54 protein-coding genes, 1 pseudogene and 1 riboswitch (1 of these 56 only partly in view) are annotated in these 57,402 nt (G+C 53.3%); of the genes and pseudogenes, 34 read left to right on the plus strand and 21 right to left on the minus strand.

Going from position 1 to position 57,402, the window contains the following annotated elements:
- The 4 genes from AACH44_RS07810 to moeA form a co-directional block, all read right to left on the minus strand.
- On the minus strand, positions 1–756 hold the 5' portion of the coding sequence (locus AACH44_RS07810; RefSeq protein ID WP_261848528.1) for a sensor domain-containing diguanylate cyclase. It extends 717 nt beyond the left edge of the window; the window shows 756 of its 1,473 coding nt (coding positions 1–756); it begins with the start codon at positions 754–756; the stop codon falls past the left edge of the window.
- A 311-nt stretch (positions 757–1,067) separates the two neighbouring features.
- Positions 1,068–1,667, minus strand: coding sequence for a nitroreductase family protein (locus AACH44_RS07815; RefSeq protein ID WP_261848529.1), 600 nt, complete (start codon positions 1,665–1,667; stop codon positions 1,068–1,070).
- A 106-nt stretch (positions 1,668–1,773) separates the two neighbouring features.
- Entirely contained in the window at positions 1,774–2,526 is a 753-nt protein-coding gene (gene moeB, locus AACH44_RS07820; protein WP_261848530.1) for a molybdopterin-synthase adenylyltransferase MoeB, read from the minus strand.
- A gap of 2 nt (positions 2,527–2,528) precedes the next feature.
- A complete protein-coding gene (moeA, locus tag AACH44_RS07825) occupies positions 2,529–3,764 on the minus strand; it encodes a molybdopterin molybdotransferase MoeA (RefSeq protein ID WP_338659548.1) in 1,236 nt (411 codons plus the stop codon).
- Positions 3,765–4,238: 474 nt separating this feature from the next.
- Between moeA and AACH44_RS07830 the strand changes: the two genes are divergently transcribed.
- The 4 genes from AACH44_RS07830 (at position 4,239) to gsiD (ending at position 9,658) form a co-directional block, all read left to right on the plus strand.
- Positions 4,239–6,143: a dipeptide ABC transporter ATP-binding protein gene (locus AACH44_RS07830; RefSeq protein WP_261848532.1), complete on the plus strand. Its 1,905-nt coding sequence runs from the start codon at positions 4,239–4,241 to the stop codon at positions 6,141–6,143.
- A 25-nt stretch (positions 6,144–6,168) separates the two neighbouring features.
- Positions 6,169–7,713 (plus strand): glutathione ABC transporter substrate-binding protein GsiB, encoded by a 1,545-nt coding sequence (gene gsiB / locus AACH44_RS07835; RefSeq protein ID WP_261848533.1) that lies wholly within the window; start codon positions 6,169–6,171, stop codon positions 7,711–7,713.
- Positions 7,714–7,822: 109 nt separating this feature from the next.
- Positions 7,823–8,743 carry a glutathione ABC transporter permease GsiC gene (gene gsiC, locus AACH44_RS07840; protein WP_261848534.1) on the plus strand — a complete coding sequence of 307 codons (921 nt, stop codon included), beginning with the start codon at positions 7,823–7,825 and terminating at the stop codon, positions 8,741–8,743.
- A 9-nt stretch (positions 8,744–8,752) separates the two neighbouring features.
- Positions 8,753–9,658 carry a glutathione ABC transporter permease GsiD gene (gene gsiD, locus AACH44_RS07845; protein ID WP_261848535.1) on the plus strand — a complete coding sequence of 302 codons (906 nt, stop codon included), beginning with the start codon at positions 8,753–8,755 and terminating at the stop codon, positions 9,656–9,658.
- A gap of 54 nt (positions 9,659–9,712) precedes the next feature.
- On the opposite strand, the gene AACH44_RS07850 is transcribed toward gsiD, so the two are convergent.
- The 6 genes from AACH44_RS07850 to bioA form a co-directional block, all read right to left on the minus strand.
- Positions 9,713–11,410 (minus strand): NAD-dependent malic enzyme, encoded by a 1,698-nt coding sequence (locus AACH44_RS07850; protein ID WP_261848536.1) that lies wholly within the window; start codon positions 11,408–11,410, stop codon positions 9,713–9,715.
- Between the two features lie 208 nt (positions 11,411–11,618).
- Positions 11,619–12,509: a cytidine deaminase gene (cdd, locus tag AACH44_RS07855; RefSeq protein ID WP_261848537.1), complete on the minus strand. Its 891-nt coding sequence runs from the start codon at positions 12,507–12,509 to the stop codon at positions 11,619–11,621.
- Between the two features lie 172 nt (positions 12,510–12,681).
- Positions 12,682–13,377: a CidB/LrgB family autolysis modulator gene (locus tag AACH44_RS07860; protein ID WP_261848538.1), complete on the minus strand. Its 696-nt coding sequence runs from the start codon at positions 13,375–13,377 to the stop codon at positions 12,682–12,684.
- Positions 13,377–13,781 (minus strand): CidA/LrgA family protein, encoded by a 405-nt coding sequence (locus AACH44_RS07865; protein WP_261848539.1) that lies wholly within the window; start codon positions 13,779–13,781, stop codon positions 13,377–13,379. The genes AACH44_RS07860 and AACH44_RS07865 overlap by 1 nt, the downstream gene beginning before the upstream one ends.
- Before the next feature lie 221 nt (positions 13,782–14,002).
- Positions 14,003–14,797, minus strand: coding sequence for a GH12 family glycosyl hydrolase domain-containing protein (locus AACH44_RS07870; protein ID WP_261848540.1), 795 nt, complete (start codon positions 14,795–14,797; stop codon positions 14,003–14,005).
- Between the two features lie 277 nt (positions 14,798–15,074).
- Positions 15,075–16,379, minus strand: coding sequence for an adenosylmethionine--8-amino-7-oxononanoate transaminase (gene bioA, locus AACH44_RS07875; RefSeq protein ID WP_261848541.1), 1,305 nt, complete (start codon positions 16,377–16,379; stop codon positions 15,075–15,077).
- A 95-nt stretch (positions 16,380–16,474) separates the two neighbouring features.
- Between bioA and bioB the strand changes: the two genes are divergently transcribed.
- The 6 genes from bioB to AACH44_RS07905 all read left to right on the plus strand — a co-directional run bounded on the left by bioB (position 16,475) and on the right by AACH44_RS07905 (position 23,384).
- Complete coding sequence (bioB, locus tag AACH44_RS07880) at positions 16,475–17,512, plus strand: biotin synthase BioB (RefSeq protein ID WP_261848542.1); 1,038 nt, start codon at positions 16,475–16,477, stop codon at positions 17,510–17,512.
- Positions 17,513–17,551: 39 nt separating this feature from the next.
- Complete coding sequence (gene bioF / locus AACH44_RS07885; RefSeq protein ID WP_261848543.1) at positions 17,552–18,709, plus strand: 8-amino-7-oxononanoate synthase; 1,158 nt, start codon at positions 17,552–17,554, stop codon at positions 18,707–18,709.
- Positions 18,690–19,451: a malonyl-ACP O-methyltransferase BioC gene (gene bioC / locus AACH44_RS07890; protein WP_261848544.1), complete on the plus strand. Its 762-nt coding sequence runs from the start codon at positions 18,690–18,692 to the stop codon at positions 19,449–19,451. Before bioF ends, bioC begins: the two co-directional genes overlap by 20 nt.
- Positions 19,444–20,124: a dethiobiotin synthase gene (bioD, locus tag AACH44_RS07895; protein ID WP_261848545.1), complete on the plus strand. Its 681-nt coding sequence runs from the start codon at positions 19,444–19,446 to the stop codon at positions 20,122–20,124. Before bioC ends, bioD begins: the two co-directional genes overlap by 8 nt.
- Before the next feature lie 787 nt (positions 20,125–20,911).
- On the plus strand, positions 20,912–22,924 hold the full coding sequence (uvrB, locus tag AACH44_RS07900; RefSeq protein ID WP_261848546.1) for an excinuclease ABC subunit UvrB: 2,013 nt from the start codon (positions 20,912–20,914) through the stop codon (positions 22,922–22,924).
- A gap of 28 nt (positions 22,925–22,952) precedes the next feature.
- Positions 22,953–23,384 carry a VOC family protein gene (locus tag AACH44_RS07905; RefSeq protein ID WP_261848604.1) on the plus strand — a complete coding sequence of 144 codons (432 nt, stop codon included), beginning with the start codon at positions 22,953–22,955 and terminating at the stop codon, positions 23,382–23,384.
- Here AACH44_RS07905 and yvcK read toward each other — a convergent pair.
- Positions 23,360–24,292 carry a uridine diphosphate-N-acetylglucosamine-binding protein YvcK gene (gene yvcK, locus AACH44_RS07910; RefSeq protein ID WP_261848547.1) on the minus strand — a complete coding sequence of 311 codons (933 nt, stop codon included), beginning with the start codon at positions 24,290–24,292 and terminating at the stop codon, positions 23,360–23,362. The genes AACH44_RS07905 and yvcK overlap by 25 nt on opposite strands.
- 285 nt (positions 24,293–24,577) lie before the next feature.
- Positions 24,578–24,726, plus strand: a riboswitch (molybdenum cofactor riboswitch).
- Here yvcK and moaA point away from each other — a divergent pair.
- From moaA to AACH44_RS07940, 6 genes are all read left to right on the plus strand, one after another.
- On the plus strand, positions 24,714–25,703 hold the full coding sequence (gene moaA, locus AACH44_RS07915) for a GTP 3',8-cyclase MoaA (RefSeq protein ID WP_261848548.1): 990 nt from the start codon (positions 24,714–24,716) through the stop codon (positions 25,701–25,703). (Overlaps the previous riboswitch by 13 nt.)
- A gap of 34 nt (positions 25,704–25,737) precedes the next feature.
- On the plus strand, positions 25,738–26,256 hold the full coding sequence (gene moaB / locus AACH44_RS07920) for a molybdenum cofactor biosynthesis protein B (RefSeq protein WP_338659549.1): 519 nt from the start codon (positions 25,738–25,740) through the stop codon (positions 26,254–26,256).
- An 18-nt stretch (positions 26,257–26,274) separates the two neighbouring features.
- A complete protein-coding gene (gene moaC, locus AACH44_RS07925) occupies positions 26,275–26,769 on the plus strand; it encodes a cyclic pyranopterin monophosphate synthase MoaC (RefSeq protein ID WP_039295623.1) in 495 nt (164 codons plus the stop codon).
- Positions 26,766–27,011 carry a molybdopterin synthase sulfur carrier subunit gene (gene moaD / locus AACH44_RS07930; RefSeq protein WP_261848550.1) on the plus strand — a complete coding sequence of 82 codons (246 nt, stop codon included), beginning with the start codon at positions 26,766–26,768 and terminating at the stop codon, positions 27,009–27,011. Before moaC ends, moaD begins: the two co-directional genes overlap by 4 nt.
- 2 nt (positions 27,012–27,013) lie before the next feature.
- On the plus strand, positions 27,014–27,466 hold the full coding sequence (moaE, locus tag AACH44_RS07935; protein ID WP_338659550.1) for a molybdopterin synthase catalytic subunit MoaE: 453 nt from the start codon (positions 27,014–27,016) through the stop codon (positions 27,464–27,466).
- 111 nt (positions 27,467–27,577) lie between these two features.
- Positions 27,578–28,285, plus strand: coding sequence for a Bax inhibitor-1/YccA family protein (locus tag AACH44_RS07940; RefSeq protein ID WP_261848552.1), 708 nt, complete (start codon positions 27,578–27,580; stop codon positions 28,283–28,285).
- 72 nt (positions 28,286–28,357) lie between these two features.
- On the opposite strand, the gene AACH44_RS07945 is transcribed toward AACH44_RS07940, so the two are convergent.
- The 4 genes from AACH44_RS07945 to hlyD are packed head-to-tail and all read right to left on the minus strand — an operon-like array spanning position 28,358 to position 33,420.
- Positions 28,358–29,479, minus strand: a complete 1,122-nt coding sequence (locus AACH44_RS07945) for an ABC transporter permease (protein ID WP_338659551.1) — start codon at positions 29,477–29,479, stop codon at positions 28,358–28,360.
- 9 nt (positions 29,480–29,488) lie between these two features.
- Positions 29,489–30,664, minus strand: a complete 1,176-nt coding sequence (locus AACH44_RS07950; RefSeq protein ID WP_338659552.1) for an ABC transporter permease — start codon at positions 30,662–30,664, stop codon at positions 29,489–29,491.
- Complete coding sequence (locus AACH44_RS07955; RefSeq protein ID WP_338659553.1) at positions 30,657–32,399, minus strand: ATP-binding cassette domain-containing protein; 1,743 nt, start codon at positions 32,397–32,399, stop codon at positions 30,657–30,659. The genes AACH44_RS07950 and AACH44_RS07955 overlap by 8 nt, the downstream gene beginning before the upstream one ends.
- The gene (hlyD, locus tag AACH44_RS07960; protein WP_338659554.1) at positions 32,392–33,420 is read right to left on the minus strand and encodes a secretion protein HlyD; all 1,029 of its coding nucleotides are present in this window, start codon (positions 33,418–33,420) and stop codon (positions 32,392–32,394) included. The genes AACH44_RS07955 and hlyD overlap by 8 nt, the downstream gene beginning before the upstream one ends.
- Before the next feature lie 514 nt (positions 33,421–33,934).
- On the opposite strand from hlyD, the gene AACH44_RS07965 reads away from it, so the two are divergent.
- The 8 genes from AACH44_RS07965 (at position 33,935) to AACH44_RS08000 (ending at position 42,354) form a co-directional block, all read left to right on the plus strand.
- A complete protein-coding gene (locus AACH44_RS07965) occupies positions 33,935–36,040 on the plus strand; it encodes a TonB-dependent receptor (RefSeq protein ID WP_338659605.1) in 2,106 nt (701 codons plus the stop codon).
- A complete protein-coding gene (locus tag AACH44_RS07970; protein WP_338659555.1) occupies positions 36,030–37,049 on the plus strand; it encodes an iron-siderophore ABC transporter substrate-binding protein in 1,020 nt (339 codons plus the stop codon). Before AACH44_RS07965 ends, AACH44_RS07970 begins: the two co-directional genes overlap by 11 nt.
- Entirely contained in the window at positions 37,046–38,035 is a 990-nt protein-coding gene (locus AACH44_RS07975) for an iron ABC transporter permease (protein ID WP_338659556.1), read from the plus strand. Before AACH44_RS07970 ends, AACH44_RS07975 begins: the two co-directional genes overlap by 4 nt.
- Positions 38,028–39,059 (plus strand): FecCD family ABC transporter permease, encoded by a 1,032-nt coding sequence (locus AACH44_RS07980; RefSeq protein WP_261848559.1) that lies wholly within the window; start codon positions 38,028–38,030, stop codon positions 39,057–39,059. Before AACH44_RS07975 ends, AACH44_RS07980 begins: the two co-directional genes overlap by 8 nt.
- 12 nt (positions 39,060–39,071) lie before the next feature.
- The gene (locus AACH44_RS07985) at positions 39,072–39,929 is read left to right on the plus strand and encodes an ABC transporter ATP-binding protein (protein WP_261848560.1); all 858 of its coding nucleotides are present in this window, start codon (positions 39,072–39,074) and stop codon (positions 39,927–39,929) included.
- A gap of 307 nt (positions 39,930–40,236) precedes the next feature.
- The gene (gene rhlE, locus AACH44_RS07990) at positions 40,237–41,676 is read left to right on the plus strand and encodes an ATP-dependent RNA helicase RhlE (protein ID WP_261848561.1); all 1,440 of its coding nucleotides are present in this window, start codon (positions 40,237–40,239) and stop codon (positions 41,674–41,676) included.
- A gap of 176 nt (positions 41,677–41,852) precedes the next feature.
- On the plus strand, positions 41,853–42,218 hold the full coding sequence (locus tag AACH44_RS07995; RefSeq protein ID WP_261848562.1) for an antitoxin Xre-like helix-turn-helix domain-containing protein: 366 nt from the start codon (positions 41,853–41,855) through the stop codon (positions 42,216–42,218).
- Entirely contained in the window at positions 42,199–42,354 is a 156-nt protein-coding gene (locus tag AACH44_RS08000) for a hypothetical protein (protein WP_338659557.1), read from the plus strand. Before AACH44_RS07995 ends, AACH44_RS08000 begins: the two co-directional genes overlap by 20 nt.
- A gap of 39 nt (positions 42,355–42,393) precedes the next feature.
- Here the strand turns inward: AACH44_RS08000 and pepT are convergent, their stop codons facing one another.
- Positions 42,394–43,623 (minus strand): peptidase T, encoded by a 1,230-nt coding sequence (gene pepT, locus AACH44_RS08005; protein ID WP_261848564.1) that lies wholly within the window; start codon positions 43,621–43,623, stop codon positions 42,394–42,396.
- A gap of 140 nt (positions 43,624–43,763) precedes the next feature.
- Between pepT and AACH44_RS08010 the strand changes: the two genes are divergently transcribed.
- Positions 43,764–45,359 carry an ABC transporter substrate-binding protein gene (locus AACH44_RS08010; RefSeq protein ID WP_338659558.1) on the plus strand — a complete coding sequence of 532 codons (1,596 nt, stop codon included), beginning with the start codon at positions 43,764–43,766 and terminating at the stop codon, positions 45,357–45,359.
- 272 nt (positions 45,360–45,631) lie between these two features.
- Here the strand turns inward: AACH44_RS08010 and AACH44_RS08015 are convergent, their stop codons facing one another.
- Complete coding sequence (locus AACH44_RS08015; RefSeq protein WP_261848606.1) at positions 45,632–46,303, minus strand: epoxyqueuosine reductase QueH; 672 nt, start codon at positions 46,301–46,303, stop codon at positions 45,632–45,634.
- A gap of 227 nt (positions 46,304–46,530) precedes the next feature.
- Here AACH44_RS08015 and dusC point away from each other — a divergent pair, with 227 nt between their 5' ends.
- The 7 genes and pseudogenes from dusC (at position 46,531) to pbpG (ending at position 51,348) form a co-directional block, all read left to right on the plus strand.
- Entirely contained in the window at positions 46,531–47,463 is a 933-nt protein-coding gene (dusC, locus tag AACH44_RS08020; RefSeq protein WP_261848565.1) for a tRNA dihydrouridine(16) synthase DusC, read from the plus strand.
- A gap of 124 nt (positions 47,464–47,587) precedes the next feature.
- Positions 47,588–47,794, plus strand: a pseudogene (locus tag AACH44_RS08025) (homocysteine S-methyltransferase family protein); the annotation flags it as partial.
- Positions 47,795–47,823: 29 nt separating this feature from the next.
- Positions 47,824–48,372, plus strand: coding sequence for a hypothetical protein (locus AACH44_RS08030; RefSeq protein ID WP_261848607.1), 549 nt, complete (start codon positions 47,824–47,826; stop codon positions 48,370–48,372).
- Between the two features lie 367 nt (positions 48,373–48,739).
- Positions 48,740–49,282 carry a class IV adenylate cyclase gene (gene cyaB, locus AACH44_RS08035; RefSeq protein WP_261848566.1) on the plus strand — a complete coding sequence of 181 codons (543 nt, stop codon included), beginning with the start codon at positions 48,740–48,742 and terminating at the stop codon, positions 49,280–49,282.
- A 60-nt stretch (positions 49,283–49,342) separates the two neighbouring features.
- Positions 49,343–49,699, plus strand: a complete 357-nt coding sequence (locus AACH44_RS08040) for an FMN-binding protein (protein WP_338659559.1) — start codon at positions 49,343–49,345, stop codon at positions 49,697–49,699.
- 41 nt (positions 49,700–49,740) lie between these two features.
- Entirely contained in the window at positions 49,741–50,250 is a 510-nt protein-coding gene (locus tag AACH44_RS08045; protein WP_261848568.1) for a DUF6622 family protein, read from the plus strand.
- Between the two features lie 150 nt (positions 50,251–50,400).
- A complete protein-coding gene (pbpG, locus tag AACH44_RS08050; RefSeq protein ID WP_261848569.1) occupies positions 50,401–51,348 on the plus strand; it encodes a D-alanyl-D-alanine endopeptidase in 948 nt (315 codons plus the stop codon).
- A 63-nt stretch (positions 51,349–51,411) separates the two neighbouring features.
- On the opposite strand, the gene AACH44_RS08055 is transcribed toward pbpG, so the two are convergent.
- Positions 51,412–52,098 carry a glutathione S-transferase family protein gene (locus tag AACH44_RS08055; protein WP_261848570.1) on the minus strand — a complete coding sequence of 229 codons (687 nt, stop codon included), beginning with the start codon at positions 52,096–52,098 and terminating at the stop codon, positions 51,412–51,414.
- Between the two features lie 395 nt (positions 52,099–52,493).
- On the opposite strand from AACH44_RS08055, the gene bglX reads away from it, so the two are divergent.
- Both bglX and idi read left to right on the plus strand, forming a co-directional pair.
- Positions 52,494–54,800: a beta-glucosidase BglX gene (gene bglX / locus AACH44_RS08060; protein ID WP_261848571.1), complete on the plus strand. Its 2,307-nt coding sequence runs from the start codon at positions 52,494–52,496 to the stop codon at positions 54,798–54,800.
- A gap of 122 nt (positions 54,801–54,922) precedes the next feature.
- Complete coding sequence (idi, locus tag AACH44_RS08065; RefSeq protein WP_261848572.1) at positions 54,923–55,462, plus strand: isopentenyl-diphosphate Delta-isomerase; 540 nt, start codon at positions 54,923–54,925, stop codon at positions 55,460–55,462.
- A 79-nt stretch (positions 55,463–55,541) separates the two neighbouring features.
- Here idi and AACH44_RS08070 read toward each other — a convergent pair whose 3' ends face one another.
- The 3 genes from AACH44_RS08070 to AACH44_RS08080 all read right to left on the minus strand — a co-directional run bounded on the left by AACH44_RS08070 (position 55,542) and on the right by AACH44_RS08080 (position 57,303).
- Positions 55,542–55,649, minus strand: coding sequence for a membrane protein (locus AACH44_RS08070; protein ID WP_010297573.1), 108 nt, complete (start codon positions 55,647–55,649; stop codon positions 55,542–55,544).
- 120 nt (positions 55,650–55,769) lie between these two features.
- Positions 55,770–56,417, minus strand: coding sequence for a LysE family translocator (locus AACH44_RS08075; RefSeq protein ID WP_261848573.1), 648 nt, complete (start codon positions 56,415–56,417; stop codon positions 55,770–55,772).
- Between the two features lie 52 nt (positions 56,418–56,469).
- Positions 56,470–57,303: an AraC family transcriptional regulator gene (locus AACH44_RS08080; protein WP_261848574.1), complete on the minus strand. Its 834-nt coding sequence runs from the start codon at positions 57,301–57,303 to the stop codon at positions 56,470–56,472.
- Positions 57,304–57,402: the final 99 nt, after the last annotated feature.

The following is a 57,402-nucleotide window of genomic DNA, read 5'->3' on the forward strand; positions in this document are numbered from 1 at the left end:
GGGGGCGGTTAGGATCGTGGTAGCAATATTGCCTAGCCCCAGCTGCTGCTGAATCTTGAGCGGACGGTGATAAGTTTCTCCATGTAAGGTAATGTTGCCTTCCTTATCAATGAAATAGATTGTACGGTTATAGCGCTGCTCATATTTTTCAAGGAGGTGTTTAACGCGGTCAACGGGAATACCGACGCCGGTAATACCGATAAAATTGCCGTCATAGTCCACGACTTTGTGATTAATCAGAATATCAAGGCGTGTGCGATTCTCTGGATCGAACGCGATATCGATGGCATAAGGCATCTCGTCCGATAGCGTTCGGTGTTGGAAATACCATTGATCATCTGGCGTATTCTCTGAGACGGTTTTCAGGATGCGCTGCTGATCGTAGTAACGCTTGGTTTTATCCGAAATGAAGAACGAAAATACGGTATCGAAGCGACGATCGATTTCTCGCAGGTAGCGAAACATGGCCTGCGGATCGTTTTCATCCTTCAGCACCCAGTCGCGTAAAAAGGTATCGTGTGCCATCAGCGACGAAATAAAGATAGGTTTGAGCAAATCTTGTTGGATTTCCGAATAGACGTTATCACTGGTTAGCGGCAGGGTATTTTCTTCGATTTCTTCTTCCAGTGATTCCTTCGCCACTTCATAACTAGTCCAACTGATAACAAGAAAAGCGGCGAGTAGCATGGAGCCGAGTATGATGATTGCGCGTGTTTTATCCAGCCAGCGTGCATGATTAATGAATCCAGTCTGCAAAATAATCTCCCCAGAGAACCATTTATGAGGTAGGTGAATAAACCGCTGTTTTCACCTAAAAATTGTGGTGCAACATTTTACTGGAATGGCGGTATAGCACAATTGGACGAGTGAATCGCTGACGCATAGCGTTCAGTATAGTGGTTACATGATGGAAGTATTAGAGCAGATTGCTGGAACGCAATGTTTTGTATTCAGGTGTTGTGAACGCCCTCCTGTCGGCTTGCTTATCCCTTTCGCGTTTTCAATATTCGTAAACAAACAGGGCACCATGCGGCATCCTGTTTGTTTATAAACAATGATTCAGCGGATTACTTAAATACGCGGAAACGTTCTTCAAAGGCGATATAGGTTTTCTCACCGGCGGGTTGTTCAACGGAACCGAATGGCATTTGAGCACGCAGCTTCCAACTGGCTGGTAGATTCCACTGTGCTTTGACGTCATTGTCGATCAACGGGTTGTAGTGCTGGAGTGAAGCGCCAATTTTTTCCTGTGCCAGCGTGGACCACACGGCAAACTGGGCGATCCCCGTTGAGTGCTCTGACCAAACTGGGAAATTATCGGCATAGAGCGCGAATTTTTCCTGTAGCGCTTCAATCACGGCGGTGTCTTCAAAGAACAGGACCGTTCCCGCGCCAGCGGCAAAGGAGGCCAGTTTGCTTTCTGTTGGGGCGAAAGCATCCGCAGGTACAATTTTCTTCAGTTGCTGTTTAACAATATCCCACAGTTTGTGATGCTGCTCGCCGAACAGAATCACAACGCGTGAGCTTTGTGAATTAAAAGAGGAGGGGCTTTCATTAACGGCTTCGGTAATGAGCGCGGTAACCTGATCTTCTGATATCGGTAACTTATTGCCGATGGCATAGATTGAACGACGGGCCTTGATTGACTGCAAAAAAGCATTACTCATGGTGTGTTCCTCAGTTTACGTGATGACTTACCTTAATACTGTGTCACTGATCTTTCCTGTGTTCAATGGGTTATCGTGCCGGATAGGTATCTTTTCCTGCTCCGCGTTAGCTGCCGCAGACGTCACAGCGTGGATTTTTCGGCAGCGTGATTTCACGAAATTGCAGCGTCATCGCGTCGAACATCAACAAACGTCCCGTCGTCAGCTTGCCATAGCCCGTTAGCAGTTTAATGGCTTCCATCGCCTGCAAGCTCCCGATCGTGCCCACCAGCGGCGACATCACACCCGCTTCGACACAGGTTAGCGCATTGGCACCGAACAGGCGGCTGAGGCAATGGTAGCAAGGTTCATCAGGCTGATAGGTAAAGACGCTGATTTGGCCTTCCATTCGAATCGCCGCCCCGGAGATCAGCGGTTTTTTGAGCTGAAAGCCAATACGGTTTAGGCGATCGCGGATGGTGACATTGTCAGTACAGTCCAGCACGGCATCGTGTTTGCTGACCAGCTCGCTCAATGCCTCATCATCGAGATCGCCATCAACGGCATCCAGTGAAAGGTGCGGGTTCATATCGGATAACGTCAGACGCGCCGATTCAACCTTCGCCATTCCGATACGGGCATCGCGGTGCAGAACCTGACGTTGCAGGTTAGACAGAGAAACGGTATCAAAATCCAGCAGCGTCAAGTGGCCGACACCCGCCGCCGCCAGATACTGCGCGGCGGCACAGCCCAGTCCGCCCAGTCCGACAATCAACAGGCGTGAAGCCTTGAGCTTTTCCTGCCCGTCAAAATCAAAGCCGCGCAGGACAATCTGTCGATTGTAGCGCAGCATTTCTTTATCGCTCAGTTCCGGCAACATACTCAGTGTCCCAGCAGGGCGTTGAAGGGCTCGATCTCGACCCATTCACCTGCGGCGACGTGACCGCGATCCTGCTCCAGTACGATGAAGCAGTTTCCTAGGCTGAACGAGCTAAAAACGTGTGACCCCTGATGCCCGGTGGTTTTCACCTCCAGTTCACCCTGCGCGTTGCGGCTGAAAATACCGCGCTGGAAATCGGTACGCCCCGGCGTCTTTTTCAGTGGGCTGATGGTTTTGACGCGCACTCGCGGTGGCTGGTGCCACTGTGTATAGCCAGACAGGCGAGCTAACAGTGGCTGAACCAACTGATAGAATGTCAGGGCTGCGGATACCGGATTCCCCGGCAGGCCGCAGAACCAGGCGTGCTGTAACTTGCCGAAGGCGAAGGGTTTACCGGGTTTGATAGCCAGCTTCCAGAAATGGATATCGCCCAGTTCATCCAGCATTTGCTTGGTGTAATCGGCTTCGCCAACGGAAACGCCGCCGCTGCTAATCACCAGGTCGGCACGCTGATCTGCCTCATGGAATGCGGCGCGCAGGGCTGTCGGATCGTCGCGGATAATCCCCAAATCGTGCACCTCGCAGCCTAGCTGTTCCAGCATCAACCGAACAGCGAAACGGTTGGTGTCATAAGTCTGGCCGTCTTCCAGCGGTTTGCCGACGGGTTGCAGTTCATCACCGGTTGAAAACACGGCGACTTTCAGGCGGCGCACCACGTCAATCTGCGCAATCCCCAGTGATGCCAGCAGCGGCAGTTCTGCCACGCCCAGTTTGCAGCCCGCAGGCAGCACGTTGGCTCCTGCCTGAATATCTTCTCCTGCCAGACGAATATTCTGACCGGGTTTAACCTCATGGGAGAACCGGATGCCGCCTTCACTCACGTCAGCCTGTTCCTGCATGATCACCGCATCAGTTCCAGCGGGGATTGGCGCACCCGTCATGATGCGAATACAGGTTCCAGCAGGCCATTCGCTGGTGAAGGGCGCGCCAGCGAAGGCTTTTCCTGCCAGCGGCAGCGGTGTGGTAATTGACAAATCGGCGCAACGGACGGCATAGCCATCCATCGCGGAATTAGCAAAAGGCGGGACGTTAATCGGGGAAGTAATGGCATGGGCGGTGATCCGTCCTGCGGCGTCGAACAGGGATACGCGCTCTGTTTCGGTAAGGGAAGGAACCTGAGAAAACATGTTTTCCAGAGCTTGTTCAAGAGTCAGTAAACCTGCGTTAACGCTTTCCATCTTTACTCCACCGTTTTTCATCAATACAGTTTGTTTCATGCCTATGGCTTGTTTGATTAGCACTGCATGTTCCGCCAACATGCTATTCATGAGCGAAAACCCGTTTCCTATGCCAGTATTAATTATGTCAGAGTTCGTAACGTGGGTGAATGTATGCAAGTCAAGGAATCCGGCTTTTGGCCTGTGAATCCCCGTTAGACGCTAGGCTGCATTGGCAGGGTTCAACACAGATGTTTTTCTCTTCAACTCGAACCATTTCGGGCAAAAGTGAGTGCATCTGCGGGAGATATCGTGCTTTATTAAGTCGCGTTATGACAATTAACTTAATGTTATAAAAAGAAATTTTTCATTGTCTTGATTTCAGTTTCCGCTTTACATCATACCTTGCGCTAAATATAGTCGAAAACCGCTGATAATTTGTTCCTGACCGCGTTGCGCTGATTCCAGCCGCATTTATAGGGAGGTTCGCCGTTCATGTCGCTCACACAGGATCATTATGCCTCGCTGTCTTCCTCTGTTCCGGGGCTGGTTTTGCCTGAAAAACGGGTGGTGGAAGTACGCAATCTGAGTGTCTATTTCGAACAGCAGGGGCAGCGGATGGACGCGGTACGCAACCTGACGTTTTCTGTTGATCGTGGTGAAACGCTGGCTATCGTCGGGGAGTCGGGCTCGGGTAAATCGGTAACGTCTCTGGCGCTGATGCGTTTGGTTGAACACGCGGGTGGCGTGATTCATCAGGGAGATATGCTCTTTCGCCGCCGCGATGGGCAGGTGCTGGATCTTCGCGGTGCTCGTCAGCGGGTGATGCGGACGTTACGCGGTGCGGATTTAGCGATGATTTTTCAGGAACCGATGACGTCGCTCAATCCCGTCTTCCCGGTCGGCGAACAGATAGCCGAGTCGATTCGTTTGCATCAGGGCATGAACCGGCAGGCTGCGCGAGCAGAAACCGTGCGCATGCTGGATCTGGTCAGAATCCCGGAAGCGCGTAATGTGCTGGATCGCTATCCTCACCAACTCTCTGGCGGCATGCGTCAGCGGGTCATGATTGCGATGGCGCTCTCCTGTAAGCCATCGCTGCTGATTGCCGATGAACCGACGACCGCGCTGGATGTCACTATTCAGGCGCAAATTCTGCAACTTATCCGTGTGCTACAGCGTGAAATGGACATGGCCGTGATTTTTATCACCCACGACATGGGGGTGGTGGCGGAAGTGGCTGAGCGCGTATTGGTGATGCACCGTGGAGAAAGCGTTGAGGCGGGAAGCGTAGGGCAGATTTTTACCGCGCCGCAGCACCCGTATACGCAGGGACTGTTGGCGGCAGTACCGGCATTAGGATCAATGCGCGGGCAACCCTTTCCGGCAAAATTTCCGCTACTGGATCAACGCGCGATGCCTATCACAGACAACGTGCCACAGGACACGGTGCTGGCGCATGCGGAGCCGATCTTACAAGTGAGCCATCTGGTGACGCGTTTTCCCATTCGCAGTGGGTTATTAAACCGCGTGACGCGCCAGGTACATGCGGTGGAAAACGTCAGCTTCGATCTCTGGCCGGGCGAAACACTTTCGCTGGTTGGCGAATCGGGCTGCGGCAAGTCCACGACCGGCCGTGCGTTGCTTCAACTGGTCGAAAGCCAGAAGGGCGATATTACCTTTAATGGCCAGCGCATTCATCAGTTGCAAGGTGCCGCATTGCAGCGTTTGCGGCGTGATATTCAACTGATTTTTCAAGACCCTTATGCGTCCCTGGATCCTCGTCTAACCGTCGGGTTCTCGATTATGGAACCGTTGCTGGTACACAACATTTGCCGTCGGCAGGAGGCAGAAAAGCGCGTTGAATGGCTCTTGTCGCGTGTGGGGCTGGAGCCGGAACACGCCCGACGCTATCCGCATGAATTTTCCGGCGGTCAGCGTCAGCGTGTTTGTATTGCCAGAGCGTTGGCACTGAATCCTAAAGTGGTAATTGCGGATGAGGCCGTATCTGCGCTGGACGTGTCGATTCAGGCGCAAATTATCAACCTGATGCTGGAACTGCAACGTGAGTTTGGCATCGCATTTTTGTTTATTTCACATGATATGGCGGTGGTTGAACGCATTAGCCATCGCGTCGCGGTGATGTACATGGGGCAAATTGTCGAGATCGGCCCACGGCAAGACGTATTTGAACGCCCTCGACATCCTTATACCCGCAAACTGATGTCGGCAGTGCCGATTGCCGATCCCTCCTCACGCCGCCAGCGTGAGCAGGTATTGTTGGTTGATGAAATACCCAGCCCGATCCGAATGATGGGTGATGAACCGATCACGGCGCCTTTGGTTCAGGTCGGTGAGCGACACTTTGTTGCGCACCATCCGATAGCCGGTGCTTATTAACAGGGATTCATAAGGAGAACGTAGCATGAGCGTAATGACGATAAAGCGACACTGGTTCCTGGCCGCAGGGGTAACCGCAGCGATGGCCGCCTCACCCGTCTGGGCAGCTAAAGATGCGGTTATCGCCGTGGGTTCCACGTTTACCAGCCTGGACCCGTATGATGCCAACGATTCGCTATCGCAGACGGTGGCGAAGTCATTTTATCAGGGGCTATTTGGCTTCGATAAAGAGATGAAGCTAGTGAATGTACTGGCGGACAGCTATGACGTCAGCCCGGATGGCCTGACGTATACCGTCAAGCTGCACCCTGGCGTTAAATTTCACGATGGATCGGCATTTAATGCCGCTGCGGTCAAAGTGAATCTGGATCGCGCCAGTAACCCAGACAATCGTCTGAAGCGATATAACCTGTTCAAAATGATCGACAAAACCGAGGCGGTGGACGATCTGACGGTGAAAATTACGCTGAAGACGCCGTTCTCAGCCTTCGTAAATAATCTGGCACACCCGGCGGCGGTAATGATCTCTCCGGCGGCATTAAACCAGTACGGTAAGGAGATCGGTTTTCACCCAGTTGGCACCGGCCCATATCGCTTTGTGGCCTGGAATCAGACTGATTTTGTCAAAGTTGAGAAATTCAGCGGCTATTGGAAAGCCGGGTTGCCTAAGCTGGACAGCATTACCTGGCGTCCGGTCGTGGATAACAACACGCGTGCTGCACTGCTGCAAACGGGTGAAGCGCAGTTTGCTTACCCGATACCGTTCGAGCAAGCCAAGGTGTTGGAGAAAAATGACAAGCTGGCGCTGGTGGCGTCACCGTCGATCCTGCATCGCTACATCAGCATGAATGTCACGCAGAAACCGTTTGATAACCCGAAAGTACGACAGGCGCTGAACTACGCAATTAACAAAGAGGCGCTGATTAAAGTGGCGTTCTCCGGCTACGCGACGCCAGCCGAAGGGCCACTGCCAAACAGTATCGATTATTCGGTAAAATATCATCCGTGGCCTTACGATCCCGCCAAAGCGCGTGAGTTGCTGAAAGAAGCAGGCTACCCGGACGGTTTTACCACCACGCTATGGTCGTCACATAACCACAGTACGGCGCAGAAAGTCTTGCAGTTCACGCAGCAACAGCTGGCACAGGTTGGCGTGAAAGTGCAGGTGACCGCGATGGATGCGGGGCAGCGTGCCGCTGAAGTCGAAGGTAAGGGTGTTAAGGAAACGGGTGTTCGCTTGTTCTACACGGGGTGGTCGGCCTCGACGGGCGAAGCCGACTGGGCGCTGTCGCCGCTGTTTGCCTCCGCTTCCTGGCCACCGGCGCAATTCAACACGGCCTTTTACAGTAACCCGCAGGTTGATGCGGATCTGGCTAATGCGCTGAAAACGACGGATCGAGCAGAAAAACAGAAACTGTACAAGGATGCACAGGACAAAATCTGGGCGGATGCGCCGTGGATTTTCCTGGCGACAGAGCGTTTGGTGTCGGCTAATAGCAAGAGGCTGACCGGATTCTATGTGATGCCGGATACCTTGTTTAGTTTTGATGATGCCGATCTGACGGAATAATCCAGTACGAAAATATGACCAGAGAGTCGGGTGGCCATGAGGCTGCCCGCAGTGGTTAATACTCGTCTACTTATAGGAGAGCCTGACGCATGTCTGTGGAAAACCGCTCATGCTGAATTATTTTATTAAACGGCTACTCGGGCTGATCCCCACGCTCCTGATTGTGATGGTGCTGGTGTTCCTGTTCGTTCATCTGTTACCCGGCGATCCGGCGCGTTTGGCCGCGGGGCGGGAAGCGGATGCCGTCGTTATCGAGATGGTACGGCAGGATTTGGGATTGGATAAACCGCTGCCGCACCAGTTCTGGCACTTCTTCACCCGTATCCTGCAAGGGGATCTGGGAACGTCGATCGTATCGAAACGCCCCGTCACGGAAGAGATCGCCATGCGTTTTATGCCGACCTTTTGGCTGACGGTGTGCAGCATGGCGTGGGCGGTGATATTTGGCATGGCGATCGGCATCGTCTCCGCTGTGTGGCGTAACGGCTGGCCGGATAGAATCGGCATGACGCTAGCGGTATCCGGCCTCTCTTTCCCCGCGTTTGCACTCGGCATGCTGTTGATGCAGATTTTTTCCGTCGAATTAGGCTGGCTGCCGACGGTGGGGGCGGATACCTGGCTGCACTATATTTTACCCTCGCTAACGCTGGGCGCAGCAGTAGCCGCGGTGATGGCGCGTTTCACCCGTGCATCATTTGTTGATGTTTTGCAGGAAGATTACATGCGCACGGCACGGGCAAAAGGCGTGCGTGAATCGCTGGTGGTGGTGAAACACGGACTGCGCAATGCATTGATTCCGGTCGTCACTATGATGGGGCTGCAATTTGGCTTTTTGCTCGGTGGATCCATTGTCGTGGAAAAAGTTTTCAACTGGCCGGGATTAGGGCGGCTGCTGGTGGATGCGGTGGAGATGCGCGACTATCCGGTGATTCAGGCCGAGGTACTGCTGTTTTCGCTGGAGTTTATTCTGATCAATCTGCTGGTTGACATGCTGTATGCCGCGATTAATCCAGCCATTCGTTATCAATAAGGAAAGGGAATGAGACACTGGCGACGTAAAGCTATGCTGGCGACGCTCCCTGTCATTAGGGATAAGCCGGTGCGCACGCCGTGGCGTGAATTCTGGCGGCGTTTTCTTCAGCAACGCGTCGCGGTTGCCGCAGGTCTGTTTGTACTGTTGCTGATTTTGATCGCGTTTCTGGCACCGTATCTGGTGCCCTATGATGCCGAAAACTATTTCGATTATGAACGCCTGAACGAAGGCCCCTCTGCGGCACATTGGTTGGGCGTTGATTCATTAGGACGTGATATTTTCAGCCGAATCCTGATGGGGACGCGCATTTCGCTGGCCGCGGGCATTCTCTCTGTGCTGGTGGGGATGATTATCGGCACGACGCTGGGGTTGCTGGCGGGCTACTACGAAGGGTGGGCGGACAGAATCATCATGCGTCTATCCGATGTACTGTTTGCCTTCCCCGGTATTCTGCTGGCGATTGCTGTGGTTGCGATTATGGGCAGCGGCATGGCGAATGTGGTGGTTGCCGTGGCGATTTTCAGCATTCCGGCGTTCGCCCGTCTGGTGCGAGGGAATACGCTAGTGCTGAAACAGCTTACCTATATCGAATCTGCTCGCAGTATTGGTGCCAGCGACGGGACGATCCTCTTTCGGCATATTCTACCCGGTTCGGTGTCTTCCATCGTGGTGTTTTTCTCGATGCGGATCGGGATGTCGATCATCACGGCGGCCAGCCTGTCATTTCTGGGGCTTGGTGCCCAGCCGCCGATGCCGGAGTGGGGGGCGATGCTGAATGAGGCGCGGTCAGATATGGTGATTGCACCACATGTTGCGATTTTCCCTAGTCTGGCGATCTTTCTGACGGTTTTGGCGTTTAATTTATTGGGCGATGGCCTGCGCGATGCGCTCGACCCGAAATTGAAAAGCTAACTAAAAAAAGCGCGACAACGATGCCGCGCTTTTCAGCAGTAAAACCGTCAGCGCTTAGAACGAGGTACGTTTGTAGCTGCGGTACTGTGGTTGCCAGAAGTTATGGTCAATCGCTTTCTGCAATGCATCAGCAGACGTTACGACGGCCACACCTTGTAGCTGTGCGGCTTTACCTACGTCCAGTGCGATACGCTTGGACACCAACTGGATATCAGACAGATCCGGCAGCAGAGCGCCTTCACCATTATTCGCCAACGGTGAGCAGTCAGCCAACGCGCGGCTGGCGGCCATCAACATACCGTCACTGATACGCTTGGCACCCGACGCCAGTACACCTAATCCGATACCCGGGAAAATGTAGGAGTTGTTGCACTGTGCGATAGGGAAGACTTTATCCTGATAATTAACCGGAGAGAACGGGCTACCCGTCGCGACTAGCGCAGAGCCATCCGTCCAGCGAATGATATCTTCTGGACGCGCTTCCACGCGAGATGTCGGGTTAGACAGCGGCATCACGATAGGGCGAGCGCAGTGCTTATACATTTCACGGATGATTTCTTCCGTGAACAGACCCGGCTGGCCGGATACGCCGATCAAGATGGTTGGCTTGGCATTGCGTACCACTTCCAGCAATGAAATCGCGTCGCTGTTGCAATCCCAATCAGCCAGCAGTTCACTTTTCTGTACTAACTTACTCTGGAAAGCGAGCAGGTTTGGCAGTTTGTCCGTTAGCAGACCGAAACGGTCAACCATGAAGACGCGTGCGCGAGCTTCTTCTTCGCTCAGCCCTTCGGATTTCATCTGCGCGATGATTTGCTCTGCGATACCACAGCCTGCGGAGCCTGCGCCCAGAAAGGTGACAGTCTGATCGCGCAGCTGCGTACCTGCCGCGCGGCTGGCGGCAATCAAGCTGCCGATAGCGACGGCGGCGGTGCCCTGAATATCATCGTTAAAGCTACAGATCTCATCACGATAGCGGTTCAGCAGCGGTGTGGCGTTTTTCTGTGCGAAGTCTTCAAACTGCAACAGCACGTTCGGCCAGCGGCGTTTCACAGCCTGAATGAACTCATCAACGAAGGCATAGTATTCGTCGTCGGTGATACGTGGATGACGCCAGCCCATATACAGCGGATCGTTCAGACGCTGTGGGTTATTGGTGCCCACATCCAGAACCACCGGCAGGGTGTAGGCCGGGCTGATACCGCCACAGGCGGTGTACAGCGACAGCTTACCGATAGGAATACCCATACCGCCGATACCCTGATCGCCCAGACCGAGAATACGTTCACCGTCGGTCACAACGATGACTTTCACGTTCTGCTTAGTGGCATTTTGCAGCATATCGTCGATATGTGCGCGGTTAGGGTAGGAGATAAACAGACCGCGAGCACGGCGATAGATATCGGAGAAGTGTTCACAGGCTTCGCCAACGGTTGGGGTGTAGATGATAGGCATCATCTCACTGAGGTGACCGTCTAGCAGACGGTAAAACAGCGTCTCGTTGGTATCCTGAATGTTGCGCAGGTAAACGTGTTTTTCAATATCGTGTTTGAATTCCTGATACTGGCGCCAGGCCCGTTCTGCCTGTTCTTCGATGGTTTCAACGGCTTCTGGCAGCAGGCCTGCAAGGTTAAAATCAGCACGTTCTTCTTCAGTAAACGCGCTGCCTTTATTCAGCAGGGGAAATTCGAGCAAGATCGGACCAGCATAGGGGATGTAGAGAGGACGTTTGCTTTCGTATTCTAATTCCATGACTTTTTACTCTTCGGATAACAGAAAAGAAACTCAGGTGTTGTCGATGAAAAACTGCTGTGGATCTTAGATTACCCAGAAAATATGTACAGGGAATGTTAATTAAAATAGTTACAGATGGCTTGCATATTAGTCAAAATACAGGCTTTATCGATTCACCTCTCGTTTTTGATCCTTCCTTCGCTGAATTTTTGCGCTTATCGCAACCCTATTCCTCAATAAAGTGGTGCTCAACGTCGGTGCAACCCAGTTCGGCTAGCATGATTTGTGAGATCGCCCAGTGGCTGACAGTGGCATTACGGCATTCAACGACTGCGGCATGTGTAATGGTGCAAGCATCGTCGCCTGCCAGGTTCATCAGATTTAACGCGGTTTGTAAGGGCGGCAGACTGGGATTGAACGCCGCATTTTCTGCATAGCGACCGGTATAGAGGTTGCCACTCGTGGTTTCCAGCGCAATGCCGCTGATCGCTTTGCTGTAAGGTGCATGGCTACGGTTAGCGGCATCCAGTGCATGACGCGCCAGCGCATTCATACTCTGCAACGTTGCGCCGTGGTGGATATCATCCATCAGGAGGGTATCGATGTTCAGATCGATGGGGCCAAAGGCATCGGGCAGATAGTGGCTAAGCCCCGCAGGCTGGCGACCCGGCAGTTGAATACGCAGTGATGCCGCATTGCGCAATTCATTCATGAACTGGCGGCAGTGGCCGCATGGTGTGTAGTTCACGGTCACGGCTCGCAATCCACGTTCATTGCGCAGCCAGGCATGGCTGATAGCACTTTGCTCTGCATGAACCGTTTGTTGAAGCTGGACGGCGGTGAACTCCATGTTCGCGCCAAAGTAGAAATTTCCGCTGAGCCCTTGCGCAATTGCACCGACCTGAAAATTTGAGATAGGCGCTTGTGCGCAGGCAGCAGCCAGAGGCAATAGCGCAAAGGCCAACGCGTCGGTGTCTAACTGGCTGGCTTTGCAGACGGCATTCACGTCGTCTGCGGTGAGCATGGCGGCGAAATCTGGTTTATCGATCAAGGGACCGATCGCGGCTTGCAGGTTGGCAGGTAATTGCTGGAAGGCATTTTCGAATCGTGGATGCATATCGGCTTACTCTTTTTACCCGTCAATGACGTTATGTTAGAAAGCAGAGTAGCAATAAATTGTGATCAAAATCCCTTTATTGAATGAAATGAATGCAACTTAATCCTTAAATGCGAGATGTATCTCAATTTTATAGCGGGATGATGCGAGCTACGCACCATCCCCGCGAGATTCAGCCAGCAACATGCAAGAGTAGAGGGAAGATTAACGGCGCAATCAGCGACGTGATGATCCCGCAGATGACCAGCGCCAGCGAACTAAATGCGCCTTCCTGATAATCGACTTCGGCGCAGCGCGCCGTGCCGAGTGCGTGCGAAGCGGTGCCCATCGACAGCCCACGCGCGGCTTTGGTTTTGATACCGACGCGGTTGAACAGGGTGTGGCCTAAGACTGCGCCGAGAATACCGACGAAAATCACGCAGACGGCGCTGATAGCCGGAATCCCGCCAATCGAGCTGGCGACGGCCATCGCAATCGGCGTGGTGACGGATTTAGGCAGCACCGAGGCGGCGATTTCTGGCGATGCGCCCATCCACAGCGCCACCAGCGTACCGGAGATAATCGCCGTCAGGCTACCGACGAAGCACACGCTGATGATTGATTTCCAGCGCGCGCGAATTTGATGCAACTGCTCATAAAGCGGAAACGCCAGCGCGACCACCGCCGGTTGCAGCAGGTCGTTAAGGACTTTGCTGCCCTGAAAATAGTGCTCGTAGGGGATCTTCAATACCAGCAGCAGCGGAATAATAATCGCCATCGACACCAGCAGCGGGTTCAACAGCGAAATTCTGGTTAGTACAGCCAGTTTACGTGCGGCGAAAAAAACCATCAGAGTGAGGGGCAGCGACCACCACAAATAGCTGAACATTATTTATCCTTCGGCGGCGTGCGATCGCCAGCTATGGCTCGTTCACGCTGCATTATCTGGGTACTGAAACCGACAACCAACATCACAATAAAGGTACTGATCAGGCAGGAAACCACGATGGGACCAAACTGCTGGCTGACCAGATCGTAATAATTCATCACGCCAACGCCGATGGGGACGAACAGCAGCGCCATGTGACGAATAAGCAGATGGCAGCCGGGTTTTACCCACTGCGCGGGCAGGATTTGCGAGGCAAGAAGGGTGAACAAGACCAGCATACCGATGATACTACCGGGGATAGTGAACGGAAGTAACGCGGATACCGCATTGCCTGCCAGCAGGCAGAGATAAATCAATGCGAAAGCGCGTAAATACTGCCAGCACACGATGAACGTATTACGCATGGGAAATTCCTGATTAGCAGAGAGGATTATCATAACGCTAATGGAATTTATGTGCCACAGCTCACGAATTTTGTTGGGAAGGGAAGGCGAACCTACCTAAAGGATGAACGACATCTATCCGGGGTGAAATGAATCGGGAAGCCGATGAGAGAGAATCGGCTCAACCCCGCGCCAGCGTGGGCGTCGACGTTGAACCGGAAAGGAGCGAGACGGCAAGCGTGTTATTTTACGTCTACGCTCCACTTGGTGATGTTAATCTGCCCATCACCGCCAAAGATCTCGGTGCCAAACTCAACGCTGCTGATATATTTTGTATTGCTCATCCATTTCTTGGTTCCCACTAGATAGTTGGTGAAATGGCGAATATTGAGCGATGCGCTGTTGGTATTGGAGGTACGAACAAAGGAAAAGACATTCCACCCTTTGCCATCACCGGCGTTGATCCAGCCTTTGAATACGTTCCAACTGCTGCCACCGAGGAAAACTGTTTCAATATAATCACCCGCCGGCCCTGCATTAGTGTTATTTAGCCAGATCATTAATTCATCGGTAGGGGGAGAATCCCAACTGGCTTTATCGGTGGTGTGGAACCAAATGTCATAAGCGGCGTTGTAAGTGCCAGTGGATTTGATGGAATAGGTGACGTTACTGGTAATACTTTTCTTACTGGATAATTTTATCGGCAAGCCACTATTTTCCGTATAGCCCGCCGTCCAGTGCCAACCGCTCACCAGCGATGGGTAAGCTTTAACGCTGGAGGAGCTACTTGGCCAATGCCAGTTCCACCCCATGCTGGTTGGGCTATTATAGAAAACCGTTTGCTGCCATCCTTTTACTTCATCTTTTCCCCAGACGTTATTGAATACATAATATTTATTATTCTCAAAATAGAGTTTGTCTGCGTCTTTGGAGGAGCTAACCGCAGAAGCGGTGAATGGAGAGAGTAACAAGGCAGAAAATAATACGGGAAATAATGTGTGGAAGATAGGGTGCGGTTTCTTATTTACTGTAAGCATAATAAATCTCCTTTTAAATATATGCTTGAGGTGTTTAACGTTAAAATCTAACACGTATTCATCAGGTGTCTACGGTTGGTTGAATATAAACTGTGGTGTGCTTAACATTTTATATTTATTTCATTGCTGTCAGAGTAATTCAATACGTTAATCATGAATAAAATGAAAAACTTATTCGTGTGCATAATTATAAGAGCGGTAATGAATGGTTATCATTTGAGATGAAAATAGAGGACCTGTTTTGCGGCGCACGAGTGCGTGCGCCTTGGTTTACCGGTTAGTCAAATAACTGTTCATCACGGATGGCCGCACAGACGGCGTCGGTCAGCTTACGCAATTCATCAGGCTGAATGATAAACGGCGGCATCAGATAAATGAGTCGACCAAACGGTCGAATCCAGACGCCGCGCTCGACAAAGAAACGCTGTAGCCGTGACATATTGACCGGACGCTGTGTTTCCACCACGCCGATAGCACCCAGCACGCGAATGTTCGCCACCAGCGGAGAATCCGCGCAGGGTTGCAGCACTTCTCGCAACTGTCGCTCAATATTTTGCACTTGTTGCTGCCAGCGGTTCTCCGCCAACAGCGACAAACTGGCATTGGCTGCCGCGCAGGCCAGCGGGTTGCCCATAAAGGTAGGGCCATGCATAAAACAGCCTGCGGCACCATTGCTGATGGTTTCGGCCACCATCCGGGTGGTCAGGGTGGCGGAGAGCGTCATATAGCCGCCAGTCAGCGCTTTTCCCAGACACATAATATCCGGTGAAATGCCTGCATGCTCGCAGGCAAACAGCTTGCCGGTGCGGCCAAATCCGGTCGCGATTTCATCGGCAATTAGCAAGATCCCCGATTGATCGCACAATTCCCGTACCCGACGCAGGTAGGCCGGATGGTAAAAACGCATTCCGCCTGCGCCCTGCACGATGGGCTCTAGAATGACGGCGGCGATCTCATGAGCGTGCGCCGACAGCATCGCTTGTAGCGGCGCGATATCGGCTTCCTGCCACTCGTCGGCAAAACCGCCTTTGTTGATAGCAGCACAGGGCGGCGCATCGACAAACAGGTGAGCAGGCAGATAGCCCTGATACAGACTGTGCATCGAGTTCTGTGGATCGCACACGGACATCGCACCGAAGGTATCACCGTGATAGCCATGACGCAGGGTAAGGAAGCGCTGGCGGGTTTCACCGCGTGCTTGCCAATACTGTAGTGCCATTTTCATCGCCACTTCGACGGCCACCGAGCCGGAGTCCGCCAGAAAAACACACTCCAACACATCCGGTGTGATGTCCACCAGTTGACGACACAACGTCACCGCCGCCGGATGGGTGATCCCGCCAAACATCACATGCGACATCTGGCTGAGCTGAGCCTGTACCGCTTGGTTGATGACCGGATGGTTGTAACCGTGAATCGCGGCCCACCACGATGACATACCGTCAATCAGGCGACGTCCGTCATCCAGATGAAGCGCGACGCCGCTGGCCGCTATCACTGGATAGCAGGGCAGCGGTTCGGTCATTGAGGTGTAGGGATGCCAAATGTGGCGCTGGTCAAAAGCAATGTCTTCCGGGCTCATGATGATCTTTCGTCAACCAAAATGGATTCTATTTGGTTGACAGTGTATCGGGTTAATTTACACTGACGAAACGTTTTTAGTTTGGAGATGCCGAAATGGCTAGCCGCATTTACTGGACGCTTGAGCAAGCGCAAGACTTATTTAATAAACCTTTTCTGGAACTGATGTTTGAAGCGCAGCAGATCCACCGACAGCATTTTGATCCCCGTCAGGTGCAGGTAAGCACGTTGCTTTCCATTAAAACTGGCTCCTGCCCTGAAGACTGTAAATACTGTCCACAGAGCTCCCGCTATCGCACTGGGATCGATACCGAGCGTTTAATGCAGGTTGAACAGGTGCTGGAATCGGCCCGTCAGGCGAAAGCCGCAGGATCGACGCGCTTTTGTATGGGGGCGGCGTGGAAAAACCCGCACGAGCGTGACATGCCGTATCTGGAACAGATGGTGCAAGGCGTCAAAGCGATGGGGATGGAAACCTGCATGACGCTGGGAACGCTGCACAACGATCAGGCCGAGCGTCTGGCGTCTGCTGGACTGGATTTCTATAACCATAACCTCGATACCTCACCGGAATTTTACGGCAGCATCATCACCACCCGCACGTATCAGGAACGTCTGGATACGCTGGATAAAGTGCGCGGCGCGGGCATTAAAGTTTGCTCGGGCGGCATCGTCGGGCTGGGTGAAACCGTGCGGGATCGTGCCGGGCTGCTGGTGCAATTGGCTAACCTGCCGACGCCGCCGGAAAGCGTGCCGATCAATATGTTGGTTAAGGTGAAAGGCACGCCGCTGGCGGATAACGAGGATGTCGATCCGTTTGATTTCATTCGTACTATTGCCGTTGCGCGTATCATGATGCCGGCTTCCTATGTACGCCTGTCCGCTGGACGCGAGCAGATGAGTGAACAGACGCAGGCGATGTGCTTTATGGCGGGGGCGAACTCCATTTTCTACGGTTGCAAACTGTTAACGACGCCAAATCCGAAAGAAGATAAGGATCTGGCGCTGTTCCTCAAGTTAGGTCTGAATCCACAGCAAACTGGGACCGAATTTGGAGACAATCAACAGCAGCAGCGCTTGACGGAACAGCTGATTAACGCGGATAGCGAGCAATTTTACAATGCTGCGGTATAGCGCGTGGTGCGCAAACCGCGGGAGAGGGTGTCCTGAATCATGAGCTGGCAGCAACGTATCGAAGCCGCGTTGGTACAGCGTCAGCATGACGATGCTTACCGTGTGCGGCTGGCTAATCAGGGCGGTAGCGGACGCTGGCTGATGCAGGGCGATCGCAGCTATCTGAATTTTTCCAGTAACGATTATCTGGGATTGAGTCATCATCCTGAGATTGTGCGTGCCTGGCAGCAGGGCGCAGAGCAATACGGTATTGGCAGCGGCGGTTCCGGGCATGTGACGGGGTACACCGATGCGCATGCCGCGCTGGAAAACCAACTGGCCGACTGGTTGGGTTATCCGCGTGCGCTGCTGTTTATTTCCGGCTATGCCGCGAATCAGGCCGTGGTGGCCGCGCTGGCACAGCCAGAAGACCGGATTTTTGCCGATAAGCTCAGTCACGCTTCATTACTGGAAGCCGCTGCACAGTCACCCGCGACCCTGCGACGCTTTAAACATAATCAGGCCGATAGCCTGCAAGCGCTGCTGGAGAAACCTACGGATGGCCAGACGCTGGTGGTAACCGAAGGCGTTTTCAGCATGGATGGCGATACCGCGCCGCTGTCGGCGCTGCAAAATCAGTGCAGGGCGCACGATGCCTGGCTGATGGTGGACGATGCGCACGGGATTGGCGTGCTGGGGGATGAAGGTCGCGGCAGCTGTTGGCAGCAGAGTGTCAAACCGGCGCTGCTGATCGTCACGTTCGGCAAGGCGTTTGGGGTGAGCGGTGCGGCGGTGCTGTGTGCCGAACCATTGGCCGAGTACTTCCTGCAATTTGCCCGTCATTTGATTTACAGCACCTCGATGCCAGCGGCACAGGCCTGTGCGTTGAGCGCGGCAGTCAATTGTGTCCGGCAGGGCGACGCGCGGCGTGATGCGCTACAGCGTAACATCGCGCAGTTTCGCGCGGGCTTTTCCAACTCGTCATACCAACTGATGGATTCGCAGAGCGCAATCCAGCCGCTGATTGTTGGTGAGAATGCGCGGGCGCTGGCATTGATGAGCCATCTGCGTGAACAGGGCGTGTGGGTTAGCGCGATGCGGCCGCCGACGGTGCCGCCCGGTAGTGCGCGTCTGAGGATTACGCTGACGGCGGAACATCAGCCGGAAGATATCAGCCGCTTGCTTACGGTATTGCACCATGCTGAAAGAAAACTATAACAAGAAGGCGATTGCGCAGGCGTTTGGGCGTGCGGCGGGGGGCTATGACCGCTTTGCCGAACTGCAACGCACCAGCGGAGAACGCCTGCTGACGTTGATGCCGTCGCACAGTGGTGCAGCGGTGTTGGATGCAGGGTGCGGAACCGGGCATTTTAGTCGCCACTGGCGTCAGATCGGAAAAACGGTCACCGCGCTGGATTTGTCGGTAGACATGCTGGCGTATGCCCGTGAGCAGCACGTTGCCGATCGTTATCTGGAGGGCGATATCGAAAATCTGCCGCTGGTGGATAGCAGCGTGGACATCAGCTACAGCAATCTGGCGGTGCAGTGGTGCGATTCGTTACCGCGTGCGCTGGCCGAGCTGTATCGGGTCACGCGGCCGGGGGGCGTTATTGCGTTTGCGACGCTGGCGGACGGTTCCTTAAGTGAATTGTCGCAGGCGTGGCAGCGTCTGGACGGCACGCAGCGGACGAATCGCTTTCTGTCGCTCTCCTCGATTGGTGCAGCCTGTCAGCGTTATCGGCATCATTTGGTGCAGGAACGTGAAGTGTGCCTTTTTCCCGATGTGCTAGCGCTGATGAAATCGCTCAAGGGAATTGGTGCGACCTGGCTGCATGAAGGGCGCACGCCGGGACTTTTGAGCCGGGCGCGTTTGTCTGCGCTGGCGGCTTGCTATCCGCAACAACAGGGCGGCTACCCGCTCAGTTATCAACTGGTTTATGGAGTAATTTATCGTGATTGAACGCTGGTTTGTGACGGGCACCGATACTGAAGTCGGGAAAACGGTTGCGAGTACGGCGCTGCTTCAGGCCGCGGGTCGCGCCGGATACCGTACCGCTGGCTATAAACCCGTGGCGTCCGGCTGTGAGATGACGGCTGATGGTATTCGCAACAGCGACGCGCTGGTGCTTCAGGCCAATAGCCGTATTCATCTTGATTATCCGATGGTGAACCCACTGGCGTTTATGGAACCGACCTCGCCGCATATTATCAGTGCGGCGGAACAGCGGCCGATTCATCTTTCGGAGCTGTCAGCAGGGTTACGTGCATTAGAAATACAGGCGGATTGGGTGCTGGTCGAAGGCGCTGGCGGGTGGTTTACGCCGCTGTCGGAGCAGGACACGTTTGCCGACTGGGTGGGGCAGGAACAGCTTCCTGTAATTTTGGTCGTCGGTATCAAATTGGGCTGCATTAACCACGCGATGCTCACCGCCTTTGCCATTCAACATGCCGGTTTGCACCTTGGCGGCTGGATCGCTAATGACATCATTCTGCCTGGGAAATGGCATCAGCCGTATCTACAAACGTTGCAACAGCGCTTGCCTGCCCCGATGTTGGGTGAAATTCCTTATTTATCGACTCTCCATCAGCATGATCTAGGGCAGTATATTGATATTGAATTATTAAATAAATGAGCCCTACATCATTCGATTTCAGAACAAAACGGTAAAACCCCCCTTTTAGGGATGACAACAGGTTTTACCATTTATACTGTTATACTGTTATCGATTTAATGAGGGTTAAACCTATACCTTTATTGATACCAATAGATAAAACCTTCGTTGCTTTGCCTCCCCCCTCCCGGTAATACCTGAATTGTGGCATGGTTGTCCCCGCTGTTTTTAGTCTTTTTCCGTCTAATACTTATGCGATAAATCACAGAAAGAGTGTGAAGAAAATCCATATCAGGGGGGATCATGGGTGAAGCGGGTGTTTCTCTAACTCAGGGCTGATGCGGGGTTGTGGGAGTTATCCACCATTTCTGTGGATAACTATGTGTATTATGGATAGACAACGCGTCTTAAGCGAGAGCTGGCGCGGCTTGTCGCTGGGTTGACGCTATTCTCCACGCTTTTGTTAATCTATTTATTATCATATGGTTAAGTAAAATCAAGTGTCTTGAACATCAACGGTGTGTAGTTGCATGAATTAACGTCACTGATCATCCCAGGATGTTACATTTTTACCTAATCTGGGGATAAATCATGATGATTTTATCTGGTAGATTAAAGATGAATGTGCTAGCAAATTAATTCGTCGATTAATCATCCAATCCAGCGATAATTTTCTTGATGCTGTTTTTATATCCAGTATCATGGCGGTGGCAAATTTCATCATTGGCATTCAGAATAAAGTTCCGAGTGTCCCCCCACGAACATCGTATTTAGCGATGAGCAATAACGATAAGTAGCGTGCTTAACGATGAGTAAAGTATTTACACTGAATTCTGACTTTAAACCGGCAGGCGATCAGCCTGAAGCCATTCGTCGTTTAAAAGAGGGTCTGGAAGACGGGCTGGCGCACCAAACGCTGCTTGGGGTAACGGGCTCAGGTAAGACGTTCACCATCGCCAACGTGATCGCTGACCTCAATCGGCCGACGATGATGCTCGCGCCGAATAAAACGTTGGCAGCCCAGCTGTACGGTGAAATGAAAGAATTCTTCCCTGATAACGCCGTCGAGTATTTCGTCTCGTACTATGACTACTATCAGCCAGAGGCTTACGTTCCCAGCTCAGATACCTTTATTGAAAAAGATGCGTCGGTTAACGAACATATCGAACAGATGCGCCTTTCCGCGACAAAAGCGCTGCTGGAGCGGCGCGATGTGATCGTTGTGGCCTCGGTGTCCGCGATCTATGGTCTGGGCGATCCCGATCTCTATCTGAAAATGATGCTGCACCTGACACAGGGGATGCTGATTGATCAGCGCGCTATTTTGCGGCGTCTGGCCGAATTGCAGTATGCCCGTAACGATCAGGCGTTTCAGCGCGGTACGTTCCGCGTGCGCGGTGAGGTGATCGATATCTTCCCAGCAGAATCTGACGAAATCGCGCTGCGCGTTGAACTGTTCGATGAAGAAGTGGAACGACTGTCGCTGTTTGACCCGCTGACGGGTCACGTTCTCCAAACGGTGCCGCGCTATACCATCTATCCAAAAACGCACTACGTCACGCCGCGTGAGCGTATTTTGCAGGCGATGGAAGACATCAAGGTTGAATTGGCTGACCGTAGAAAGGTGCTACTGGCGAACGATAAGCTGGTGGAAGAGCAGCGGTTAAGTCAGCGCACCCAGTTTGATCTGGAGATGATGAACGAGCTGGGTTACTGCTCCGGTATCGAAAACTACTCACGTTACCTTTCCGGTCGTGGCCCCGGCGAGCCACCACCGACGCTGTTTGACTATTTGCCTGCGGACGGGCTGCTGGTCATTGATGAATCCCACGTCACCGTCCCCCAGATCGGCGGTATGTATCGTGGCGACCGCGCGCGTAAAGAGACGCTGGTCGAATACGGTTTCCGGCTGCCTTCAGCGCTGGATAATCGACCGATGAAATTTGAAGAATTTGAAGCGCTGGCTCCACAGACGATCTACGTGTCTGCGACGCCGGGTAACTATGAACTGGAAAAATCGGGCGGTGACGTGATCGATCAGGTGGTTCGCCCCACCGGATTGCTCGATCCGATCATCGAAGTACGGCCTGTTGCGACACAGGTGGATGACCTGCTTTCCGAAATTCGTCTGCGTGCGGCGATTAACGAGCGGGTACTGGTGACCACGCTGACCAAGCGCATGGCGGAAGACCTGACGGAGTATCTGGAAGAACATGGCGAGCGGGTACGTTATCTGCACTCGGATATCGATACCGTCGAGCGCGTGGAAATCATCCGTGATTTACGTCTTGGCGAGTTCGACGTACTGGTAGGGATCAACCTGCTGCGTGAAGGGCTGGATATGCCTGAAGTGTCGCTGGTGGCGATTCTGGATGCTGATAAAGAGGGTTTCCTGCGTTCCGAACGTTCCCTGATCCAGACGATTGGCCGCGCAGCGCGTAACTTGCGTGGCAAAGCCATTCTCTACGGCGACCGGATTACGGCATCAATGGCGAAAGCGATTGGTGAAACGGAGCGCCGCCGCGAGAAGCAGGAAGCCTACAACACCGAGCACGGCATTGTGCCGCAGGGCATCAATAAGAAGATTTCCGATATTCTGCAACTGGGTCGGCCGACGAACAAAGGCAAAGGACGCGGCAACCGTAAAGCGGCAGAACCGACAGCACGTTATGAACTCATGACGCCGAAGGCGCTGGAACTGAAAATTCGCGAGCTGGAAAGCAAGATGTTGACGCATGCGCAGAATCTTGAATTTGAAGAGGCTGCCGCCCTGCGCGATGAAGTACAGGCACTGCGCGCGCAATTTATCGCGGTATCCTAACGATACCAGCGTTCACTGAGGATCAATGATGAATCAGACTATACCGGGTGTTGAGGTGCTGTTTGTGGCAGGTTTCGGGCCCATCGTGAAAGCACTTTCTGCCAGCCATGCGCTCTATGTCGATACGCTGAAGTTGCCGTTGAAACCCGTTGCGGAAGGGAGCGACTATCTGGTAACTGATGTGCTGGATGGCGTGAAGCATTTCGCGCTGTGGCCGCTGTCACAGGCCAGCGAATCCTGTTTCGGGCAGGAGAGTTGGCCTACGCATTTTCTTGAACCACAAAGCTGGCTGGAATTTGAAGTAGCGGATATGGCTGAAGCGACAGAGGCGCTGAAAGCACAGGGCTATGCGTTGTTGGTGGAAAACCGTCTTGAGCCTTGGGGACAGCAGGTCACGCGTTTCCTGAGTCCCGAAGGCGTGCTGATTGGTGTCACTTATACGCCGTGGTTGCGGGATTGAGAGCCCAGCAGCTGTAATGCACGATCGATGGCCTGGCGCAGCAGTTCGCGGTCATGATGGTGAGGCACATCTTCTGCTGCCAGCGGCTGCTGTACGATCAGACGGTCGCCGATCTGGCTGATATCGACTTTTGGACCGACAATCGCGGCATCCACCACGGGTTTCCCTACTTTGTGTTCAATCCAGGATAGCTTCTCCACCAGCGTCAGGCGGGCGGCAGGGTTGCTCTGCTCATTGCCCAGATTGCCGATGTATACCATTGGCGCGGGCGTGCGGCGGAGCGCCTGTGTTAGATCTTCCAGCAGCAGCAGCGGCATCAGACTAGTCAGAAAGCTGCCGGGACCAATCAAAATCAGGTCGGCCTTTGCGATGGCATCAATCGCCTCGCGCGTGGCCTTGACGGCAGGGTACAGCATCAAATCCTGCGGCAAGGCTGCCAGCTGATCGATCTCGACTTCACCATAAACAGGGTCGCCCTGTTCATCGATCGCCATCAAATCGACAGGATGCTCGGACATCGGAATTAAAAAAGCGTCCACCTTGAGCAGGTTGCGAATCAGATTGATGGCTTCCAATGGACGCACGCTCAGGTGGTCGAGCGCTTTTAGCATCAGGTTACCCAGATTGTGTCCGGCAAGTTCACCGTTACCGTTAAACCGGTACTCAAACATTGCGGATGCGACGCTGGGCGTCGTAATCAGTTGATTCAGGCAGTTGCGGGTATCGCCCCAGGCAATGCCGCCTTCAGAGCGACGAATGCGGCCAGTTGAACCACCGTTATCTGTTGTCGTGACTATGCCGGTTAGCCGTGAACCCAGGGAAGAGAGTGAAGACATCACACGACCTAAACCGTGTCCGCCTCCGAGTGCGACAACCCTGTCGAGGTCGGCCAACGTGCGATTGCGCATAGAAACCTTATGAATGAGCCTGAATAATATGAAGTGTTTGTGACAATCGCCGCTAAGGTAGCTGATTTCACCTTAAAACGCGAAAAATCCTCACACCGGCATGACCTGAGACAAATTCAGGCGCGCATTTTTCCGTATGCTATGCAGTATAAGATATTGAAAATTCGCTATATATTTAATTATATACCGATTTTGAGAGTGGTTGACTGCGCTTTTTCGCAGTAGACTGCTTAATGAAATCACGATTCTTGAGCGGTTATCTCGCGGCTGTTTAACGGATAACTGATAGGAATCAAACTCCTAGCCTTGGTGCCTAAGTGATGCGCTTGTTGCGCGTGATACGGTGCCCTGGCCGTGGCCTTCGCGGTCACCAGGGTGCGAGGCAGAAATGCCTGCATCTCCCGTATTTGGAAAGGTGTTTATGGTGAGTCAACTGACTGATGCGTTTGCGCGCAAGTTCTACTATTTGCGTCTGTCTATTACAGACGTCTGCAATTTTCGCTGTACCTACTGTCTGCCGGATGGTTATCAGGCCAAGGGTACGAACCCACATCGCTTTTTATCACTCGATGAAATTCGTCGCGTCAGCCGCGCTTTTGCCGAATTAGGGACGGAAAAAGTCCGCCTCACGGGGGGAGAGCCGTCTTTACGTCGCGATTTCGTCGATATCATTGCTGCGATCCGTGAAAACCCCGCTATCCGCACGCTGGCGGTAACCACCAACGGCTACCGTTTGGCACGCGACGTTGCTCAATGGCGAGATGCCGGATTAACGGCGCTGAACGTGAGCGTCGACAGCCTGGATGCACGCCAGTTTCATGCGATTACCGGGCAGGATAAATTCCGGCAGGTGATGGACGGCATTGATGCGGCCTTTGACTGTGGCTTTGCCAAGGTCAAAGTCAACACCGTGCTGATGCGTGATGTAAACGCAGGCAGCCTGCACACATTCCTCGACTGGATTAAACACCGCCCGATTCAACTCCGCTTTATTGAACTGATGGAAACAGGAGAAGGGGGCGATGTGTTCCGCCGTCATCACGTTTCCGGCGAAGTGATCCGCCAACAGCTCTTGCAGCAAGGGTGGCAACAGCAGCCACGCGCACGCAGCGACGGCCCGGCTCAGGTGTTCAGCCATCCTGACTATCAGGGAGAAATCGGGCTGATTATGCCGTATGAGAAAGACTTCTGCCTGAGTTGCAACCGCCTGCGCGTATCCGCTGTGGGGAATCTTCATCTGTGTCTCTTTGGCGAACAGGGCATTCCGCTGCGTGATTTGCTGGCCGACGATCGCCATCTTGATGATTTGAAAATGCGCATCTCGGGCGGGCTGTCGACGAAGAAGCAGACTCATTTCCTGCATGAAGGCAACAGCGGCATCACGCAAAATCTGTCATTTATCGGCGGTTAATCCACAACATCACTGATTCTTAAAGGAGCCTGACATGAGCAAAGTCAGCAGCGAATTCGTTTCTCTCAATCTTGCCGTTTTGACCGTTTCCGAACGTCGTACAGCGGAAGATGATTCGTCCGGCGACTATCTGCGTGAAGCGGCACTGTCCTCAGGGCACCGCATTGTTGCCAGCGCCATTGTGAAAGAGAATCTGTACCAGATTCGAGCACAGATCTCAGCGTGGATTGCCAGCGACGAGGTGCAGGGCATTCTGATTAATGGCGGGACGGGCTTTACCGCAGGGGATGTGGTGCCGGAAGCCATTAGTGTCTTGTTTGATCGGGAAATTGAAGGTTTCGGCGAACTGTTTCGCATGGTGTCGTATGAAGATATTGGCACGGCGACACTGCAATCCCGTGCGCTTGCCGGTCTGGCTAACCAGACGGTGATTTTCGCTATGCCGGGTTCGACGCGTGCCTGTCGAACCGCATGGGAACGCATCATTCAGGAACAGCTGGATGCGCGCCAGAAACCGTGCAATTTTTACCCGCACTTGAAAAAATCCTCTTAACGGTAAGCCTTATTCACTATGTCATCATCTAAGCCACAATTGACCCACATTAACGCCGCTGGCGAAGCTGCAATGGTAGATGTTTCCGCCAAAGTTGAAACCGTGCGTGAAGCCCGCGCGGAGGCTTTCGTTGAAATGGCACCGCAGACGCTGGCGATGATTATTGCTGGTAGTCACCATAAGGGGGACGTGTTCGCCACCGCGCGCATCGCCGGGATTCAGGCGGCGAAACGTACCTGGGAACTGATTCCGCTCTGTCATCCGCTGTTGCTGAGCAAAGTTGCTGTCGAGCTGGAAGCGCAGCCGGAGCACAATCGGGTTCGTATCGAATCCGTTTGTCGCCTGACGGGGAAAACCGGTGTGGAGATGGAAGCGCTGACGGCGGCTTCTGTTGCTGCGCTGACTATCTATGATATGTGCAAGGCTGTGCAGAAAGATATGGTGATTGGTCCGGTGCGCCTACTGGCGAAAAGCGGCGGCAAATCCGGCGACTTTACGGCGGAGGGATCATGATTACGATTCTGTTTTTTGCACAAGTCCGTGAATTAATCGAAACAGATAGCCTGTCGCTGCCTGCCGAATATGCCACCGTGGAGGATGTTCGACAGGCGTTGTGCCTGCGCGGCTCTCGTTGGGAACTGGCACTGGAATCCGGCAAGTTGCTGGCGGCGGTGAATCAATCACTGGTTGAACTGTCGCACCCGCTACAGGATGGTGATGAAGTCGCCTTTTTTCCACCAGTAACCGGAGGTTGATCGTGGTCGAAACGCGTATTCAGGTTGGCGAAGCGAACTTCAACGTGGGTGATGAGTATCAATGGCTGGCACAGTGTGATGAAGACGGCGCGGTGGTGACGTTTACTGGCAAGGTGCGTAATCACAATCTGGCGAAAAACGTTAGCGCGTTGACGTTGGAACATTACCCCGGCATGACAGAAAAGGCGCTGGCGGAGATTGTTGAGCTGGCACGCGAGCGCTGGGAACTGCCGCGTGTGAGCGTAATTCATCGGGTCGGCGCACTCTATCCGGGCGATGAAATTGTGTTTGTCGGCGTCAGCGCCGCCCACCGCAGCGCGGCGTTTGATGCTGCTCAGTTCATCATGGATTACCTGAAAACCCGGGCGCCGTTCTGGAAGCGGGAAGCGACGCCGGAAGGTGAACGCTGGGTAGCGTCACGCGACAGCGATAAACAGGCTGCGCAGCGCTGGTAGTCGATTTCTGTGTTAGGATAAAAGGATGGCGGGGTGAGCATTTTCATCCTCGATCCCCCAACAGGCGGTTCGCGCCGCGTTAATCAGATAACTTTATGCAAAGGTAACATCATGGACAGATATCCACGCTCGGGTTCAATTGTTGAACGCTCACAGTCTGGTCTTCAGGCCTATATGGCACAGGTTTATGGCTGGATGGGCTGTGGCCTGCTGTTGACGGCGTTCGTCTCCTGGTATGCGGCGAATACGCCTGCGGTATTTGATTTTGTTTTTTCCAGTCAAATCACTTTCTTCGGGTTGATCATTGCTCAACTGGGGCTGGTGTTTGTGATTTCTGGCATGGTGCAGCGTCTGAGCGGCACGGTTGCCACCTCGCTGTTTATGCTTTATTCCGCGCTGACAGGGTTGACGCTTTCCAGTATTTTTGCCGTTTATTCTACCGAGTCCATCGCCAGTACCTTTGTGATTACGGCGGGGATGTTCGGGGCGATGAGCCTGTATGGTTACACCACCAAGCGTGATTTGAGCGGCTTTGGCAGTATGCTGTTCATGGCGCTGATCGGGATTGTGCTGGCCTCGCTGGTGAATCTATGGCTGAAAAGTGAAGCGCTAATGTGGGCAGTAACCTATATCGGTGTGGTGGTGTTTGTCGGTCTGACCGCGTATGACACCCAGAAGCTGAAAAATATCGGCGAGCAGCTATCCGTTGATGACAAAGACAGCTTCCGCAAATACTCCATCGTCGGTGCGTTGACGCTGTACCTCGACTTCATCAACCTGTTCCTGATGTTGTTGCGTATTTTGGGTAATCGTCGTTAATCCTTGCTCATCTATCTGGCGCGGTTCCACGCGCCAGATAGCTTCCTACCTATCTTTTCCTCTTACCTGCTATTACGCAATGTTCCGCCTAAAAATGGCGTAGGCTGCCGAGCCGGTGGTTAGCGTGATGATAAACAGCGGCCATAAACTCCCCCAGATAATGCTGAAATCCGCATCCTTGAGATAAATCTGTTTGGTGATGTCAGTAAAGTGGCGGATCGGGTTAATCCAGGTGGCGTGCTGCAACCAGACTGGCATGTTCTCAACCGGTGAAACATAGCCAGAAAGCAGGATCGCGGGCATCAGGAAGACGAACACCCCGATAAATGCCTGTTGCTGCGTGGCGCACAGCGAGGAAATCAGCAGGCCGAAACCGACCAGCGACAGACCATAGATCAGCATCGTGGTGTAAAACAGCAGCAGCGATCCGGCAAAGGGGATATGGAAAATCAGTATGCCCGCCAGCAGCACGATCGTGGCCTGAAACGTGGCGACAATCAGCGCAGGTACGGCTTTGCCAATGAAAATATGGCTGGTGGAGAGCGGCGAAACCAGCAGTTGTTCCAGCGTACCCTGTTCCCGCTCACGTGCCACAGAAAGCGCGGTCACAATTAGCACGCCAATCGTGGCGATCATGGCAATCAGCGATGGCACTACAAACCATTTGTAGTCCAGATTTGGGTTATACCAGTGGCGTACCACCAGCTCGCTGTTATGTTGAGTAGCGGTACTTTGAACCGTTCTGGTCGCCAGCAGCTCCAACTGATAATCACGCACGATGTGCTGCACGTCGTTAGCGGCGATCTGGGCGCTGTTGGAGCGTCTGCCGTCCAAAATAAGCTGGAGCGATGCGCTATTCCCGTTGGTGATATCACGCGAGAACTGCGGAGGGAAACGCAGAATCAGTAGTGCTCGCTGATTATCCAGCGTCGGTGCCACGTCCTGTGGGCTACGTAGCATCAGCACACGAGAAAAGGATTTTGCCTTGGCAAAGCGCTGTGTCAGTTCTATCGCATGGGAGCCATTGTCTTCGCTGTAAATCGCAATGGTTGCATTGGTCACGTCGAGCGTTGCAGCGAAAGGAAACAAGGAAACCTGAAGGATAACGGGCAACACCAGAATGGAGCGCGTTTGCGGATCGCGCAGCAGCGATTGCAGTTCCTTGATAATCAACGTCCACAGACGATGCAGCATAGTCACTCCCTAATCCAGTCTGCGCCGGGTTCGCCAGGCAGTCAGGCCAATAAATAGCATCGCGGAGAGAATCAAAAACAGCAGGTTAGTGATCAGCACTGAACCGATGTTTCCCGCGAGAAACAGCGTTTGTAGCGTGCTGACGAAATAGCGTGCCGGGATGAGGTACGACACACCGCGGACAAATTCCGGCATGCTGTCGATTTCAAAAATAAAGCCGGACAGCATGATGGCAGGCAGAAATGCGGCATTCAGTGCCACCATGGCGGCGTTGAACTGGTTGCGGGTGAGGGTGGAAATCAGCAGCCCCATGCCCAGCGTGCTGGCAAGAAATAGGCTACTGATAACAAACAGCAGCAGCAACGATCCGCGATAGGGTACTTGCATGATGAAGGTCGACACCAGAATACACAGCGCCATGGCAATCATGCCGAGGAAATAGTAGGGGATAAGCTTGGACAGCAGTAGCTCGGCGCGGGTGACCTGCGTAGAGAGCAGCGCCTCCATCGTCCCGCGCTCCCACTCACGAGCAATCACCAGCGAGGTAAGGATCGCCCCAATCACCGTCATGATGATGGTAATCGCACCGGGGATGATGAAATGCTGGCTGATGGCGGCCGGATTAAACCAGTAGCGCGATTGCACCTCGATAAGCTGCTCAAAGGTATAACCGCGATCTTCCGCCCGTTGCTGTTGCCAATGAAGCCAGATGCCTTCTGCGTATCCCTGAACGAAGTTTGCCGTGTTGGGTTCGCTGCCGTCGGTGATGACTTGTATTGGTGCGCGATCGCCCGGTCGTGCCAGCCGTTTGGAAAAATCGGTAGGGATGACGATCAGCCCGCGAATGTTACCCGCCTGCATTTGTCGAATTAACTGCTGGCGGTCATTGCTGATGGTCGGTGAAATAAACGGCGAGGCTGCGAAGGTATTTGCCAGATCGCGCGCGTCTTCGCTCTGTTGCTCCATCAGGATACCGACGTGCAGGCGGCTGGAATCCAGATTGATGCCGTAGCCAAAGATAAACAGCAGTAGCAGCGGGATCACGAACGCAATCAACCCGCTGCTGGGGTCGCGCAAGATTTGGCGCGTCTCTTTCAGGCACAGTGCCCGCAGGCGACGCCCTGAAAAATGCGTGCTGCCGTGCTGGCTCGCTTTATCCTGCTCAGTTCTATTCTGTTCAACCATGTTCCGCCTCCCCGTCATACGCCTGAATCAGCGCAATAAACGCTTCTTCCATAGTCGGCGATGGCGTCTGTGGGCTGGCCGCCTGCTGTTTCAGTTCGTCCGGCGTGCCGCTGGCAATTAGCTTGCCGTGATACACCAGACCGATACGATCGCAGTATTCGGCTTCGTCCATGAAGTGGGTGGTGACCATCACCGTGACGCCACGATTGACCATGCCGTTGATGTGTATCCAGAATTCGCGTCGGGTCAGCGGATCGACGCCGGAGGTGGGTTCGTCGAGAAACAGAATATCGGGTTCGTGCATCAGTGCGCAGGCCAGCGCCAGCCGCTGCTTGAAACCCAATGGCAAGGCGTCCGGTGTTTGGCGGTAAATGGGCTGGAAGTTGAAGGCGTCGGTCATTCCGGCCATTTTATCGCGCTGCGCTTTGCCCTTGAGCCCATAGACGCCGGAGAAAAATCGCAGATTCTGTTCGACGGTCAGGTTGCCGTAGAGCGAGAACTTTTGCGCCATATAACCCAAATGCTGACGGGCTTTACCGGAGCTGGTTTTCAGATCCATGTCGAGCACCAGCGCTTTGCCGTCAGTCGGCACCAGCAAGCCGCACATCATCTTGAAGGTGGTTGATTTTCCCGCACCGTTCGGACCGAGCAGACCGAAGATTTCGCCTCGTTTCACCTGAAAGCTGACGTGGTCAGTCGCGGCGAAATCACCAAATTTTTTCGTCAGCGCCTGTGCTTCAATCACCGTTTCGCCGCCGCTGATGTCAATTTGCGGCATGATGCTCGCCAGCGAAGAGTCACTGGCCGGGCCGCCGCCGAGTAGATCGTTAAACGCATCTTCAAAGCGCGGATCGGTGTCGTGCAGGCTGTTGGTTTCCAGATGTAAGGCGGAGAGCAGCGATGTCCGATCCGCGTCGGGTTTTAGCATCAACCTGACGTACTGCCCCTGAATCACGCCGTCGCTGACCTGTGGCAGGCGCAGCGCTTCTTGCAGTACATCTCGATGTCGGCGAGTGCCGGTATCAACCAAAATACAGCGTCCCGCCATGCGTGCGGTCAGATCGCGTGGTGCACCGCGATACAGCAGCTCGCCTTCGTTCAGCAGTAGTACATCCCGACATTGTTCCGCCTCATCAAGGTAAGACGTACTCCACAGGATCAACATGCCATCGTCAGCCAGTTCATGCACCATGTGCCACAATTCACGACGAGAGATCGGATCGACGCCTACACCTGGTTCATCCAGCAGAAGTACTTTAGGCTGTCCTAGTAGCGTACAGGCCAGCCCCAACTTTTGTTTCATACCGCCGGACAGTTTGCCTGCCAGCCTGTCGGTAAAGCGGGTTAAGTCGGTAAATGACAGCAAGCGCTCGAAGGTGTCTTTGCGTACATCGCCAGTGATGCCGCGTAAGTCGGCATACAGCGTCAGGTTTTCCATTACCGTCAGATCTTCATACAGGCCGAATTTTTGCGGCATGTAGCCTAAAATGGCATGGAGCTGACGATCTTCTTCGATGGGGTCAAGATTGGCGACGCGTAACGTGCCGTGACTGGGTGTTAATAATCCCGCCAGCATACGCAGCAGAGTCGTTTTCCCCGCGCCGTCAGGGCCAACCAGCCCGGTCACCGCACCGCTATGTATTTCGGCGGTGAGGCTGGCAAGCGCGGGTTTTTCCTGCCCGGCGAAGCACTTTTCCAGCCCGTCCAACGTAATCTGCGTGGAAGCATTAGTCATGACGAACGGGCTCGTTGGCGCGATTGGCATCTCCAGCGTGCGCATCCTCAAAATGCAGCGTGACCGGCATCCCTTGCCGTAACCCGTCATCGGGATCGTTAACCACAATACGCAGGCGATAAACGAGGTCGGTACGAAGATCTTCGGTTTCGACGCTCTTCGGCGTGAATTCGGCGCTGGGTGACACAAAACCGACTTTACCTCGATAGGGCTGGTTGGGGCGGCCATCGGTGTAAATCAGCATTTGACTACCGGGTACGACGCGGCCGAGATCCTTCTCGCTTACATAGGCGCGTACCCAAACGGGGCGAGTGAGAGAGAGGGCAAAAACGGTGCTGCCCGTCGCCAGCATACTGCCTTTTTCGGCGGCACGGGTGAGGATCACTCCCGGTGAGGGAGCAAGCAACTCCGTGTCCTGCCTATCCAATTGCGCTTGTGCCAGTCCGGCTTCGGCCTGTGCCACGACTGCCTGTGCAGCGGCGATTTCCTGCGGTCGATTGCCGCGCTCAAACTGGCTCAGCTTGTCTTTCGCCGCTTGTAGTGTTGCAAATGCTTGATTGCGCGTTGTTCTGGCGTCGTCCAGCATGTTGGCGGAAATCGCGCGTTTGTCCCACAGCCCTTGCTGACGCTGGTAGAAGCTGTTGGCGTAATCATAGGCCGCCTGACTCTGGACAACCTGAGATCGCACCTGCGCGATCTCTTCCTGCCGGTAGCCTTCCTGCGCAAGCTGAAGCTGTGCTTGCGCGCTGGCGAGATTCGCCTGTGCCTGGTTTTGTGCATTCAGGTAAGACGCGGCATCGAGCGTTGCCAGCGGTTGGCCTGCCTGTACGGCATCGCCTTCATCTACGTTCAACTCTGCCACTCTGCCGCCGACGCGAAAGGCCAGGTTGACGGTGCGGATGTCCACATTGCCGTAGAGCGTGAGCGGTTTTTCCTGCTGCTGATGGTGGTGATAAAAGCCGTAACCCGAGCCGAGCAGGATAAGGATGAGGGCGGCGAACGCCAGTTTTCTCTTGTTCATCACGCATAGTTCCTTGTCTGTCAGCGGTGAGCTTGCCGGCGGTCGCGATCCCGCAGGCCGTTCAGAGGATGCGTCGTCTCTTATTTCTGTAAGTGATTAATAATATGACGAGTTACAGGTCTTTATGGCAATTTGGTGTGATCTGGTTCACAAAAATGCACGGCATCCGTCGAATACCTTCGGGCAGATTTGCCCATATCTGGCACAACCCCTTAATTTTGTTAAAAAAGTGGAAATAAATCGTCGCTATTGTAATTTATTTAATTGAATGATAATAATTGTTATTAGCAATTACATAGCGAGCTGGCGGCATTGATGCAGTGCATAGGGTGGAAACCCCCGCGTTCAATGCCTTAGCCGGTAATACCCGCCAAGATGTTTCGCGTGAAGTGAAGCATTTTGGCATTTTTTTGTCTGCGCCGGGGGGCGTTGTTTTCAGATAAACGCCTCGCTACAGGTGGTGATTTTTATTTACGGTTGAATACATAACCAAAGGGGAAGAACAGTGAACCAGATGCGCATTTTACTCGCATTGATGCCATGCGTGCTGATTGCTCCGGCGTATGCACAAGATGATACAGCCAAAAAGGGTGAGGCGAGCGGTGATGAGATGGTGATTACCGCCTCGCGTTCGAACATCCAGCAGCAGAAAGCACCACAGGTGGTCACGGTGATTACCAAAGAGCAAATTGAGCAGCAGATGCAGGTCACCTCTGACTCATCGCAAATTCTGAGTAACCTGCTGCCTTCGTTCTCCCCCAGCCGGCAGAAAATGAGTGGCAGCGGTGAAACCTTCCGCGGTCGTGCGGCGTTGGTGATGATCGACGGTATTCCGCAATCCAACCCGTTGCGTCCGACCGGACGTGAGATGCATACCGTTGACTACTCGATGGTCGAACGTATTGAAGTGATTCATGGTGCCAACGCCACCAACGGAATGGGGGCGACGGGGGGAGTGATTAATATCATCACCCGGCGGCCGGAAAACGGTTCGTTTAATCAGCACATCAATGTGCAAACCACGCTGCCCACGGAGAAGATTCGCGGCGAAACTGCCAGTTATAAAACCACCTATCGGGTCGACGGGCGCGAGGATTACCTCGATTATCTGTTCTCAATTGGCTATGAGAATCAGGGGTTGTATTTGGACGGCAACAATCGACCTGTCGGCGTGGATAACACGCAGGGCGATACCATGGATTCTCGCGCTTACGATCTGCTCGCGAAAGTGGGGTACTGGCTGGATGACTATCAGCGCGTTCAACTGAGCGTAAATCGCTATCACATCAAAGGTGAAAATAACTACCTGAGCGTGGACGGTATCCGTGATCAGGGTATTCCTACCACGTCAGTACGCGGCACACCGCCGGGTGAGGCACCGAATAACAGTATCTGGACGACGGGGCTGACTTATGAGCATCACGATCTGGCGGGGATGAAGCTGTCCGCACTGGTGTTTAATCAACGCTATGAAGCGCTGTTTGGCGCAACGATTTCAAATACGTTTCAAGATCCCGCGATTGCTCCCCGGGGTACGCTTTATGAGCAATCTCGATCCGTTGCTAACAAATATGGCACTAAATTGGCGTTGACTAAAGACGACTTGCTGGATGACACGCTGAAAGTCACGGTGGGTTTCGATACGCTGTACGATAAGGGCAAGCAGGACCTCTACCTGACCAAGCGAACCTATGTGCCGGAGATGGAATACACCAACTATTCGCCGTTTATTCAGGGCGAATATCAACTGCTGGATAACGTTACGCTACACGCGGGCGTACGCCATGAAATTGCTAAACTCCAGGTCAACGATTATCAAACACTGGCGTCTAACAACAGCGTTACGGTACAAGGCGGTAGCCCGAAATTTAATGAAACGCTGTATAACGCCGGTATCGTCTATGCCGCGACGGATTCACTCAGCCTGTTTGCTAACTACTCGGAAGGGTTTGGAATGCCGGACGTGGGTCGCGCGCTGCGTTCCATCAACCGTACGGGGGTTAGCCTGAAAAATTTTGACGGTTTTAAGCCGATTGTGACGGATAACGTAGAGACGGGGTTCCGTTTTAAACGGGATAAGTTTGATCTTGAAGCTAGCTACTATGAGTCCAAATCGAAACTGGGTGAGCGTGTTAGAGAGAGCGGTGGTGTATTTTTGTCCGATCGTCAGCGTACGCAGATTCGTGGTGTGGAAGTGACTGCGGGTTATCAGATCAACGAGCAGCATAAAGTTAATGCCTCCTACGCGCACAGTGAAGGGAAGTATGACAACGACGGTGATGGTAAAGTGGATAAAAAATTCAATGGTCTGGATATCGCGCCGGATCGCCTGATCACCAGTTGGTCGGCGAACTGGAATGACCAATGGAGTTCGTTCGTGCAGGCGAATTATGCCTTTGGCCGCAGTTTTGACGATGCGGGTATGGCGTTTGACGGTTACCTGTTGATGGATGCGGCGGTGGGCTACAAACTGCCGCATGGTCGCCTCAACGTTGCGGTGGCTAACCTGCTGGATAAACAGTACATCACCTACTATTCGCAGGCGGGGCTTGTTAATGATACGCGCTATTTCTCTGGGCGCGGCCGCACGGTAACGCTGGGTTATTCGATTGATTTCTAAGCTTAACCGATTTAACACCGTCTTCAATTCAGCAACACGGCAGCGTTTGACGCTGGCCGTGTTGTTGTCTTTTTTACTGGTGACGTTGGCGCAGGCGGCGGAACCACCGCGTCAGATTCGGCATGCGCTGGGTGTGACCTCGGTAACAGGGACGCCGCTGCGTATCGTGACGCTGTTTCAGGGGGCGACCGACTCTGCCGTCGCGCTGGGAATCAAGCCAATTGGCGTGGTGGAATCGTGGACGGAGAAGCCGATTTATCGCTACCTTCGTCCCGCCTTGCAGGGTGTCACGCAGGTTGGGCTGGAAACGCAGCCCAGTCTGGAAACCATCGCGCTACTCAAACCTGACCTCATCGTGGCGTCGACGTTTCGGCATGAGAAAATCTACGGTCTGCTGTCGCAGATCGCGCCGACGATTGCGCTGGACAAGGTGTCTGAATTTAAGGACACGGTGCAGATGATGGGCGTAGCACTGAACCGGGAAGATAAGGCGAACGAGATTTTATCCCATTGGGATCGGCGCGTGGATTCCCTGCGCGACCAGCTGAAAGCGCGGTTTGGCGAACGCTGGCCGCTCAGCGTGTCTATCCTTGAATTCCGTGAAGATCACCTGCGTACCTATCTGCCCGCCAGTTTCGCTGGATCGGTGCTGTCGGAAATCGGTTTTGTCTGGTCGCGGCCGGAAAGCTACACGTCAGGCGTGATGCAAAAGCTTACGAGTAAAGAGAGCATTCCGGTGGTGGATGCCGATCTGTTCTTTGTGTTGCTGCGGTCAGACAAGCCTGCGGTAGCGCAGAACTATCGTGACTGGCAGGCTCATCCGCTCTGGCAGCGGCTGCATGCGCCTCAGCAGCAACAGGTTTATCCGGTGGATAACGTAGCCTGGAGCCTGTCTGGCGGTATTTTGGGCGCGAATAATATGCTGGATGATATCGAACGGCAGTTTGCTGGCAAAGCTGAAACTGCGGGTAAAAAAAGCGATATCACCAAGGAGAGCCAGACGCGATGAGAAAATGCATCGTGACGGCAGTGGGTGTCGTATTACTGCTGCTGAGTATTGCCGCTAGTCTGATGTTGGGGCAAACGACGATTTCGCTTAGCGCGGTATTCAACGCGCTGTTCCATTACGATCCGCAGCAGATCGATCACATTTTGGTGCTGACGACCCGCCTGTCGCGGACGGTGATTGCCATCGTTGTCGGTGCCAGCCTTGCTGTTGCCGGCGCGCTAATGCAGGCGCTGACGCGCAACCCGCTGGCCTCGCCGGGGATATTTGGCATTAATGCGGGAGCCATGTTTGCCATCGTCCTGCTGTCTTCGCTATTTACCTTTTCCTCGCAGATCGCGCTGGCGTGGACGGCCTATCTGGGCGCGGCCGTTGCTGGCGTTATGGTGTACGTGCTGGGAACGCTGGGCAATGCTCGTTCCAGCCACTTACGTATTGTGCTGGCCGGAGCCGCCATTAGCGCGCTGTTTATTTCGTTTACGCAGGCGTTGCTGGTGATCAATCAGGACGGGCTGGACAGCATGCTGTTCTGGCTGGCCGGGTCGGTGTCCGGCCGTAGTCTGTCGATGCTGTTACCGCTCCTGCCGTACTTTGTTATCGCGCTATTCCTCGCGCTGCTGCTGGCGCGTCACCTGAATATTCTGGTAGCAGGCGACGAGATTGCCAAAGGGCTGGGACAGCGAACGGCGTTGGTGCGTGCGCTGTCCGGGCTGTGCGTGATCGGGTTGGCGGGCGGCGCGGTGGCAATAGCCGGAAATATCGGTTTTGTCGGGCTGATCGTGCCGCATATTGTGCGCCGCGTGCTGTCTGCCGATCACCGCTGGCTGCTGCCCGGCTGCGCTATTTTCGGTGCCACGCTGTTGCTGCTGGCTGATGTCGCCTCGCGTCTGCTGATCGTGCCGCAGGAAGTGCCAGTCGGGGCAATGACTGCGCTGCTGGGGGCACCCTTCTTCATTTATCTGGCGAGAAGGGGAATGCGGCATGGGTAAGGTGTATACCGTGCGCGTGGGAAGGGTATCGCGCCAGATTGATCGCCGCACGTCTGCGGTGGCGTTGTCGCTCCTGCTGGTGTTGCTAGCGGTGGTGTTCCTCTCGCTGTCGCTGGGCGAGGTAGTGCTGTCGCCCGTGCAGGTGATGTCGGCGCTGCTGGGAAAAGCAGACAGCGGCGTACACTTTATCGTCAACGACCTGCGGTTGCCGCGTGCGTTGCTGGCGCTACTGGTGGGTGGCGCGCTGGCGATATCCGGCTTGATTCTGCAAAGCATTGTGCGTAACCCGCTGGCGTCGCCGGATATTCTGGGGATTACTAGCGGCGCATCGGCAGCAGCGGTATTCTTCCTCTCGTTTCTGGCAACGACGATAAGCCAGCGCTGGCTCCCTGTGGCAGCAATGGGTGGGGCGTGGATCACCGCTGTTGCCATTTATCTGCTGGCCTGGAAACAAGGCGCATCGCCGCTGCGACTGGTATTGGTCGGCGTTGGGTTGTCCGCTATTATGGGTGCGGCGGTGACCATGATGCTGGTGTTTAGCCCGATAGGCACCACGCTGACGGCCTATGTCTGGCTGACGGGCAGTATTTATGGCGCACAGTGGCAGCATGTGTCGGCGCTGGCGGGTTGGTTGCTGCTTGGCGCACCGTTTTTAGTGGGGCTGGCGCGACATGTTAATGTCCACGAGCTGGATGACGCGCTGGCCTGCGGTGTCGGGCAATCTGTCGGGCGCATCCGGCTCGCGCTGTTGACGCTGAGTGTCGCGCTGGCAGGAGCTGCGATTGCCTATGCGGGCGCGATGGCATTTGTCGGCCTGCTGGCTCCGCATATTGCGAAAAAGTTGGCGAGCCGTTCATTCCCCGGACTGGCGTTGGTGTCGGCGCTGACGGGCGGATTACTGGTGATGGTGGCCGATTTACTTGGCCGCACGGCATTCCTACCGTTGGATCTGCCTGCTGGCATTTTTATCTCCGTACTTGGGACGCCTTTCTTTATCTACTTATTGCTTCGGCAACGTTACTGAGATCGCAAGATTATGCTAGAGAATGTGTTGCCGACACACGTGCCCCCAACTGACCAAGAGGCGATTGCCAGCCAGTCGCTGACGCTGAGTTACGAAAAACAGGTCGTGATTGATGCGCTGGATATCACGCTGCCAGCCCGGAAAATTTCGGTGTTGGTGGGCAGTAACGGCTGCGGCAAGAGCACATTATTGAAGTCGTTTGCTCGTCTGCTGAAACCCACGAGTGGGACGATTATTGTCAACGGGGCGGATATTCATCGACAGTCCACCGTTGAGGTGGCGAAGTCACTGGCGATTCTTCCGCAAACGCCGACCGCGCCGGAAGGGCTGACGGTCTATCAACTGGTAAAAATGGGGCGCTACCCGCATCAGTCATGGTTGAAGCAGTGGTCGGAAACGGACGAAGAAAAAGTGCTTCAGGCGTTGCGCAGCACCGGCGTGCTGGCATTAAAGGATCGTGCGGTGGATTCGTTGTCCGGCGGGCAGCGCCAGCGTGTCTGGATCGCGATGACGCTGGCGCAGGATACCGATATCGTTCTGCTGGATGAACCGACGACCTACCTCGATCTGGCGCATCAGATGGAAGTGCTGGATTTGTTGCGGGAACTGAACGCGCAGCAGCACAAAACCATCGTGATGGTGCTGCATGATTTGAATCTGGCGTGTCGCTACGCACATCACATGGTGGCGGTACATAACCGGACGGTGTTTGCGCAGGGCAATCCGCGTGACATTCTCACGGAAGCCACGGTAAAAACGGTGTTTAACCTGAACTGCCGCATCATTGACGATCCGTTCTTCGGCACGCCGCTGTGCATTCCATTTGGACGTGAAGCGGCAGCGACGGAGGCTACAGGCGATGTCGGCTAATTGTCTGACGCCACCGTTGCTGTCGTCGCCGCTGGAATACTGTCAAAACGGCGCCTTATTTCACCCCACCAGAAAAACAGGCTGATACAGATAAAAATCCCTTAGTGGTCGGAATCTCTGCTACAATCGTCGGCAGTCATGCACCGTAGTTGTGCTCGTTCATCGTGGTTGTTGCGTATGTCGTTGTTTACGTAGATTGTTAAGTAAATTGTTACGTTAATCGTGGCTCGCCAAACCCGTCTTATTGACCCTCTGAAAACTACACCGGCTGCTGTCCGGTCAGAGCGGATCTGGAGTTGTTCTTTTTATGTCATTTGATTCTCTCGGCCTGAGTGCCGATATTCTGCGCGCGATTGATGAGCAGGGTTATCGCGATCCTACTCCTGTTCAGCGTCAGGCGATTCCTGTCGTGCTGGAAGGGCGCGATTTAATGGCCAGCGCCCAAACGGGTACGGGTAAAACGGCGGGCTTTACGCTGCCGTTATTACAATTGCTGACCAGCCGTGAAGCGCAGCACAAAGGGAAAGGTCGTCGTCCGGTACGCGCACTGATCCTGACGCCAACCCGTGAACTGGCTGCGCAGATTGATGAAAATGTGAAGGCGTATAGCAAGTATCTGAGCCTGCGCTCACTGGTCGTATTTGGCGGCGTGAGCATTAACCCACAGATGATGAAGCTGCGTGGTGGCGTGGATATTCTGGTGGCGACACCGGGGCGTCTGCTCGATCTGGAGCATCAGCGTGCCGTTGACCTGTCACAGATTGAAATTCTGGTGCTGGATGAAGCGGACCGTATGCTGGATATGGGCTTCATTCACGACATTCGCCGTGTACTGGCGAAGCTGCCTGCTAAGCGTCAAAACCTGCTGTTCTCCGCGACCTTCTCTGATGAGATCAAAGCGCTGGCGAACAAGCTGCTGACCCATCCGGCGTCGGTTGAGGTTGTGCGTCGTAATACGCCGTCTGAACTGGTTACGCAGCATGTGCATTTTGTTGATAAGCGCCGCAAGCGTGAACTGCTGTCGCAGTTGATTGGTGAAAATAACTGGCAGCAGGTGCTGGTCTTTACCCGCACCAAACATGGCGCTAACCATCTGGCTGAGCTGCTGGAAAAAGACGGTATTACCGCGGCGGCTATTCACGGTAACAAAAGTCAGGGTGCGCGTACTCGCGCGCTGGCAAACTTCAAAGACGGCAGCATTCGTGTGCTGGTCGCAACGGATATCGCCGCGCGTGGTCTGGATATCGACCAACTGCCGCACGTGGTGAACTATGAGCTGCCAAACGTGCCGGAAGATTACGTTCACCGTATTGGTCGTACCGGTCGTGCGGAAGCGACGGGTGAAGCGCTGTCGCTGGTCTGTGTGGATGAGCACAAACTGCTGCGTGACATCGAGCGTTTGCTGAAGCGTGAAATTCCGCGTATCGCTATCGAAGGCTACGAGCCGGATCCGTCCATCAAGGCAGAACCGATTGTGAATGGTCGTCAGGGCAACCGTGGCGGCGGCGGTGGCGCGCGTAACGCAGCACCGCGCGCGCAATCAGGTGCACCACGCGGTCAGTCCGAGCGCAGCGAACGTAGTCAGGGTCAGGGCGAACGCCGTCCGGCCGATGGCAATCGCCAGCCGCGTAAAGCGGGCGGTAATAGCGATAGTCCTTGGGCTACTGGCGGAAAAGGCAAGGGTGGCGGTGAAGGTCAGCGCCGTGCACCACGCCCGCAAAACCGCAGTAAGCCAGCGGACAAGTAAAATCGATAGGGAGCCAGCGGCTCCCTTTTTTTATCGCGTAATTTTGCCGTAGCAGATTGCGCAACTGGATGGTGAGAGATAGAGCATCACCGTGCGAGATCGCTGCAAATAGATGTCGAATATTTGCTCAAACATGACCATTTGGGCATAGTAAACATTCCAAATGAAGGTTTGTTATGAAGACATTTAGCCTATCCACGACTCAGACCAAGCCGCCTCGTTTGTGGCAGGTGGCCGGATTAAATCATTCGGATGGTGTCGCGCTTCTGGGACAGATTAGCGAAGGCCTTGAGGGCAATGTTGCTAACCTTATCGCTGACTGGGCGAAGATAACGCAAAACGACCTGCGTAAAATGTCCGGCATTCCGTCAACGACGTTTAGCCGCAGTGTCAAAGCGAGATTTAGCGCGGATCAAAGCGAACGGCTGGTGCGTATCATCCGTGCTATTGATCGGGCGGTAGACCTGTTCGAGGACGCTGATGCACCTGCATGCCGCGCAGATCCTGGATCATTACACGCTAATGCGAATCGATGTGCCTGAAGATCAGATTCAGAGTGCCGATATGGATGCATTGCCAGACAACTGGGCTGCTGAAGAAGCGCCGCCGGATCTGGCGGTATACGGCGATGCGGTTGGTAAAAACGTAGGTGAAGCAAACGTGATTTTTATCCTGTAGCGGCGGACATTCGCCCGCCTCACACTTTTCTGAACGCGATTATTTCGCCGCCAGTAGGCATAAATTCAATGCCACTTCATACGATTTCACAAACGATGGCACAGGAAGAAACTCAAAGCGTGAGTGGAAATTGTGTGCGCCAGTGAAAAAGTTTGGCGTCAGCAATCCTTTGGCGGACAGTGCTGCACCGTCCGTGCCGCCGCGCATGGGTGTCACCTTGGGTTCAATGCCCAGCGTGTCAAGTGCGGCAAACAGCAGGTCGATAGCTCGGCGATCGTCAGTGATGGCGTTGCTGATATTGCTGTAGATATCGGTGAGGGTGTAGGTCACGCTGCCCGTCGGGTACTGCGCGCCAATCTTCTCTGCGAACGCGGCGATCTGCTGCTTCCGCTGTTCAAACGTGGCTAAATCAAAATCCCGAATTGAAGCTTTGAGCTTCGCTTCATTGGCATTCGCCGTCAGATCGTTAAACCAGACATAGCCCTCGCGTCCTTCTGTCTGTTCTGGTGTCTGCTGGCGATCGAACTGGCTGATAAAGTCGTGCGCCATGAGCAACGGATTGACCAGCACGCCTTTCGCCGACATCGGATGCGCGGGTACGCCGGTAAAGCGAATTTCCGCTGAGGCGGCATTGAAGTTCTCATACACTACTTCACCCAGCTCGCAGCAGTCGATGGTGTAGGCGAAATCGACATCAAAGCGTTTGAGATCGAGTGCTTTCGCACCACGCAGCCCAATCTCTTCATCCGGCACGAAAGCCACTACGATATCGCCGTGTGGCGTCGCGTCGGTCAGGTTCTCCATGAGCGTCATCACCACGGTAACAGCAGCCTTGTTGTCCGCGCCGAGTACGCTGGTGCCGTCGCTAAAAATAATGTCCTGCCCAACATACGGCAGAATTTCCGGGTGTTGCGCCGTGCGCAGCCAGATGTCCTGTTCGGTGTTCAGACACAGGTCTTTTCCGCTAAAGCGCAGCGTTTGCGGGTGAATATGCGGCGACAGGCCAACGTCAACCGTATCGATATGGGTAATAAAACCGATACGCGGGGCGGAGGGGCAGTTGCCTGGCTTCACGGCCGTCACGGTAGCGTGCTCATCAATCACGACATCCTGTAGACCCAGCGCGCGTAACTCATCCGCCAGCAGTCGTGCCATTTCATGTTGTTCCGGCGTACTGGGCAATGTTGTCGAACGGGCATCGCTTTGGCTGGTGACGGCGAGATAACGGTAAAAACGGTTGCTGAGTTGATGAGCCAGACTGTCGGTCATAACGAATCCTTTTTATTCTGCAATACCTATGGTTGTTATCCTAACGTAGAAATTATTTCATTTGAGGATTTTATTTGTCATTTTATCGTCATGATTTTTATCGCGGTGTGCTGGAATATAAATAATAAGCGAGGTCTGGAATGAAAAAAGCAGGAATACGATTCACATTGGCAGCGTTAACGCTGGCAGTCGCTTCAGCGGCCTCGGCGAATACGCTGGTGTATTGCTCGGAAGGATCGCCGGAAAACTTTAACCCGCAACTTTATACTTCTGGCACCAGCGTGGATGCTAGCGCGGTACCGATTTATAACCGTCTGGTGGATTTCAAGGTGGGCACCACGGATCTGGTGCCGAGTCTGGCGGAGCGCTGGGACATCAGCGCTGATGGGCGCATCTATACCTTCCATTTGCGCAAAGGCGTGAAATTCCAGAGCAATAAATACTTCAAACCTTCGCGTGATTTTACCGCTGACGACGTCATTTTCTCCTTCATGCGGCAAAAAGATCCGCAGCATCCTTACCACAGCGTCTCGAAAGGGACCTATGCCAATTTTGAAAGCTTATCCTTTAGCTCACTGATTCAGAGCATCGAGAAAGTGGATGACCACACGGTGCGCTTTACGCTCTCCCATGCCGAAGCGCCGTTTCTGGCTGATTTAGCCTGGTACTTCGCGTCAATTCTCTCTGCGGAATATGCCGATGCGATGCTCAAAGCCGGCACGCCGGAGCGCGTGGATATGGAACCGATTGGCACCGGACCTTTTGAATTAGCGCAGTATCAGAAAGATTCGCGCATTCTATTTAAGGCGTTCCCCGCTTATTGGGAAGGCAAGGCTAAGCTGGATCGGTTGATCTTCACTATCACGCCGGATGCCTCCGTGCGGTACGCCAAGTTGGAAAAGAATGAGTGTCAGGTGATGCCGTTCCCTAATCCTGCCGACCTGCCGCGCATGAAAGAAAACAGGGACATCGTGCTGATGCAAAAGGCCGGGCTGAACACCGGCTTCCTGTCGTTCAATACCCAGAAGGCACCGACGGATAATGTGAAAGTGCGGCAGGCGTTAACGATGGCGATTAACAAGCCGGCGATTATCGAAGCCGTTTTTCAGGGAACCGGAACGGCGGCGAAAAATCTGCTGCCGCCGGGCGTCTGGAGTGCCGATAGCGACCTGAAAGATTATGGCTACGATCCCGAGAAGGCGAAGGCATTGCTGAAAGAAGTGGGTTTGGCGGAAGGCACTGCCATCGAGCTGTGGGCGATGCCGGTGCAGCGTCCGTATAACCCGAACGCCCGCCGTATGTCTGAGATGATTCAAGCCGACTGGGCGAAAGTCGGCGTACAGGCGAAGATTGTCACCTTCGAGTGGGGCGAATACTTGAAAAGGGTGAAAGGCGGTGAACATCAGGCGGCATTGATGGGTTGGACAACGGCGACGGGCGATCCTGATAACTTCTTCGGGCCGCTTTTTACCTGCACGGCGGCTAACGGCGGCTCCAACTCGGCAAAATGGTGCTACGCACCGTTTGATAAACTCATTACCGACGCGCGTGCTTCACAGGATCACCCGCAGCGAATCGAGCTATACAAGCAGGCGCAGCAGATGATGCACGATCAGGCTCCGGCCGTTATGATTGCGCATTCCACCATCTTTGAGCCAGTCCGTAAGGAAGTGACGGGGTATGAAGTCGACCCGTTCGGTAAGCATATTTTCTATCAGGTCGATGTGAAGAAATAAGACGCTGAGAATCCGGCACCGCGTGCCGGACTCAGACCGTTGACAAACTTATTTGTCGAACGAAAACGGGAGTAACGGAATAGAAGAGTAAAGCGTTTGCGCCATGGACAAAAACGTCAGGAACGTTTTTGAACGTCGCTAGCGACGGCCCTGAAAGGGTGAATCTCAGGGATGAGATTCATATCTGCGCAATCCGAGCGTACAGGGATGTATTTACAGCGTCTTTACGATCTATCCGTTACTACCGCTCTACGGACTCTGGTGTGATGCGGTTATTCGGCTTCGTCGCCGTAATACAGCTTACCGATGCGGATAATATCGCGCCCCTGTGATTTGCGGTGCTTATTGGAATCGCGCAGGGAATAAATGCAGCCGCAATATTCCTGTTGATAGAAACGTTCACGCTTACTGATTTCGATCATGCGAGCCGAACCGCCGCCTTTACGCCAGTTGTAATCCCAGTAGGTGACACCGGGGTATTTCTGTGCCGCGTTCTGGCCACATTCGGTAATCTGCTGCATGTTTTTCCAACGGGAAATCCCTAGCGAACTGGAAATGACGCTAAAGCCGTTTTCCGCGGCGTACAGCGCTGTTCGCTCGAAGCGCATATCAAAACACATGGTGCAGCGAACGCCACGTTCGGGTTCCCACTCCATGCCTTTGGCGCGTTCGAACCAGTTATCTGCGTCGTAATCTGCATCGATGAACGGCACGTTATGCTGTTCGGCGAAACGGATGTTTTCCTCTTTGCGGATCAGATACTCACGCTGGGGATGAATGTTGGGGTTATAGAAGAAAATGGTGTAATCGATGCCAGAAGCGGTGAGGGCTTCCATGACTTCACCCGAGCAAGGCGCACAGCAGGAGTGCAGCAGCAGTTTGTCTGCGCTGTTGGGCAGTACAAGCTGGGGACGTTTAAATTCTGCGGTTTTGACATTCGACATGGTTTTGACGTTCGACATAAAAAATAGCCACTTCGTTGTGGTCCGTAAGGACGGTAGCATCACAAATTCGTCACGAATTATTGATGATATGCTCACAAGAGGCAACCTCGTGGTCCGTCCAGCGTTATCTTTCCCGTTGCGTTCCCCGTATAATACCCCCTAAGATTGCCTGCTTTTTTTGGCCTGAATGGCTGTGATTAACGATCAAATGGTTACCGAGTAGCGTTATGCGTGTTCTGCTTGCCCCGATGGAAGGGGTTCTTGACTCATTAGTGCGAGAGCTGCTGACCGAAGTAAATGATTATGATCTATGCATCACCGAATTTTTACGTGTGGTGGATCAGTGCCTGCCAGTGAAATCCTTTTATCGCCTTTGCCCGGAGCTACACCACGCTAGCCGCACGCAGTCGGGTACGCTGGTGCGTGTGCAGCTATTGGGGCAATACCCGCAGTGGCTGGCGGAGAATGCGGCGCGGGCGGTGGAACTGGGCTCGTATGGCGTCGATCTTAACTGCGGCTGCCCGTCGAAGCTGGTGAACGGTAGCGGGGGCGGGGCGACGTTGTTAAAAGATCCCGAGCTGATTTATCAAGGCGCAAAAGCCATGCGTGAGGCGGTGCCTGCGCATTTACCCGTCACGGTGAAGATCCGCCTGGGCTGGGATTCTGGCGCTCGTCAGTTTGAAATTGCTGATGCGGTGCAGCAGGCGGGGGCAAGCGAATTGGCAGTGCATGGTCGCACCAAAGAAGACGGTTATAAGGCTGAGTGCATTAACTGGCAGGCGATAGGGGACATTCGTCAGCGTCTGCGAATTCCGGTGATCGCCAATGGTGAAATCTGGGACTGGCAGAGTGCTCAGGATTGTATGGCGACGACGGGCTGCGATGCCATCATGTTGGGGCGGGGCGCGCTGAATGTGCCGAATCTGAGCCGCGTGATTAAGTATAACGAGCCGCGTATGCCGTGGCCGGAAGTCATGCTATTGCTACAGAAATATGTGCGGCTGGAAAAGCAGGGTGATACGGGAATGTATCACGTCGCACGCATCAAACAGTGGCTTGGCTATTTGCGTAAGGAGTACGAGGACGCCACCGAATTATTCAGCGAAATTCGCACCTTGAAGACCTCAACGGATATCGCCCGTGTGATTGGTGAACCATAAGCGCTCACCGTTTCCTCATTTTTTGCCTTCCCACTTTGCGTGTTTTCATCACGTTGTCCAGATTTAACGCACCATGAAAGCTCGCCACTTGGTGATGCTTTCGCTCGGCGTTTTTTCTCGCCCGCTGACGAATTTGCCTTTGGTGGTTTATCCCAATTCCGGCGCGCAGTATGATGCAGTAACCAAAACCTGGAGCAGCACTCATGATGCCGCATGCTCGTTGACGGCATATCTGCCCGAATGGCAGGCTGTGGGAGCGCGTCTGATTGGCGGCTGTTGCCGAACTACACCTGCTGATATCGCCGATATTGCACGCTGCTGTCAGCACTAAAATAAGTACTTGTATAAGGAGATGCCGTGATGGGAAATGATGTGGATCTGCAACATGTGTATTCGCTTGCCAGACAGCGCGTCGCGCCGGATGCGCCGATAACGGTGCTGTGCATTGGTGAACAGCAGACGACCGTCATCTGCGGAACGGCATCACAACCGTCAGCAACGCTGCAATTGACTATCGGTTTTGACAAAACCGCGGCGACGTTTTTCAAACATCTTCCCCCGACCCCTGATGAAATGGAATTGGCGATCATGGCGGTAGAAGATGAGGTGACGCGTATTCGGCACGACATCCCTACGGATTCCGTTTTGTTCTCTTTCGACCCCGCATTGGTGACAATTGCACAGATTTCGGGAGCAGAAGAAGAGGATGCCGGATGGCGGCTGCCGCAGGATGATATGGAACGAACATTTAAACGTCTGGAACGTGTCATGTTGGGGAGCCCAGCAGGCTGGGAAGGGATTCCGCTAGAAAACGCTTTTTCCGCCCGGTTACTTATTTTACGTGAGTTTATGCACCATCACGGCTTCGATTCTGCACTGATCTTGCTGTTACCTGCGGTTGCTGCGTGAAGAACTAGCGGTTTTTTCTTTCTCAGCTACTATTAACGGCGGTCAGCGTCCAGTGTGATTCTGACCGCCTTTTTTTAATGGGACGTCGCTAATGGCATTTGTTGCCAAAAAGCGGTGCAGGGGATAGCTGATATCGTAAAGCAATCACGCAGTAATATGTTCGCGGTGACCGGATGTGACAGGACGTAGGGTGTTAATCAAGGAGGATAAAGGACGGCCATTGGGCCATATTATGTTACCTGTATGATCTATTTTGCGGATGACTGAATCATTATTATCTTGAATTTCCGTATGACAGCGTAATAAAACGCTGATCGATATGGTGGAGAGTCAATTTTATTTCAGGGAATCTAGTGAGGGAAAAAACATGGTTGAACATTTCACAGGGAAATATGAAGTTGAACTTAAATTTCGCATCGACGATATAGCCGTTTTTAGGAATACGCTTTTTAGTCTTCACCCAGAAGCTTTCGTCTTTGAAAATAAAGAACATGATATTTATTACGATGACTCAGAGAAGCGACTACAACAGCAAAATATCAAAATGCTGGTGCGCCGCATGGAGCCATCGGGGATAAAACTCTGGATTGTTAAAGGGCCGGGAGCGGATCGTTGCGAAGCGGTTAACGTCGAAGCCTTTGAAAAAACCGACAGTATGCTACAGACGTTAGGGTATCAGCCCTTGTTTGAAATTCATAAAATTCGCAGTATCTATTTTTTAAATATTTTCCATATCACCCTCGATTATATTGAGTCGCTTGGGTATTTTGTCGAAATATCAGTGATGACCGATGACGAAACCCAGTTGAAAGCACTCAGGGAACGGTGTATAGAGTGTGCATTACGGCTCCAATTGTTATTGGATAATATTGAAACGAAATCTTATTACCAATTATTAGGCTTTAATTGATTGTTCTTTTTGGGTTATTGAGTTGTTGCTTTTATTGTTCAATTTACACACGGGGAAATGATGAAGAAATCTATTTCGGCGGTGCTGGCCACGGTAGTGATGGTGTTTTCTCTGTCCGTTCATAGTAGCGATGTGGCGCACTATAAAGACGGCACCTACATCGGTAAAGCGCAGGGTAAGGCAGCAGAAGTTGAAGTCACGGTCAGCATTAAAGACGGGAAGATCGCAAACGCTGAAGTGTTGAAGCATGGCGATACCGAGGCGATGATGCTGAGCGCGACCGATCAAATTGTGCCGGAACTTCTTGAGAAGCAGGATGTTAACAAGGTGGATGCGGTAACGGGGGCCACCTTATCGAGCCAGGGGGTGATTAACGCGGTGAAACAGGCGCTAGAACAGGCGAAAGTTACGCCGTAATCGTAAGTAACTGCCACCGTTGAGGAAGGAATCGTACTGCCGTGGAAAACCTGTTGATTATTCTGCGTCACACGCCTTATTGGGTGTGGGCTATTTTGGGTTACCTGATTTATGCTGGCGTAAAAGCCAGTCAGCCGAGGCAACAGTCGTTGGCGCGGGTGTTTGTCGTACCCACGGTTTTCATGGTGTGGGGTATTAGCGCGATTTTCCACACGCTGATGCTTCCGCTTGCCGCGGCGGGGGGATTTCTACTGATGCTGGTGATTGGGCTGAGCATCGGATGGATGTGGGGGAAAACGTCAGGAACCTATCTATCGGAATCGCGTAGTTTTCAACGCACTGGTTCATGGTGGCCGCTGGTCTTGATGCTGCTGACGTTTTGTTCTCGTTTCTACTTTTCCGTCCAGTTAGCTCGGTTTCCCGCATTGGCACATGACACAGTGTTCTGTCTGATGTCCGGCGCGGCGAGCGGAATAACGGCCGGGATATTCAGCGGCGTTAGCCTGCATTTGCTCAACCAGATGCGCAAAATAAAACCGCACCTGACGTAATGCTATAAAAAACAGTATGTTGCTATAATCGTTTGTCAAAATTTGTCACAAAGCTTTTTCTGCTGCATGAGTGCGTGGGGAGAGGCGGTAAATTATAATGACGATGCCTATCCCTTTCATTTAACAGAATACTGTTTAAGTTATTGAAGAATGACTAAAAATTTTAAGCTTTCTCTTTTTGGCCTGTTGGTTCTGTCAACCCATGCTGTGATGTTGCCTCAGGCTGTGGCGAAAGCGCCGACGTATTCCGCTGGTAGCGCGCATCAGGAAATTGCTTCCGGTAGCGCGATGGTGGTGGATTTGAGTGATAACCATATTCTTTATTCCAGTAATCCTGATGTCGTTGTGCCGATTGCGTCGGTGACAAAGCTGATGACGGCGCTGGTGGTGCTGGATGCCAACCTGCCGCTGGATGAAATGATCTCCGTGGATATCAGCCAGACGAAAGAAATGAAAGGGGTGTACTCACGCGTTCGCCTGAACAGTGAGATCAGCCGCCGTGACATGCTGTTACTGGCGCTGATGTCATCCGAAAACCGTGCGGCCGCCAGTCTGGCTCACCACTATCCGGGTGGCTATCAGGCGTTTATCCGTGCAATGAATGCCAAAGCCCGCGCACTCGGTATGGCACACACGCGTTATGTAGAGCCAACCGGCCTGTCGATTAATAATGTGTCGACCGCCCGTGACCTCACCAAGCTCCTGATTGCCAGCAAGCAATATCCATTACTGAGTCAGCTCAGCACGACGCAGGAAAAAACGGCGACGTTCACCCACCCGGCGTATAGCCTGCCGTTCAGAAACACCAATCATTTGGTTTATAACGCCGACTGGAGTATTCAACTGACTAAAACGGGCTTTACGAATCAGGCCGGGCACTGTCTGGTGATGCGCACGATCATTAATCAACGGCCTGTTGCGCTGGTGGTGTTGGATGCATTCGGTAAATACACGCACTTTGCGGACGCTAACCGCCTGCGTAAGTGGATTGAAACCGGTAAGGTCAGCGAGGTGCCTGCTGCGGCATTGAGCTATAAGAAACAAAAATCGCTGGCTTCTCGCCAACCGCAGAGTATGGCGAATATCGATACTGAATAAGAGATTACCCCTTCCCATGTTACGTTTTGACGGTGGCTTGGCAAGCCACCGTCTGCGATTGCGTTAGGCGCGGGCGCGAAAGTCCTCTACCACTTCACCTGCATTTGTCACATCTTCTTCGTGTGCGGCTTCGCGCCAGGTTTCTGCTAAGGCGTCTTGCAGCCATTGCTGCATCGCGGGCAATGCCAACACGCGGTTGCAGTAGGCGGCGGCTTCCGGCGAAACGGGAAGTTGATAGGTTTTGATACGGAAAACGACGGGGGCAAAAAACGCGTCTACCGCTGAAAATGATTTCCCTGCCAAAAACGGCCCGCCAAACCGTGTTAACCCTTCCTGCCATAGTTCACCGATACGCGTAATGTCGCTGCTGAGAGCAGGAGATATCTCGTTTAGCTTGACGCGCACGCCGCAACTCATGGCGCAGGTATTGCGCAGTGCCGTAAAGCCGGAATGCATTTCGGCGGCGGCGCAGCGTGCCCAGGCGCGGTTTTTGACATGAGCAGGCCAGATGCCGGGGTGCTGTTCGGCCAGATACTCGGTAATCGCCAATGAATCCCAGACGGTGGTTTCGTCGTCGATCAGGCAGGGGACTTTTGCCGTCGGTGAAAAGGCCTTAAACGCTGGCTGTGCCATACCCGGCGAAAAAATAACCAGCTTCTCTTCGAAAGGAATCGACAGCGTTTTTAACAACACCCACGGGCGCAATGACCAGGACGAATAGTTCTTATTGGCGATGTACAACTGATACATGTCTGAGGCTCCTTGCATTAGCGAATGCCTTAGCATTAGCACGAAAGGTGGGAAAAATCATCCTCCTCTCCGTGGCTTATCTATCGGTTTTGCGCATTGCTATCAGGATAATGATGCAAACGGAAAGCGCGGAATGTGAATTATTCGTATCGTTTAGCATTATTCTTGCAGTTTTTATTAAATGAAACCTCAACAAATGCACTATATTACGCGCTGTGCATTTGAGTGCGTCGGTGCGGCAACCACTATCGGGAAGCCTTATTCGCTTAAGGCAGGAGAAGGTGTTTTTCGCCTTGTCAGAGAAGGGATGTGACCGTCGGAATCTTTAACCTGTCTTGTGCTTCAGCGCTCTATTTTTGACTCTGATGCCTGGATTGACTAGGTCTTTATAACGAATGAAATGGCTTACTTCACTGACTATAGCAATTGGACTTGCCTGTAATCCGGCATTTGCGCAGGAGTTGACGTCTGCGCCAGCATCACTATCGCCTTCACATCAACAACGTGATGCGTTTGTCACGGATCTGCTGAAGAAAATGACGCTGGAAGAGAAAATCGGCCAGCTCCGATTAATCAGCGTCGGGACGGATAACCCGAAAGAAGCCATTCGGGAAATGATCAGAAACGGGCAGGTTGGCGCGATTTTTAATACGGTAACCCGCCAGGATATTCGCGCGATGCAAGATCAGGTCATGCAGCTCAGCCGCCTGAAGATACCACTGTTTTTTGCCTACGATGTGGTACACGGCCAGCGCACTATTTTTCCTATCGCACTGGGGCTGGCCTCCAGTTGGGATATGGGCGCGATTGCGAAAAGCGCGCGTGTGGCGGCTTATGAAGCGACGGAAGATGGGCTGAACATGACCTGGGCACCGATGGTGGATATCACCCGCGATCCGCGCTGGGGGCGCGTGTCGGAAGGCTTCGGTGAAGACACCTGGTTGACCAGTAAAATTGCCGGTGTGGTCGTCAAATCCTTTCAGGGCGATGAGGTAACCGGACGCCACTCGCTGATGACGAGCGTCAAGCACTACGCGCTTTATGGTGCTGTTGAAGGTGGGCGCGACTATAACACCGTGGATATGAGTCCGCAGCGTATGTTCCAGGATTATATGCCGCCTTATAAAGCGGCGATTGACGCTGGCAGTAGCGGCGTGATGGTGGCGCTGAACTCCATCAACGGTACACCAGCCACCTCAAACAGCTGGTTGCTGAAAGAGGTTCTGCGCGATCAGTGGAATTTCAAAGGCATCACCATTACCGATCACGGTGCGATTAAAGAGTTAATTAAGCACGGCGTTGCCAGCGATCCGCGCGATGCGTCACGTCTGGCGCTTAAATCCGGTATCGGGATGAGCATGAGCGATGAGTATTTCGTACGCTATCTGCCAGAGCTGGTGAAAAGTGGTGCGGTGAGCAGGCAGGAGATCGACGATGCCTGTCGTCAGGTCTTGAACGTGAAATACGATATGGGGCTGTTTGACGATCCGTACCGTCATTTGGGCGTCGCGAGTTCCGACCCGGTGGATACCAATGCGGAAAGCCGCTTACACCGTTTGGATGCGCGTGACGTGGCGCGTAAGAGTCTGGTGCTGTTGAAAAACCGCCTGCAAACGTTGCCGTTGAAGAAAGAAGGCACGATTGCCGTGGTGGGGCCATTGGCTGACAGCCAGCGCGATACCATGGGAAGCTGGTCTGCGGCAGGCGTCTCGAAACAGACGGTTACCGTTTATCAGGGGCTGAAGAATGCCGTCGGCGATAAAGCCACCATCCTCTATGCCAAAGGTGCCAACGTCAGTAATCACAAAGGCATCCTTGATTTCCTGAATCAGTATGAAGATGCCGTGCAGGTGGATAAACGCCCGCCGCAGGTGATGATCGATGAAGCTGTCGACGCCGCGAAGAAAGCGGATATGGTGGTCGCCGTTGTCGGTGAAGCCGCAGGGATGGCACATGAAGCATCCAGCCGCGCGAATATCGATCTGCCGCAAGGCCAGCGCGATCTGATCGCGGCGCTGAAAGCGACGGGGAAACCGCTGGTGTTGGTGCTGATGAACGGCCGTCCTCTGGCGTTGGTGCGTGAAGATCAACAGGCCGATGCGTTACTAGAAACCTGGTTCAGCGGTACGGAAGGCGGTAATGCGATCGCTGATGTGCTGTTTGGCGACTATAACCCATCCGGCAAACTGCCAATGTCTTTCCCGCGTTCTGTCGGACAGATTCCGATTTATTACAATCACCTGCCGTCAGGCCGTCCTTACACGCCGGAAAACCCAGGTAAATATACTTCTCACTATTACGATGAAGCCAACGGACCGCTCTATCCCTTCGGTTATGGCCTGAGCTATACCACGTTCAGCGTGTCAGACGTGCGTTTATCCAGCCAGACGATGAAGCGCAATGGGACGATTAATGCCAGCGTCACGGTGAAGAACACGGGTAATCGTGCAGGGGAAACGGTAGTACAGCTGTATCTCCACGATGTCGTGGCTTCCATCAGTCGCCCGCTGAAAGAGCTGCGTGGTTTTGAGAAAGTGATGCTACAGCCGGGAGAATCCCGCACGGTCACCTTCACGCTCGATCAGGAAGCACTGAAATTCTACAATGCCCGCATGCAGCAGGTGGTAGAGCCCGGTAAATTCGATGTGATGATTGGTCTGGATTCACAGCGCGTGAAGAGCGACAGCTTCACCCTGCTGTAATGACGTGCGTCTCGCCGTCGGTATGTCCGGCGGCGAATACACGAGTGATTATTACCGAAATGCAGTGTGATTTTCGAAATCAAGAGTGATTAGCGGAGAATAGGGGCTTGCAGGAACAAGGTATGCCGTTGACTGAAGTCGTGCTGGTTGATGAAAATGACAAGCCAACGGGCGTAATGGAAAAGCAAGAAGCGCACGTAAAAGGCGCGCTACACCGTGCGATTACCGTCTATATTTTCAACTCTCGCCAGCAACTGTTATTGCAGCAGCGGGCAGAGGAGAAATATCACAGCGGTGGTTTATGGAGCAATACCTGTTGCAGCCACCCCGCGCCCGGTGAAGAGACGTTGCAGGCAGCACATCGCCGCTTGTATGAAGAAATGGGGCTACGCTGTACGCTGACGCCGATGTTCACGCTGACCTATCGTTTGCTGCTGGATAACGGGCTGATTGAGCATGAGCTGGGGCATGTCTATTTTGGCGTGACAGATGACGTTCCGCAGATCAATCCTGATGAAGTGTTGAGCTATGAATACCAGTCGATAGACGGCATTGCACAGCAGATGGCAACGGCGCCTGAGCAGTTTACTGCCTGGTTCCAACTGACTTTCACTCGCATTCCTGAGTACTGGCAGATGTTTCAGTCTGCACAACCCGGTTAATTCAAGCGATGTTCATTGCCGCGTTTCCGTGCGGCGCTGTTCGTGCAATAGGCGGGTGGCGCGCCGTGGGGCAAAAACCTTAGCCCGCGTGCTCGATGATAATGTAGCCCACCAGCATCATGCCAGACATACCGCCCAAGGCGAGCAGGGCAAAAAGACCGATAATGCCGATTTTTTGAAGAGTCATCAGGTTATCCTTTTGTTAACTGCTCCGAATTATAATGCCTTCAGCCCATGAAACAAGGCGAAACGCGCCTTGCTTTTTAAATACACCGCATTACCGAAATATCTATTAGCGAAATAACAATTACCGAAATAACAATAGCAGACCGAAAAACATCAGAATGACACCGGCTCCGCGCTCAATCGGGTTAAGCCAGCGGGTTAAACGCTGCTGAATCAACGGACGAGCGATCAGCGCGGCGATCAACAAATCCCACACCAGTACGACAGAAAACATCCAGCTGCCGCTGACGAATTGTTGCACAGGTGTCACATGTGGCCCAAGAATGCTGGTCATCAGGCTGATGTAAAACAGCATGTTCTTAGGATTCAACAGTGATGATCCTAGCCCCAGCAGAATTTGTTTGCGCAGCGTTGGACAACGGTTGGACTGCTGTTCTGCCTGTAGTGATAGCGCAGAACGACTTTTCACTAACTGATAGCCAACCCAGAGCAGATACGCCGCCCCGGCTAATTCGATGAAGGTAAAAAGCGTGGGCGAATGCTGGATGCCTGCCCAGCCGATCGCTGCCAGCAGAATGTAAATGCCGTTGCCTAGTGCGATACCCAGACAAATTCCTGCACTGCCGCGCAGTCGGTAGCGAATGGCGTAGGCCGTCAGCAGAAAGAAATCTGGGCCAGGACTTAGTAGCGCCACAAAATGCGCCAGTGCCAGTGCGGGAAAATGGGCTGGAAAAAGGGAGTCGGCGGAAAAAAGGGAACTGATAACCATAATATTTCTGACCTCGATAAATAATCGAAGCCAGTCTAGACAAGGTGTTCGGCTATTTATTGTCAAATATTGATCGCGCGTACTGACCCGGCGTGGCTGCGGTGTATTGCACAAACGTTTTATGGAAATGGCTTTGATCGCAGAAGCCGCTTTGATAGCTGGTATCAACCAGCGGCGTACCTTGTTTCATCAGCGATTTGGCATACTCAATACGCGCATTATTCAGGAATGCCATCGGTGTAATACCGGTATCGTGACGAAACTGCCGCACGATGGTTTCGCGTCGTAAATTCAGTTCATCTGCCAGCGTTTCCAGTGAGGGGGATTCTTGCAAATTATTCAGCAGACGTTCGCGTATGTGCCGTGTCGTGGTTTGCGATGTGTGATGGGGTAATGCGGGTTCTGGCAGACAATATTGGCGCCAAATGGGCTCCAGCATCGTTTTGAGCTGGTCGTCTGCTGACATGATGTCTCCCTGATACAGTAGGGTAACAACATGTTGATAACGCATAAATAGCGCCGGATCGCGCAATACGACACAGTTGCACCGTAAGCTATCCGCCTGATAGCCACAGTGAGCGGTGATCTGGTCGAGACACCATTCGGTATCCAGATAGAGCATGTGGTAGCTGCGCGTTTTCCCAGGAAGTGGGTTACAGCTGTGCGGTTGCTGGGGCTCGATAAAGATCAGATCGCCACTCTGTAAATGATGCGTTTCGTTGCGGTAATGGCAAAGCGTTTCGCCGTGTTCGATCGCTCCAATTGAGAATTGCGCATGGCTGTGTGTTTTATAGGCTTGGCGACTGTTGCGCGTGGTGCGGCTTTCAACATGCGGTAACCGTGGCGAAAACCAGTACGATTGGTTAATGGCGTGGACTGAAGACATAATTTACCGAAGCTATTGTTTATGAAAATAGCGTTTACCGCTCGCGACACCGATAGGGTTTACCCTAATCGCTGGACGGAAAATTGTCGAGATCGGAAT

The sequence above is a fragment of the Pectobacterium araliae genome (assembly GCF_037076465.1).
GTDB classification, from domain to species: domain Bacteria; phylum Pseudomonadota; class Gammaproteobacteria; order Enterobacterales; family Enterobacteriaceae; genus Pectobacterium; species Pectobacterium araliae.

Excerpts from the sequence above, each read along its gene's own strand:
- AACH44_RS07815 (WP_261848529.1), bottom strand. The coding sequence starts at position 1,667 with ATGAGTAATGCTTTTTTGCAGTCAATCAAGGCCCGTCGTTCAATCTAT.
- moeB (WP_261848530.1), bottom strand. The coding sequence starts at position 2,526 with ATGTTGCCGGAACTGAGCGATAAAGAAATGCTGCGCTACAATCGACAG.
- moeA (WP_338659548.1), bottom strand. The coding sequence starts at position 3,764 with ATGGAAAGCGTTAACGCAGGTTTACTGACTCTTGAACAAGCTCTGGAA.
- AACH44_RS07830 (WP_261848532.1), top strand. The coding sequence starts at position 4,239 with ATGTCGCTCACACAGGATCATTATGCCTCGCTGTCTTCCTCTGTTCCG.
- gsiB (WP_261848533.1), top strand. The coding sequence starts at position 6,169 with ATGAGCGTAATGACGATAAAGCGACACTGGTTCCTGGCCGCAGGGGTA.
- gsiC (WP_261848534.1), top strand. The coding sequence starts at position 7,823 with ATGCTGAATTATTTTATTAAACGGCTACTCGGGCTGATCCCCACGCTC.
- gsiD (WP_261848535.1), top strand. The coding sequence starts at position 8,753 with ATGAGACACTGGCGACGTAAAGCTATGCTGGCGACGCTCCCTGTCATT.
- AACH44_RS07850 (WP_261848536.1), bottom strand. The coding sequence starts at position 11,410 with ATGGAATTAGAATACGAAAGCAAACGTCCTCTCTACATCCCCTATGCT.
- cdd (WP_261848537.1), bottom strand. The coding sequence starts at position 12,509 with ATGCATCCACGATTCGAAAATGCCTTCCAGCAATTACCTGCCAACCTG.
- AACH44_RS07860 (WP_261848538.1), bottom strand. The coding sequence starts at position 13,377 with ATGTTCAGCTATTTGTGGTGGTCGCTGCCCCTCACTCTGATGGTTTTT.
- AACH44_RS07865 (WP_261848539.1), bottom strand. The coding sequence starts at position 13,781 with ATGCGTAATACGTTCATCGTGTGCTGGCAGTATTTACGCGCTTTCGCA.
- AACH44_RS07870 (WP_261848540.1), bottom strand. The coding sequence starts at position 14,797 with ATGCTTACAGTAAATAAGAAACCGCACCCTATCTTCCACACATTATTT.
- bioA (WP_261848541.1), bottom strand. The coding sequence starts at position 16,379 with ATGAGCCCGGAAGACATTGCTTTTGACCAGCGCCACATTTGGCATCCC.
- bioB (WP_261848542.1), top strand. The coding sequence starts at position 16,475 with ATGGCTAGCCGCATTTACTGGACGCTTGAGCAAGCGCAAGACTTATTT.
- bioF (WP_261848543.1), top strand. The coding sequence starts at position 17,552 with ATGAGCTGGCAGCAACGTATCGAAGCCGCGTTGGTACAGCGTCAGCAT.
- bioC (WP_261848544.1), top strand. The coding sequence starts at position 18,690 with ATGCTGAAAGAAAACTATAACAAGAAGGCGATTGCGCAGGCGTTTGGG.
- uvrB (WP_261848546.1), top strand. The coding sequence starts at position 20,912 with ATGAGTAAAGTATTTACACTGAATTCTGACTTTAAACCGGCAGGCGAT.
- AACH44_RS07905 (WP_261848604.1), top strand. The coding sequence starts at position 22,953 with ATGAATCAGACTATACCGGGTGTTGAGGTGCTGTTTGTGGCAGGTTTC.
- yvcK (WP_261848547.1), bottom strand. The coding sequence starts at position 24,292 with ATGCGCAATCGCACGTTGGCCGACCTCGACAGGGTTGTCGCACTCGGA.
- moaA (WP_261848548.1), top strand. The coding sequence starts at position 24,714 with ATGGTGAGTCAACTGACTGATGCGTTTGCGCGCAAGTTCTACTATTTG.
- moaB (WP_338659549.1), top strand. The coding sequence starts at position 25,738 with ATGAGCAAAGTCAGCAGCGAATTCGTTTCTCTCAATCTTGCCGTTTTG.
- moaC (WP_039295623.1), top strand. The coding sequence starts at position 26,275 with ATGTCATCATCTAAGCCACAATTGACCCACATTAACGCCGCTGGCGAA.
- moaD (WP_261848550.1), top strand. The coding sequence starts at position 26,766 with ATGATTACGATTCTGTTTTTTGCACAAGTCCGTGAATTAATCGAAACA.
- AACH44_RS07940 (WP_261848552.1), top strand. The coding sequence starts at position 27,578 with ATGGACAGATATCCACGCTCGGGTTCAATTGTTGAACGCTCACAGTCT.
- AACH44_RS07945 (WP_338659551.1), bottom strand. The coding sequence starts at position 29,479 with ATGCTGCATCGTCTGTGGACGTTGATTATCAAGGAACTGCAATCGCTG.
- AACH44_RS07950 (WP_338659552.1), bottom strand. The coding sequence starts at position 30,664 with ATGGTTGAACAGAATAGAACTGAGCAGGATAAAGCGAGCCAGCACGGC.
- AACH44_RS07955 (WP_338659553.1), bottom strand. The coding sequence starts at position 32,399 with ATGACTAATGCTTCCACGCAGATTACGTTGGACGGGCTGGAAAAGTGC.
- hlyD (WP_338659554.1), bottom strand. The coding sequence starts at position 33,420 with ATGAACAAGAGAAAACTGGCGTTCGCCGCCCTCATCCTTATCCTGCTC.
- AACH44_RS07965 (WP_338659605.1), top strand. The coding sequence starts at position 33,935 with ATGCGCATTTTACTCGCATTGATGCCATGCGTGCTGATTGCTCCGGCG.
- AACH44_RS07975 (WP_338659556.1), top strand. The coding sequence starts at position 37,046 with ATGAGAAAATGCATCGTGACGGCAGTGGGTGTCGTATTACTGCTGCTG.
- AACH44_RS07980 (WP_261848559.1), top strand. The coding sequence starts at position 38,028 with ATGGGTAAGGTGTATACCGTGCGCGTGGGAAGGGTATCGCGCCAGATT.
- AACH44_RS07985 (WP_261848560.1), top strand. The coding sequence starts at position 39,072 with ATGCTAGAGAATGTGTTGCCGACACACGTGCCCCCAACTGACCAAGAG.
- rhlE (WP_261848561.1), top strand. The coding sequence starts at position 40,237 with ATGTCATTTGATTCTCTCGGCCTGAGTGCCGATATTCTGCGCGCGATT.
- AACH44_RS07995 (WP_261848562.1), top strand. The coding sequence starts at position 41,853 with ATGAAGACATTTAGCCTATCCACGACTCAGACCAAGCCGCCTCGTTTG.
- AACH44_RS08000 (WP_338659557.1), top strand. The coding sequence starts at position 42,199 with ATGCGAATCGATGTGCCTGAAGATCAGATTCAGAGTGCCGATATGGAT.
- pepT (WP_261848564.1), bottom strand. The coding sequence starts at position 43,623 with ATGACCGACAGTCTGGCTCATCAACTCAGCAACCGTTTTTACCGTTAT.
- AACH44_RS08010 (WP_338659558.1), top strand. The coding sequence starts at position 43,764 with ATGAAAAAAGCAGGAATACGATTCACATTGGCAGCGTTAACGCTGGCA.
- AACH44_RS08015 (WP_261848606.1), bottom strand. The coding sequence starts at position 46,303 with ATGTCGAATGTCAAAACCGCAGAATTTAAACGTCCCCAGCTTGTACTG.
- dusC (WP_261848565.1), top strand. The coding sequence starts at position 46,531 with ATGCGTGTTCTGCTTGCCCCGATGGAAGGGGTTCTTGACTCATTAGTG.
- AACH44_RS08030 (WP_261848607.1), top strand. The coding sequence starts at position 47,824 with ATGGGAAATGATGTGGATCTGCAACATGTGTATTCGCTTGCCAGACAG.
- cyaB (WP_261848566.1), top strand. The coding sequence starts at position 48,740 with ATGGTTGAACATTTCACAGGGAAATATGAAGTTGAACTTAAATTTCGC.
- AACH44_RS08040 (WP_338659559.1), top strand. The coding sequence starts at position 49,343 with ATGAAGAAATCTATTTCGGCGGTGCTGGCCACGGTAGTGATGGTGTTT.
- pbpG (WP_261848569.1), top strand. The coding sequence starts at position 50,401 with ATGACTAAAAATTTTAAGCTTTCTCTTTTTGGCCTGTTGGTTCTGTCA.
- AACH44_RS08055 (WP_261848570.1), bottom strand. The coding sequence starts at position 52,098 with ATGTATCAGTTGTACATCGCCAATAAGAACTATTCGTCCTGGTCATTG.
- bglX (WP_261848571.1), top strand. The coding sequence starts at position 52,494 with ATGAAATGGCTTACTTCACTGACTATAGCAATTGGACTTGCCTGTAAT.
- idi (WP_261848572.1), top strand. The coding sequence starts at position 54,923 with ATGCCGTTGACTGAAGTCGTGCTGGTTGATGAAAATGACAAGCCAACG.
- AACH44_RS08070 (WP_010297573.1), bottom strand. The coding sequence starts at position 55,649 with ATGACTCTTCAAAAAATCGGCATTATCGGTCTTTTTGCCCTGCTCGCC.
- AACH44_RS08075 (WP_261848573.1), bottom strand. The coding sequence starts at position 56,417 with ATGGTTATCAGTTCCCTTTTTTCCGCCGACTCCCTTTTTCCAGCCCAT.
- AACH44_RS08080 (WP_261848574.1), bottom strand. The coding sequence starts at position 57,303 with ATGTCTTCAGTCCACGCCATTAACCAATCGTACTGGTTTTCGCCACGG.